At 62.9% G+C, this 53,311-nt stretch carries 63 protein-coding genes and 1 tRNA gene (1 of these 64 cut by a window edge); 36 read left to right on the top strand and 28 right to left on the bottom strand.

Annotation, left to right across the window (positions count from 1 at the left end; all coding sequences use genetic code 11):
* A protein-coding gene (locus B3P22_RS12775) for a leucyl aminopeptidase (protein WP_296271215.1) crosses the window boundary here: on the bottom strand, positions 1-1,004 show its 5' portion. Its footprint begins 484 nt before the window's first position; only the first 1,004 of its 1,488 coding nucleotides appear in the window; it begins with the start codon at positions 1,002-1,004; its stop codon lies off the left edge, out of view.
* Positions 1,005-1,147: 143 nt separating this feature from the next.
* Between B3P22_RS12775 and lptF the strand changes: the two genes are divergently transcribed.
* Positions 1,148-2,272, top strand: a complete 1,125-nt coding sequence (gene lptF / locus B3P22_RS12770) for an LPS export ABC transporter permease LptF (RefSeq protein ID WP_296271214.1) — start codon at positions 1,148-1,150, stop codon at positions 2,270-2,272.
* Positions 2,265-3,329: an LPS export ABC transporter permease LptG gene (gene lptG / locus B3P22_RS12765; RefSeq protein ID WP_197858394.1), complete on the top strand. Its 1,065-nt coding sequence runs from the start codon at positions 2,265-2,267 to the stop codon at positions 3,327-3,329. Before lptF ends, lptG begins: the two co-directional genes overlap by 8 nt.
* Positions 3,330-3,388: 59 nt before the next feature.
* Here lptG and B3P22_RS12760 read toward each other — a convergent pair whose 3' ends face one another.
* Positions 3,389-3,886 (bottom strand): RDD family protein, encoded by a 498-nt coding sequence (locus tag B3P22_RS12760; protein ID WP_296271213.1) that lies wholly within the window; start codon positions 3,884-3,886, stop codon positions 3,389-3,391.
* Positions 3,887-3,990: 104 nt separating this feature from the next.
* Positions 3,991-4,203 carry a cold-shock protein gene (locus B3P22_RS12755; protein WP_003298189.1) on the bottom strand — a complete coding sequence of 71 codons (213 nt, stop codon included), beginning with the start codon at positions 4,201-4,203 and terminating at the stop codon, positions 3,991-3,993.
* A gap of 1,082 nt (positions 4,204-5,285) precedes the next feature.
* Between B3P22_RS12755 and B3P22_RS12750 the strand changes: the two genes are divergently transcribed.
* The gene (locus B3P22_RS12750) at positions 5,286-5,492 is read left to right on the top strand and encodes a hypothetical protein (protein WP_296271212.1); all 207 of its coding nucleotides are present in this window, start codon (positions 5,286-5,288) and stop codon (positions 5,490-5,492) included.
* Positions 5,493-5,534: 42 nt separating this feature from the next.
* Here the strand turns inward: B3P22_RS12750 and B3P22_RS12745 are convergent, their stop codons facing one another.
* From B3P22_RS12745 to B3P22_RS12660, 18 genes are all read right to left on the bottom strand, one after another.
* Positions 5,535-5,645 carry a hypothetical protein gene (locus tag B3P22_RS12745; RefSeq protein ID WP_296271211.1) on the bottom strand — a complete coding sequence of 37 codons (111 nt, stop codon included), beginning with the start codon at positions 5,643-5,645 and terminating at the stop codon, positions 5,535-5,537.
* Between the two features lie 189 nt (positions 5,646-5,834).
* Positions 5,835-6,458, bottom strand: a complete 624-nt coding sequence (locus B3P22_RS12740) for a hypothetical protein (protein WP_296271210.1) — start codon at positions 6,456-6,458, stop codon at positions 5,835-5,837.
* Positions 6,455-6,634, bottom strand: a complete 180-nt coding sequence (locus B3P22_RS12735) for a hypothetical protein (RefSeq protein ID WP_296271209.1) — start codon at positions 6,632-6,634, stop codon at positions 6,455-6,457. The genes B3P22_RS12740 and B3P22_RS12735 overlap by 4 nt, the downstream gene beginning before the upstream one ends.
* A gap of 86 nt (positions 6,635-6,720) precedes the next feature.
* Positions 6,721-6,966 carry a hypothetical protein gene (locus B3P22_RS12730; protein WP_296271208.1) on the bottom strand — a complete coding sequence of 82 codons (246 nt, stop codon included), beginning with the start codon at positions 6,964-6,966 and terminating at the stop codon, positions 6,721-6,723.
* Positions 6,963-7,181: a hypothetical protein gene (locus tag B3P22_RS12725; protein ID WP_296271207.1), complete on the bottom strand. Its 219-nt coding sequence runs from the start codon at positions 7,179-7,181 to the stop codon at positions 6,963-6,965. Before B3P22_RS12725 ends, B3P22_RS12730 begins: the two co-directional genes overlap by 4 nt.
* Complete coding sequence (locus B3P22_RS12720; RefSeq protein ID WP_296271206.1) at positions 7,181-7,459, bottom strand: hypothetical protein; 279 nt, start codon at positions 7,457-7,459, stop codon at positions 7,181-7,183. Before B3P22_RS12720 ends, B3P22_RS12725 begins: the two co-directional genes overlap by 1 nt.
* Positions 7,460-7,464: 5 nt before the next feature.
* Positions 7,465-8,415: a phage major capsid protein gene (locus B3P22_RS12715; protein ID WP_296271205.1), complete on the bottom strand. Its 951-nt coding sequence runs from the start codon at positions 8,413-8,415 to the stop codon at positions 7,465-7,467.
* A gap of 87 nt (positions 8,416-8,502) precedes the next feature.
* Positions 8,503-8,754, bottom strand: a complete 252-nt coding sequence (locus B3P22_RS12710) for a hypothetical protein (protein WP_296271204.1) — start codon at positions 8,752-8,754, stop codon at positions 8,503-8,505.
* On the bottom strand, positions 8,751-9,044 hold the full coding sequence (locus B3P22_RS12705; protein WP_296271203.1) for a hypothetical protein: 294 nt from the start codon (positions 9,042-9,044) through the stop codon (positions 8,751-8,753). The genes B3P22_RS12710 and B3P22_RS12705 overlap by 4 nt, the downstream gene beginning before the upstream one ends.
* Positions 9,044-10,306, bottom strand: a complete 1,263-nt coding sequence (locus B3P22_RS12700; protein ID WP_296271202.1) for an ATP-binding protein — start codon at positions 10,304-10,306, stop codon at positions 9,044-9,046. Before B3P22_RS12700 ends, B3P22_RS12705 begins: the two co-directional genes overlap by 1 nt.
* Positions 10,290-10,715 carry a virulence-associated protein E gene (locus tag B3P22_RS12695; protein ID WP_296271201.1) on the bottom strand — a complete coding sequence of 142 codons (426 nt, stop codon included), beginning with the start codon at positions 10,713-10,715 and terminating at the stop codon, positions 10,290-10,292. The genes B3P22_RS12700 and B3P22_RS12695 overlap by 17 nt, the downstream gene beginning before the upstream one ends.
* Before the next feature lie 5 nt (positions 10,716-10,720).
* A complete protein-coding gene (locus B3P22_RS12690) occupies positions 10,721-11,035 on the bottom strand; it encodes a hypothetical protein (protein ID WP_296271200.1) in 315 nt (104 codons plus the stop codon).
* Positions 11,032-11,277: a hypothetical protein gene (locus tag B3P22_RS12685; protein ID WP_296271199.1), complete on the bottom strand. Its 246-nt coding sequence runs from the start codon at positions 11,275-11,277 to the stop codon at positions 11,032-11,034. The genes B3P22_RS12690 and B3P22_RS12685 overlap by 4 nt, the downstream gene beginning before the upstream one ends.
* Positions 11,274-11,564 carry a hypothetical protein gene (locus B3P22_RS12680; RefSeq protein WP_296271198.1) on the bottom strand — a complete coding sequence of 97 codons (291 nt, stop codon included), beginning with the start codon at positions 11,562-11,564 and terminating at the stop codon, positions 11,274-11,276. The genes B3P22_RS12685 and B3P22_RS12680 overlap by 4 nt, the downstream gene beginning before the upstream one ends.
* A gap of 281 nt (positions 11,565-11,845) precedes the next feature.
* On the bottom strand, positions 11,846-12,070 hold the full coding sequence (locus B3P22_RS12675) for a helix-turn-helix transcriptional regulator (protein ID WP_296271197.1): 225 nt from the start codon (positions 12,068-12,070) through the stop codon (positions 11,846-11,848).
* An 83-nt stretch (positions 12,071-12,153) separates the two neighbouring features.
* Positions 12,154-12,564, bottom strand: a complete 411-nt coding sequence (locus B3P22_RS12670) for a hypothetical protein (RefSeq protein WP_296271196.1) — start codon at positions 12,562-12,564, stop codon at positions 12,154-12,156.
* A gap of 2 nt (positions 12,565-12,566) precedes the next feature.
* Positions 12,567-13,787, bottom strand: a complete 1,221-nt coding sequence (locus B3P22_RS12665; RefSeq protein ID WP_296271195.1) for an integrase arm-type DNA-binding domain-containing protein — start codon at positions 13,785-13,787, stop codon at positions 12,567-12,569.
* A 175-nt stretch (positions 13,788-13,962) separates the two neighbouring features.
* Positions 13,963-14,047 (bottom strand) — tRNA-Leu (locus B3P22_RS12660).
* A gap of 238 nt (positions 14,048-14,285) precedes the next feature.
* Between B3P22_RS12660 and B3P22_RS12655 the strand changes: the two genes are divergently transcribed.
* The 7 genes from B3P22_RS12655 to B3P22_RS12625 all read left to right on the top strand — a co-directional run bounded on the left by B3P22_RS12655 (position 14,286) and on the right by B3P22_RS12625 (position 21,315).
* A complete protein-coding gene (locus tag B3P22_RS12655; protein WP_296271194.1) occupies positions 14,286-15,038 on the top strand; it encodes a substrate-binding periplasmic protein in 753 nt (250 codons plus the stop codon).
* Positions 15,039-15,078: 40 nt separating this feature from the next.
* Positions 15,079-16,122 (top strand): tRNA preQ1(34) S-adenosylmethionine ribosyltransferase-isomerase QueA, encoded by a 1,044-nt coding sequence (gene queA / locus B3P22_RS12650; RefSeq protein ID WP_296271193.1) that lies wholly within the window; start codon positions 15,079-15,081, stop codon positions 16,120-16,122.
* A 20-nt stretch (positions 16,123-16,142) separates the two neighbouring features.
* A complete protein-coding gene (gene tgt / locus B3P22_RS12645) occupies positions 16,143-17,258 on the top strand; it encodes a tRNA guanosine(34) transglycosylase Tgt (RefSeq protein WP_296271242.1) in 1,116 nt (371 codons plus the stop codon).
* Between the two features lie 41 nt (positions 17,259-17,299).
* On the top strand, positions 17,300-17,629 hold the full coding sequence (yajC, locus tag B3P22_RS12640; RefSeq protein WP_197858436.1) for a preprotein translocase subunit YajC: 330 nt from the start codon (positions 17,300-17,302) through the stop codon (positions 17,627-17,629).
* A 229-nt stretch (positions 17,630-17,858) separates the two neighbouring features.
* Positions 17,859-19,727, top strand: a complete 1,869-nt coding sequence (secD, locus tag B3P22_RS12635; RefSeq protein ID WP_296271192.1) for a protein translocase subunit SecD — start codon at positions 17,859-17,861, stop codon at positions 19,725-19,727.
* Positions 19,728-19,739: 12 nt separating this feature from the next.
* The gene (gene secF, locus B3P22_RS12630) at positions 19,740-20,654 is read left to right on the top strand and encodes a protein translocase subunit SecF (RefSeq protein WP_197858520.1); all 915 of its coding nucleotides are present in this window, start codon (positions 19,740-19,742) and stop codon (positions 20,652-20,654) included.
* A gap of 118 nt (positions 20,655-20,772) precedes the next feature.
* Positions 20,773-21,315 (top strand): glycine zipper 2TM domain-containing protein, encoded by a 543-nt coding sequence (locus B3P22_RS12625; protein WP_296271191.1) that lies wholly within the window; start codon positions 20,773-20,775, stop codon positions 21,313-21,315.
* Positions 21,316-21,373: 58 nt separating this feature from the next.
* On the opposite strand, the gene suhB is transcribed toward B3P22_RS12625, so the two are convergent.
* Positions 21,374-22,189 (bottom strand): inositol-phosphate phosphatase, encoded by an 816-nt coding sequence (gene suhB / locus B3P22_RS12620; protein WP_197858442.1) that lies wholly within the window; start codon positions 22,187-22,189, stop codon positions 21,374-21,376.
* Between the two features lie 145 nt (positions 22,190-22,334).
* On the opposite strand from suhB, the gene trmJ reads away from it, so the two are divergent.
* The 22 genes from trmJ to B3P22_RS12510 all read left to right on the top strand — a co-directional run bounded on the left by trmJ (position 22,335) and on the right by B3P22_RS12510 (position 41,689).
* Positions 22,335-23,114 carry a tRNA (cytosine(32)/uridine(32)-2'-O)-methyltransferase TrmJ gene (gene trmJ / locus B3P22_RS12615; RefSeq protein ID WP_275546056.1) on the top strand — a complete coding sequence of 260 codons (780 nt, stop codon included), beginning with the start codon at positions 22,335-22,337 and terminating at the stop codon, positions 23,112-23,114.
* Positions 23,107-23,886, top strand: a complete 780-nt coding sequence (cysE, locus tag B3P22_RS12610) for a serine O-acetyltransferase (RefSeq protein ID WP_296271190.1) — start codon at positions 23,107-23,109, stop codon at positions 23,884-23,886. Before trmJ ends, cysE begins: the two co-directional genes overlap by 8 nt.
* Positions 23,887-24,022: 136 nt before the next feature.
* Positions 24,023-24,520, top strand: coding sequence for a Fe-S cluster assembly transcriptional regulator IscR (iscR, locus tag B3P22_RS12605; protein ID WP_197858445.1), 498 nt, complete (start codon positions 24,023-24,025; stop codon positions 24,518-24,520).
* A 30-nt stretch (positions 24,521-24,550) separates the two neighbouring features.
* Positions 24,551-25,765, top strand: coding sequence for an IscS subfamily cysteine desulfurase (locus tag B3P22_RS12600; RefSeq protein WP_197858447.1), 1,215 nt, complete (start codon positions 24,551-24,553; stop codon positions 25,763-25,765).
* A gap of 43 nt (positions 25,766-25,808) precedes the next feature.
* Positions 25,809-26,195 carry a Fe-S cluster assembly scaffold IscU gene (iscU, locus tag B3P22_RS12595; protein WP_017362576.1) on the top strand — a complete coding sequence of 129 codons (387 nt, stop codon included), beginning with the start codon at positions 25,809-25,811 and terminating at the stop codon, positions 26,193-26,195.
* 13 nt (positions 26,196-26,208) lie between these two features.
* On the top strand, positions 26,209-26,532 hold the full coding sequence (iscA, locus tag B3P22_RS12590) for an iron-sulfur cluster assembly protein IscA (RefSeq protein WP_197858449.1): 324 nt from the start codon (positions 26,209-26,211) through the stop codon (positions 26,530-26,532).
* A gap of 8 nt (positions 26,533-26,540) precedes the next feature.
* Positions 26,541-27,062 carry a co-chaperone HscB gene (gene hscB, locus B3P22_RS12585; protein ID WP_197858451.1) on the top strand — a complete coding sequence of 174 codons (522 nt, stop codon included), beginning with the start codon at positions 26,541-26,543 and terminating at the stop codon, positions 27,060-27,062.
* 45 nt (positions 27,063-27,107) lie between these two features.
* The gene (gene hscA / locus B3P22_RS12580) at positions 27,108-28,973 is read left to right on the top strand and encodes a Fe-S protein assembly chaperone HscA (protein WP_296271189.1); all 1,866 of its coding nucleotides are present in this window, start codon (positions 27,108-27,110) and stop codon (positions 28,971-28,973) included.
* Between the two features lie 3 nt (positions 28,974-28,976).
* Positions 28,977-29,318, top strand: coding sequence for an ISC system 2Fe-2S type ferredoxin (fdx, locus tag B3P22_RS12575; RefSeq protein ID WP_296271188.1), 342 nt, complete (start codon positions 28,977-28,979; stop codon positions 29,316-29,318).
* A gap of 17 nt (positions 29,319-29,335) precedes the next feature.
* Complete coding sequence (iscX, locus tag B3P22_RS12570) at positions 29,336-29,536, top strand: Fe-S cluster assembly protein IscX (RefSeq protein WP_197858456.1); 201 nt, start codon at positions 29,336-29,338, stop codon at positions 29,534-29,536.
* 202 nt (positions 29,537-29,738) lie between these two features.
* A complete protein-coding gene (gene ndk, locus B3P22_RS12565) occupies positions 29,739-30,170 on the top strand; it encodes a nucleoside-diphosphate kinase (protein ID WP_003459696.1) in 432 nt (143 codons plus the stop codon).
* A gap of 27 nt (positions 30,171-30,197) precedes the next feature.
* Entirely contained in the window at positions 30,198-31,346 is a 1,149-nt protein-coding gene (gene rlmN, locus B3P22_RS12560) for a 23S rRNA (adenine(2503)-C(2))-methyltransferase RlmN (RefSeq protein WP_197858458.1), read from the top strand.
* Positions 31,347-31,359: 13 nt separating this feature from the next.
* Entirely contained in the window at positions 31,360-32,121 is a 762-nt protein-coding gene (gene pilW / locus B3P22_RS12555) for a type IV pilus biogenesis/stability protein PilW (protein WP_275545988.1), read from the top strand.
* Positions 32,118-33,116, top strand: coding sequence for a helix-turn-helix domain-containing protein (locus tag B3P22_RS12550; protein WP_296271187.1), 999 nt, complete (start codon positions 32,118-32,120; stop codon positions 33,114-33,116). The genes pilW and B3P22_RS12550 overlap by 4 nt, the downstream gene beginning before the upstream one ends.
* A gap of 3 nt (positions 33,117-33,119) precedes the next feature.
* The gene (gene ispG / locus B3P22_RS12545; protein ID WP_296271186.1) at positions 33,120-34,232 is read left to right on the top strand and encodes a flavodoxin-dependent (E)-4-hydroxy-3-methylbut-2-enyl-diphosphate synthase; all 1,113 of its coding nucleotides are present in this window, start codon (positions 33,120-33,122) and stop codon (positions 34,230-34,232) included.
* Between the two features lie 20 nt (positions 34,233-34,252).
* Positions 34,253-35,539: a histidine--tRNA ligase gene (hisS, locus tag B3P22_RS12540; protein WP_296271185.1), complete on the top strand. Its 1,287-nt coding sequence runs from the start codon at positions 34,253-34,255 to the stop codon at positions 35,537-35,539.
* Positions 35,540-35,571: 32 nt separating this feature from the next.
* Positions 35,572-36,210, top strand: a complete 639-nt coding sequence (locus B3P22_RS12535) for a tetratricopeptide repeat protein (protein ID WP_296271184.1) — start codon at positions 35,572-35,574, stop codon at positions 36,208-36,210.
* Positions 36,203-37,354 (top strand): outer membrane protein assembly factor BamB, encoded by a 1,152-nt coding sequence (bamB, locus tag B3P22_RS12530; protein ID WP_275545985.1) that lies wholly within the window; start codon positions 36,203-36,205, stop codon positions 37,352-37,354. Before B3P22_RS12535 ends, bamB begins: the two co-directional genes overlap by 8 nt.
* 239 nt (positions 37,355-37,593) lie before the next feature.
* Positions 37,594-39,069, top strand: a complete 1,476-nt coding sequence (der, locus tag B3P22_RS12525; RefSeq protein WP_275545984.1) for a ribosome biogenesis GTPase Der — start codon at positions 37,594-37,596, stop codon at positions 39,067-39,069.
* 142 nt (positions 39,070-39,211) lie between these two features.
* On the top strand, positions 39,212-40,360 hold the full coding sequence (locus B3P22_RS12520) for a pyridoxal phosphate-dependent aminotransferase (protein ID WP_296271183.1): 1,149 nt from the start codon (positions 39,212-39,214) through the stop codon (positions 40,358-40,360).
* Positions 40,361-40,433: 73 nt separating this feature from the next.
* A complete protein-coding gene (locus B3P22_RS12515; protein WP_296271182.1) occupies positions 40,434-41,216 on the top strand; it encodes an amidohydrolase in 783 nt (260 codons plus the stop codon).
* Positions 41,217-41,227: 11 nt separating this feature from the next.
* Positions 41,228-41,689, top strand: a complete 462-nt coding sequence (locus B3P22_RS12510) for a hypothetical protein (protein ID WP_296271181.1) — start codon at positions 41,228-41,230, stop codon at positions 41,687-41,689.
* A gap of 161 nt (positions 41,690-41,850) precedes the next feature.
* Here the strand turns inward: B3P22_RS12510 and leuA are convergent, their stop codons facing one another.
* From leuA to B3P22_RS12480, 6 genes are all read right to left on the bottom strand, one after another.
* Positions 41,851-43,521 (bottom strand): 2-isopropylmalate synthase, encoded by a 1,671-nt coding sequence (gene leuA / locus B3P22_RS12505; RefSeq protein ID WP_275545980.1) that lies wholly within the window; start codon positions 43,519-43,521, stop codon positions 41,851-41,853.
* A gap of 359 nt (positions 43,522-43,880) precedes the next feature.
* Positions 43,881-45,131, bottom strand: a complete 1,251-nt coding sequence (locus B3P22_RS12500; protein WP_296271180.1) for a mechanosensitive ion channel family protein — start codon at positions 45,129-45,131, stop codon at positions 43,881-43,883.
* Positions 45,132-45,310: 179 nt separating this feature from the next.
* On the bottom strand, positions 45,311-45,979 hold the full coding sequence (locus B3P22_RS12495; RefSeq protein WP_296271179.1) for a glutathione S-transferase family protein: 669 nt from the start codon (positions 45,977-45,979) through the stop codon (positions 45,311-45,313).
* A 90-nt stretch (positions 45,980-46,069) separates the two neighbouring features.
* The gene (locus B3P22_RS12490) at positions 46,070-46,975 is read right to left on the bottom strand and encodes a peptidoglycan DD-metalloendopeptidase family protein (protein ID WP_296271178.1); all 906 of its coding nucleotides are present in this window, start codon (positions 46,973-46,975) and stop codon (positions 46,070-46,072) included.
* A gap of 4 nt (positions 46,976-46,979) precedes the next feature.
* A complete protein-coding gene (gene xseA / locus B3P22_RS12485; RefSeq protein WP_296271177.1) occupies positions 46,980-48,359 on the bottom strand; it encodes an exodeoxyribonuclease VII large subunit in 1,380 nt (459 codons plus the stop codon).
* Positions 48,360-48,672: 313 nt separating this feature from the next.
* The gene (locus B3P22_RS12480; RefSeq protein ID WP_296271176.1) at positions 48,673-49,590 is read right to left on the bottom strand and encodes a LysR family transcriptional regulator; all 918 of its coding nucleotides are present in this window, start codon (positions 49,588-49,590) and stop codon (positions 48,673-48,675) included.
* 89 nt (positions 49,591-49,679) lie between these two features.
* Here B3P22_RS12480 and B3P22_RS12475 point away from each other — a divergent pair, with 89 nt between their 5' ends.
* The 4 genes from B3P22_RS12475 to guaA all read left to right on the top strand — a co-directional run.
* A complete protein-coding gene (locus tag B3P22_RS12475) occupies positions 49,680-50,147 on the top strand; it encodes a multidrug/biocide efflux PACE transporter (RefSeq protein ID WP_296271175.1) in 468 nt (155 codons plus the stop codon).
* 57 nt (positions 50,148-50,204) lie between these two features.
* Positions 50,205-50,759, top strand: a complete 555-nt coding sequence (locus tag B3P22_RS12470; RefSeq protein ID WP_296271174.1) for a sugar ABC transporter ATPase — start codon at positions 50,205-50,207, stop codon at positions 50,757-50,759.
* Between the two features lie 177 nt (positions 50,760-50,936).
* Positions 50,937-52,406 carry an IMP dehydrogenase gene (guaB, locus tag B3P22_RS12465; RefSeq protein ID WP_296271173.1) on the top strand — a complete coding sequence of 490 codons (1,470 nt, stop codon included), beginning with the start codon at positions 50,937-50,939 and terminating at the stop codon, positions 52,404-52,406.
* A 121-nt stretch (positions 52,407-52,527) separates the two neighbouring features.
* Positions 52,528-53,311: glutamine-hydrolyzing GMP synthase (gene guaA / locus B3P22_RS12460; protein WP_296271172.1), on the top strand; the 784-nt coding region annotated here is incomplete at its 3' end.

Genomic DNA, 53,311 nt, shown 5'->3' with positions numbered 1-53,311 from the left:
GTGGTGACGATGTCTCCAGGGCGAGTAGCGCGACCGCTGGGCATGTTCTCGGCGCAGGCCAGCAGGCACACCAGGTTGATCGGCAGTTGCAGCTCGAGCACGGCCTTGAGGGTGCCGAACACGCTGGCGGCGCCGCACATGTCGTACTTCATCTCGTCCATGCCGGCGGCAGGTTTGATGCTGATACCGCCGGTGTCGAAGGTGATGCCCTTGCCGACCAGGGCGAAGGGCTTCTCGTCCTTCTTGCCGCCCTGATAGTGCATGACGATCATCCGCGGCGGCTGCTCGCTGCCCTGGGCCACGGCGAGGAAGGCACCGGCGCCGAGCTCCTTGAGCTTCTTCTCGTCGAGGATTTCGACCTTGAGGTTCTTGTGCACCTTGCCCAGAGCCTTGGCCTCTTCGGCCAGGTAGCTGGGGTGGCAGAGGTTCGGCGGCAGGTTGCCCAAGTCCTTGGTGAAGGCGACGCCGGTGGCGATGGCGCGGGCATGCTGCAGGGCGCGTTCGGCGTCGGCCTGTTCGGCCTTGTCGACGACCAGGGTGATCTTCTTGAGCGCACGCGGCTCGGCTTTTTGGCTCTTGAACTGCTCGAACAGGTAGGTGCCGTCGGCCAGGGTCTCGACGATCAGGCGGGTCTTGCCGTAAGTATCACGGCCTTTGACCTTGAGCTCGCCAAGGGCGAGCAGCGCGTCGCTGCCGCCCAGGCCCTTGAGCACGCCATGCACGCCTGCAACCAACTTGCGCAGTTGGCGGTCGGATAGATCGCCCTTGCCGCAGCCCACCAGCAGCACGCGTTCGGCCTTGAGTCCCGGCAGGCTGTGCAGCAGCAGGGTCTGGCCCGGCTTGCCGGCGATATCGCCACGCTTGAGCACGGCGGAGAGGGCGCCGTTGCTGGCCTGGTCGACGGCCTTGGCGGCGTCACCAAGCTTGCGGCCTTCGCCGATGGCGACCACCAGGGTCGCGGTTTTCAGGGTTTCCGCACGGGTACTTTTGACGAGGAATTCCATAGTGAGCTGTCCCCAAGACAAAGAGTCGGGTTTGACGGATAATGGCCGCCATTTTTCGAGGGTCCACCCTGCGGTGGGCCGGCAAGTAGGTGCGGCTAGTTTGAGCGTTCGCGCCTGAGCCTGACAACCCTGGAGCGTCCGGTTTGATCGTCTTCCGTTATCTGTCCCGCGAAGTGCTGGTGACCCTCAGTGCGGTGAGTGCCGTACTGCTGGTGATCATCATGAGCGGTCGTTTCATCAAGTATCTGGCCCAGGCGGCGCAGGGCGTACTCGACCCGGGCGTGCTGTTTCTGATCATGGGCTACCGGATTCCCGGCTTCCTGCAACTGATCCTGCCGCTGGGGCTGTTCCTCGGTTTCCTGCTGGCCTACGGCCGTCTGTACCTGGACAGCGAGATGACCGTGCTGTCGGCCACCGGCGTCAGCCAGCAGCGCCTGACCGCTTACAGCATGGCGCCAGCGCTGATCGTCGCGCTGCTGGTTGGCTGGCTGAGTCTGGGCCTGGCGCCGCAGGGCGTGGCCAGCGTGGCGCGCATCCTCAACGAGCAGGATGCCCTGACCGAACTCGATACTCTGGTGCCGGGGCGCTTCCAGTCGCTGCGTGATGGCTCGCGAGTGACCTATTCGCAGGAGCTGTCGGCCGATCGCAGCGAGCTGCGTGGCGTGTTCATGTCGGAGAAGCGCTTCTCCACCGATGGCCGTTCCGAGCGTGGCATCACTGTGCTGGTGGCCGAGAGCGGGCGCCAGGAAATCCAGGACGACGGTAGCCGCTATCTGATTCTGGAAAATGGCTACCGCTATGACGGTGAGCCGGGCGAGGCGGATTACCGCGCCATCCAGTACGACACCTACGGCGTGCTGCTGCCCAAGCCGGAGGTCGCCATCGAAGCCAGCGAGCGTGAGGCGACGCCGACCCGCGAGTTGCTCGGCAGCAGCGACCCGCGCATGCAGGCCGAGCTGCAATGGCGCCTGTCGTTGCCCCTGCTGGTGTTCATCGTCACCTTGCTGGCCGTGCCGCTGTCGAAGGTCAACCCGCGTCAGGGCCGCTTCCTCAAGCTGTTGCCGGCAATCTTCCTTTATATGGCGTACCTGGGCCTGCTGATCGCTGCGCGTGGCGCGCTGGACAAGGGCCGGCTGCCTGCGGCCCTGGGCCTGTGGTGGGTGCATGGCATCTTCCTCGCCATCGGCCTGGCGCTGTTGTACTGGGAACGTCTGAGTCTGTGGTGGGCCAGCCGCCGTGCGCCGACTTCGGAGGTGGCTCATGGCTAAGCTGGATCGCTACATCGGCGCTCAGGTGTTCTTCGCCATTCTGGCGGTACTGGGCGTCATCCTCGGCCTGGCGTTGCTGTTCGCCTTCATCGATGAGCTGGGCGACCTGAACAAGGGCGACTACGGCCTCGGTCAGGCGCTCTGGTACGTATTGTTGACCGCGCCGCGCCGCGCCTACGAGATGTTGCCGATGGCGGCGCTGATCGGCTGCCTGATCGGCCTCGGCACCCTGGCCAGCAACAGCGAGCTGACCATCATGCGCGCTGCTGGCGTGTCCATCGGGCGTATCGTCTGGGCGGTGATGAAGCCCATGCTGGTGCTGATGCTCGCCGGCATTCTGATCGGCGAGTACGTTGCGCCGCTGACCGAGAACCAGGCCCAGGCCGACCGTGCGCTGGCGCAGGGTGGTGGTGCGGCGCAGAGCTCCAAGCGCGGCATGTGGCATCGTCAGGGCCAGGAGTACGTGCACATCAACGCCGTGCAGCCGGGCGGTGTTCTGCTGGGGGTTACGCGCTACCGTTTCGACGGCGAGCGTCGCCTGCTTTCGGCCAGCTTCGCTCGCCGTGCCGAGTACCGTGACAACCACTGGATGCTGAGCAACGTGCAGACCACGCTGCTGCATGAAGACCGTTCCGAGGTGGTCAATCAGCGCGAAGAGCGCTGGGACATCGAACTCAACCCGGAGCTGCTTGGCACCGTGGTGATGGAGCCCGAGTCGCTCTCGGTGACCGGGCTGTGGCAGTACATCCACTATCTGGGCGAGCAGGGGCTGAACAATGCCCGTTACTGGCTGGCGTTCTGGACCAAGGTATTGCAGCCGCTGGTGACTGGCGCTCTGGTGCTGATGGCGATTTCCTTCATCTTCGGCCCGCTGCGTTCGGTGACGCTGGGGCAGCGCGTCTTCACCGGCGTGCTGGTCGGCTTCATCTTCCGTATCGCTCAGGACCTGCTGGGGCCGTCGAGCCTGGTGTTCGGTTTCTCGCCGCTACTGGCGGTGCTGGTGCCGGCTGGCATCTGCGCGCTGGCCGGTCTTTGGTTGCTACGCCGCGCCGGCTGAGTCGCTTGCGGGCAAGAAAAAGCCGGTTCAGTGAACCGGCTTTTTGGTATCTGCTTGGGCTACTTCTTGTGAATGTTCTTGGGTAGCTGAACCACGCGGCTGTCCGAATAGATGTCGTGCCAGGTGCGGCCCTGCTTGTCCCACAGCAGCCAGAGAAAACCCAGGCCGGCGAACAGCCAGGAACCGATGGCGACCACGAAACGCAGCAAGGCCTGCCACAGGTCGATGGCGCTGCCGTCGGCGTTCTGAATGCGCAATCCCCAGGCCTGCATGCCCAGCGTCTGGCCGTTATGCGTCCAGAACTTGGCGAAGAAGGCGAACAGCGACAGCAGTACCAGGCTGGCGAGAATCGGGTCGTTGTCCAGGGCGCCGGCTTCGGCCATCGCCATCAGTGCATCGCCACCATGAATCAGGCGCAGGATGCCCTGTTGGTAGATCAGGGTGACCACCATGATCAGCGCCACGCAGAGCAAAAAGTCGTAGAAGAGGGCCGCCAGGCGACGAATCAGCCCGGCAGTGGGAAAGTCTCCCTGCGGGCGTAGCTGGTGTTTCGGCATGATGGGCTCGCTGTGACGAAAGTGCGCGCCATTCTAACCGCGACTTTTCCCCAGGCATAAAAAAACCCCTGATCGAGATCAGGGGTTCTTCAAAGCAGCGGCAATCAGCCCAGGATCTGAACCTGGTCGGCCTGCATGCCTTTTTGACCTTGCACAGCTACGAAGCTGACTTTCTGGCCTTCTTTCAGGCTCTTGAAGCCGTTACCTTCGATCGCGCGGAAGTGCACGAACAGATCCGGACCGCTTTCGGGAGTGATAAAACCAAAACCTTTCTCGTCGTTAAACCACTTGACGGTACCGTTCTGACGATTCGACATGTCTTTTTCCTTGAAACTAAAGTTGATGACAGCCTCCGAGTATAGAGGGCTGAGACTGGTTGCAAGGAGTAATAGAAGTCGAGCGGGATGTAGCGGATCGAAGTGATCTGCTGCACCAGAGTCACGATTCACGGCGACCCATGCAAACAGTTCGATCACTCTACGCTAACTTTTGCGCAATTGCCAACCCCTGCCAGCAAGGTCGCCAGCCAGGTTTTACGGGGCCTGCCGAGGTGCCGGAAAAGTTTGGCGGTAACCGGCTTGCAACAATTGCCTCTATTGTTCACGCAGATACGAAAAAGCCCGCAAGACCAAGGTCTTGCGGGCTTCGAATCGTGGTGCCCGGGGGAGACTCGAAGCTTTCGCTGTGTGGTGCATGGTTGTGGGGTTCCTGCAATGTGGCTGCCAGGTCATGCCCCTAAATCTGCCCCTAAAACTCGATGCGCCTTTCAGGGCTCAACGCGGCCGGAGTTAACGGAAATCAGCAAATCAAATACGGAAATCAGCAAATCAAATGGCGTTTTCAAATGGCTGCGAGCCAGGCGCAGCAAGGGCTCCGGCCCGGGTTGTTAACTTAACGCATGAGTTAACGCCTCCTGTTAAGGGGGATTTTTTCTGCAAATGAGTTCGGGGGCGGTGTCCGAGCGATTCCGTTTTGGAATATTGGACTACCCCCCCCAAGAGAACACCTCGCCAGTTGGCGTGAATGCGGGGATGGGGTACGGTCTGGGGCCGGCATGGGGCCGATGGAAGGAGTGCTTATGAATTGCCTGGTCTGCAGGGCTGACGCCGAAGCAATACCTACTGGTGGTGATTTCGTAGAACTTGTGTGCCCCAACTGCGGGCATTTCCGGGTAAGCAGAAGCCTGCTGGCCGTTCAACGCGGTCGGTTATTTGATGTGGAGGCAACCCGCCGTGCCCTAGAGCTGATGCCTCGCCGGGATGGCATACCGATGCTGACCACCATCGACGAGGACCTGCTGAGAGAGCAAAGCGTCTAGACTCTCCGCACCGCCCGCCGACCGGCCGCGCATCGGGCAAGGATGGCGACCGGGTTGGGTGCTCAGCAGATGGAGAAAATTGTGTCGTCGAAACTCGAGCAGCAGCGCAAGTTGATTCAGAAACTTCGCGGGCAGCAACGTCAGGCCGAGGCAGCAGGGATTGAAGTCACCACAGAAGAGGCCCTGCGGGCTGTTTGCTTTAAGAAGAACAGAAAGCCCAAGAAGAAGCGCAACGGCAATGTTTGGTCTCCTGTTCTACCTGGCAACTTTGAGGGGGCGAGCCGCTGAGTAGTTGTGGCATTGGCTTATCTAACTCTGCTTCCGCCAGGATTATTCACATCGCAAGTCAGCAGCCGTCTTCTTCGCGTGGCATCCATCGGGACCAAAGCAAAGCACCTGGCAGTTCTCGTCGGTATCCTCTCCACCCTGGAACAGTGGCACCTTGTGATTGAGCTCGAAGCCCTCAGGGAACTCGCAGAGCTTGCCGCAATGGGCGCCGCGACCAAACCCTTAGACGCCTCTCCTGTAGCTTCCTGCCTGTCATACGCCGCTCGCTCAGGGTAGGCGCCTGGCGGATCTGCCTGCCCTGAACCTCCTGCGGTCGAGGCTTGATTGTCCTAAGCCGTGCCATTAGCAATCTTTGCCATGCGGCGGGAACTCGAAAGCATGCTCTATGCGGATGCTGTCGCGTCTGGCCTCAGCGATGAAGAAGCGGCCACCACACGCAAAGTCAGTTGGCCTCTCCTCTCGCGCCTTCCGGCACTGCTCCCTGGCCAAAACTTCCATCCCTTTCCGATCAGCACAGATGCCAAGAGACTTGAGGTGATCATCACCCCAGTAGGGCGCATAGAACTGAGGAATAGAGCGGTGATGCTCAATCGGCTGGGTGTGCTTCGTTCTCTCATAAGCGTGCAACACCATGCACCCAGAGGACTCAGAAAATCCCGCTAGCGCGAAGTTGGTGATTAGCTGCTCTTTGGGCTGGCCATGAGCAGTAATGCAATGTTCCTCGCACAGGCGCATCAGCTCGGGGACGTATTCGGCCAAGGCATCGAATGTGCCCTTCCAACCCGAGAAGACAGGCGCCGAGGCCATCTGCATAAGATCCAGTCCACGGAATCCAACGACTGCGCTAAGCACCGGATTGACGACGATCTTGCACACCTGTTGAAGGTCTCCACTTGGAAGCATTGCTTCAGTGTCGACGCCAATAAGTGCGAGCTCAGGCGTTACGAATGCATTGAGAATGCTCATTGCACATCCTCCAAGGCGTCGTCTTCCTCTTGGTTTTCATCGCTGGTTGCGCTTAGCAGGTTGCCGACTCCGCCTGCCAGCTCTGCGCTTGCATATGCCCCTTGGGGCGTCCAAGTGATGAGGGCGCCGACCACCGCCCCAACAATCCCGCCAATGATCTGACCATTACTACTCATATTTCACACTCCTACATTGAGAAGGCATTACTGTTCCTACGGCATAACGCGTCAAAACCCCCAAATTTGCAGCCATGGCCCGTCCCTCAGTGCTTGGTAATCGGGAGGTGGTCGGCGCTGACAACCATCAAAAATGGGTCGTCTTCGCCGTTCTCTACCAGCACGATGACAGCGTCGGGTTGATCCTTGAGCACACGCAGCACCAGGCCACCTTCCTTGCGCAATTCAGCGATGCGCGCGGCGATCTGTGGATTGCTGGGTGCCGGGTCTTCGCTAGGATCGCGCTGGGCGACAATGCGTACCGCGGTTGCAAGAACTTCTGCTTCACTCATCGCTTCTCCTCCACGCTGGCCAGCAGCTCGGTCAGCGCTTGAAGATCGCCCTCGAGGCGTTCAATTCGCTCAATGGAGTTGGCGATGTAGGCGCAGAGAATGCCGACAGCAGCGGTGACATAGGAGGCATCTCCTAGACCCTCCTTTCTAAACTCCTTGGCCTGTTCGCCAATTCGCCTGATAATTTTCTCTGCGCGCGGTCTGTAGTCGCTCATCACGCACGCCCTCCTGTCTGGCGCAAGGCAATCTCTGCCGAACCTCGAAACAGCCTTACAAGCTCGGTCACTAGTGTCGGCGTCCACGCCCCGGGTGGCAGCTCTAGGCCGTGCGTTACCGTCTCGCCACCAACGTCGGCACAGATGAGGGAAAGCCCATCAGAGCAACGGATCACTTCCACGTCGCTGACAGTCTTACCGCCAGTGCGGCGAGCCACCTCGGTTGCCAGCTTGGCGAAGGCAAGGCGCTCGGCGTCAATCAAACTCGAGTAGTTCATGGCGATCACCAGTTCACGCTATTGAGCCAAGCCACAGAGCCGGCAGCAGGGCGCCAGTTGAGCCAGCGGGTCAGGCGGTAGGCGCTCAGGTTGTGCTGCCAGAGACTCACAGGGGCATCAGGATCGCCGTTGCTGTCGAGCGCCGCGATAGTTGCCTGATTCGAGTAATCGATCTCTAGGCCATCGTCGGCCAGCATCACGCGCCCCGGCTCAATGATCGCGATTTCGCCGTCAGGGATCTCGGCGTGGGTGACATGCCCAATGCCTGCCAGCTCGCCGCCACGCGCGCCGGTACCGTCATAAATCGCCGCCAGCTTCACGCCGTTGCGCGGACTGGTAAGGATCACAGCGCTGTCGAGGTCGCCGGTAAAGGCGTCAATCAGCGCGGCAATGTCGTTTGCAGGGTTGTTCGAGCCGGTGCCGGGAGTCACGCCGGCGAGAATGCCAGCAGGGGCTGAAGCGCTTGCTGCGTCATCAGAGAAGAACGCCGCTGATTCGCCATCCGCCACGGCGCGAATCAGGTCGCGAGAAAGCGCGGACTCTGCAGGCATGGCTGATGCCATTTCGCGCGTTACGGGCAAAATGCCGCTCAGTTTGCGACGCGCCAGCTTTCGAGCGGTGAAGTCCAGCTCGCCGACCGGGATTGCTTGGCCCTCGGCGATGAAACCGACGGACGAGCCGGCGGACTGTTCCAAGGCAGGAAGCTCAAACGGCAGTTTGCGGAAAGGCGATGCAGCGTCAATCTTGCTGATTAGCGAGCGACGCTGCGCCAATTGAAGGATTTCGCGATAGGCCACCCCAAGGTCGCCCGTGATGTTCCCTGTACTGGTGCCGAGCTGCTTCAGCATCGTAAGCACGGTGCCGGAAGTCGCGGCCCCTTCAGCATTAGCCCGGTTACCGTCCGCCCGTGCAAGCTCTTGCAGAGCCTGGATAAGATGGCGCGCGTTGTTGTGCATGTGACTGTTCTCCTGTTTGGATATGCGACCAGCGTCCCACGCCACCCCCAGCAACTCCCGACGACAGCACGCAGGGTTCAACGGTTTTCAACAGCCCTCCGCATCTTCATCCAGGAACTCCGCCAGGTCGCACAGGGCGTAACGCCAGCCGGCCTTCGTCTTGCGGCATGGCAAGCGTCGATCAGTGCCGCGCCAATAGCGCAGCGTCTCCGGAGACCTGTCACACAGCGCAGCTGCTGTGGATTCGCCTACTTCATCGAACGGCCCGACCCAAAGGCCGCGATCAAGGCACCAGCGGCGCAGCAGCTCGACTCGGTCGTCGGTGTCATGGTTGCTCATCGCAGAACCTCCACGTCAGGCCATCGCCAGCGCGCAGCCTCCAGGGCTTCGGGGTAGGTCATCGGTTCACCTATCAGCGTGCAGAGCGGTTTACCGGCGCGGATGATGCGCCAGTTGCTGCGGCGCTCCTGGCCGTCGTTGGCGGCCAGTTCGGCGAGTAGCTCAAGGCGATGGGCCTTGATGTATTTGCGCACGTTATCGGTGAGGCGGCTGGCAGGGGAAACCACCAGGCGCTTGCCGGAGACCTTGGCCGAAAAGCCCTTTTCGGTGAGGTAGTCGATAGCGGCCATCACAGTGCCTCCGAGTCAGATTCGTCGAAGGCCGGCGGCGCGGGGTGGTTGCTCAGTGAAGGGGGCTCACCTGCCCATTCGTGCCCTTTTTCCCCATTCGTGCCCTCTCCTGAGAGTGGGCACGAATGGTTTTCCGAGGGCACGAATGGAGATCTGGGCACGAATGCAGGCAGCGACCAGTAAGAAACGATCTCCTTGCCGAAGCCCTCCCGGACGATATCGACGGCCAGTTTCTCCCGTGCAGATCGCACCTGCTTGGCCGAAAAGCCATTGTTGGCCATCACCCGCTTGGCCTCCTTTCCATCGAGCCGGCCAGCACTCAGAACACGTCGCAGCACCTCGGCCGGATCGTCCTCATCGGGTTCGTCATTGAGGTTGAGCTGTTCAACGTCTGCCAGGATCTCCCTGGCGCTGCCGTCGATCACGTCGCCCCAGGTTGCACGCACAGTCGCGATCCCGCCGTCGATGGTGGTTGGTTCGATCATGTAGGTGCAGCCGCCGTCGTCGGCGCTGATGTTCGACTTGGCCCGCGCCAGCACTCGGTCTTCTTCGCCTTCACGTTTGGCGCTGACCAGCACCATGCGCGCCAGAGCAGTGAATGCCTGGCTACCCAGCACGCGCTCGGCTGGGCTGCTGGCCTGGCTACCTTTGGAGAAGTGCGAGATACCCACCACGGCGGCGCCATGCTGCTCCGCCAGGTTCACGAGAGGCTGCAGCGATCGGCGTACGTCGTTGGCCCGGTGCATGTCGCCGCTCACCGCTGCGACGATGGGGTCGATCATGATCAGGCCGGCGCCGCCGATGCGCTCCAGCTCCCGCGCCAGCAGGTCGCAATCACGGGAAGGGTCGAACGGCTCCTGTTCGCCCAGGTCGTTGATACGGCCCTGCATGATGAACACGCGGCTCAAGTCAGCGCCGGCGGCGATCAGCCGAGGGATGATGGTGTGCTCGGCAGAGTCCTCGCTGGAGAAGATCACCGCGTTCTGCTTCTCGCTGCAGTGGGTACCGTCCGGCCAGCGGCCACCGCTGGTCATGGTCGCGATCAGCCCAAGGGTGAGCGTGGTTTTGCCGTCACCGCCGGCACCGGCCAGGATGGTGAGCATGCCCCTGGGCAACCACTGCGGCCAAAGCCACTGCGCTGCCTTCGGGGTGATGGTCGCGGCGGACACAAGGTTGGCGCGCCAGGCAGGCGCTCCGGCGGGCCTGGGCAGGACGCTGACACCTTCCCACTCCTTGGCGAATCGATCACTGGGCGCTGTCATTGGCCACCCCCAAGCGCTGCTTGGCCAGCTCAAAGCGGGCCAGGTCTTCGGCGCCCAACTGGTGGCCCTGCTGCTGTTGCGCCAGGCCGATCCGGTAGACGGTGCGCTCGTGCTCGATGGCGGCCCTGCTCGGCCCCCGGCGTGCCGGCTTGTCGCCGGGGAAAAGGTCGCGCAGCTCCAGCCCGATCGCCGCGAGAATTTCGCGGGTGGTGCACCCGGCCCAGCAGTGCACCAGCACCTTGCCGTCGTCCGCCTCGCGAACGCTCAGGCTCGGGTCCCTGTCATCGTGGGCAGGGCAGCAGGCTTTCCAGCGTCCGGAGCCTGCTGCTTTCACTTTATCCAGACGGCCCAGCACTTTCTCCAGGCAAGCCGATCCCGTCGGCGCACAGGCGCCGTTTTTCTGAGTCATGGTGATTACTCCTGCTTGGCGGTTGGCCAGAAGCCGGTGGCGGCCAGGAAAGCGTGGCCGGGATGCTCGGCTTCGCGCGCCTCGATCACCTGGCGCTTGATGGCGTGCGTTTGCTGCTCGGCCTGCTCGCGCTCGGTCGGACGCAGATCAACGCGCACGATGCAGACCAGGGCGGCGGGCAGTGCGTCGCGGATCATGCCGGCCAGTTCAAGCGCCAGCACGCCGATGGTCAGCGCGGGCAGTTCGCGGCGGCGTCCGTTGCTGGGGTGGCAGACGGTGACCACATGGCCCAGGGTGGTGCTGTTTGGCATGGTGCTCATGTCCATTGCTCCCGGTCTAACGCGGCATAGCCCCACGCCTCGTTGGCAGTGGCGAAGATCATGGCGCCCATCGCTGCGACCGCATGAGCAAGGCCCATCTGGTCATCGGCGGTCAGGTGATGCTCTGAGGCGTCAGCGCCCATCAGGTTGCCGATGGCTTCCAGCCCCTTGCCGGCGTTGGCCAGTATCTCGACACGCTGCTGGATCAGATCGAATGCTTGGCGATCAGTTAGATGGCTCATTGGGCACCCCCTACGGCTTCCAGGGCCGCCAGGCTCTGGCAGGCAGCGCGGTAGCTGGCAGCGAAGGCCAGCACGGCGTCACCTTGGCAAACGCGCCACATGCCGCCAGCAGGGCGAATCTGCAAGGCGCCGGCATTAGCACGGGCCTCGATTTCACGGGCACGGGCCATCGCTGCGTTGTAGCGAGCCAGGCGGACGGACAGGGAGGAGTTGCTGCGGAGGGCGGCGAGAGCGCGGGCCTTCCAGGCGTCCGCATGCGATGCGGACAGATTGCGGATATGTTTCATGGGCGAAGCTCCTAGAGTTGAGGAGCCATCACCGCTTGCGGCCAAGCAAGGAATGGTGACAGCTGTACGCGGGTTGGCCGACCGGGACTCTAGGCACCCGGCACCCCCGAAGGAGTCCCACGCACAGCCGCCATAACACGATGCAGCGGGCACAAAAAAAGCGCCTGCAATCGGATGGTGGGCGCTTGTGCGCCTAGAAGTTCTCGACCGGCCAAGGTCGGCCACGGGATTGACCGTGACAGGCAAACCATAGCGCCAGGACGGGGAGAACGCAAGCGTGCTCATGCGACCTCCTGGCGGCTTTCGGCGATCCGCTGTTCACACCAGGCGATGACCTCAGCCTCGATCCACGCAACGGACTTCGACCCGAGGGGGACTTGCGCGGGGAAAGTGCCCGCGGCGATGCGCCTGTAGATCTCGGAGGTGGAAAGGGTGGTCAGGGCTTTGACCTCGGCCAGCTTGATAAAGCGGCGGGGGAGTTGGGCGGAGCTGGTAGGTGCGGCCATCGTCTGCGCCTCCTTGGGCGGTTTGGGTAACGATGGCGGCAGGTTATGCGGCGGGGCGGAGCCGTTTTAGGGGCAAACTTTATTTAGTTTGCACCCCATTTCCGAAACCCCCATTCGGTCGGGTCGGTTGTTTTGGCAAGTCGCTTGATTCGACTCTGCAGCGTCTCTAAGTCCACTTCATAAAGGCTCGCTAGTTTTTCTTCTGCCTCGCCGATGGGCATTCCACCGCTGATATATACCTGCCTTAGCAAGATTGCTTCGTCTGGAACCCTCAAGGGGGCGCCCACGTTTCGCTTTCGTTCTAGTGGAAGCGATGCCGCAAAGGCTCGAATTGCACCGGCAGCCCACTCCTTTTGCATGGGGCTTAGAGGTTCGCCAGCCTCGATCAGGCTGGCCACCTCCTCCAGAAAGGCTTTGCTGTTCTCCGTTCTCTTGCGGTGCTGCTCGTCCTCCTGCACGTGCTGTTCCGGGGTTAACGGTTGGTTCACCCGCATCGCTAAGCTCTCCTGATGTTCACCACGTTGGCGCCTGCTCGCAGTGCATCTATCGAATCGGCCCAGGCCTGCATCATTTCCCGGCGCTGCTCGAGGTAGGTGGCGTGGTTGTAGGTGTCGCGGATCTCGTCCTGGTCGCCGTGGGCAAGTTGGCGCTCGATCCAGTCGCGGTTGTAGCCGCGGCCGTTCAGCTCGGTGCTTAGCAGGTGGCGGAAGCCGTGGCCGGTCTGGCGATCCTTGTAGCCGAGCGCCTGCAGCGCCAGGTTCACAGTGTTCTCGCTCATGGGCCGGCTGGTGTCGTGCCGGCCGGCGAACACTAGCGGGTACTTGCCCGTGATTTGGTGGAGCTGGCGCAGGATGGCCACGGCCTGGCGAGGGAGGGGAACGATGTGCGGTCGGCGTGCCTTCATCCGCTCCTTGGGGATGGTCCATGTCGCGGCGTCGAGGTCGAACTCGGCCCAGGGAGCGGCGCGCAGCTCGCCCGGGCGAACGGCGGTCAGGGCCAGCAGCTGGATGGCGCCGCGGGTCAGGACATGGATCTTGGCCGTCTCGACCTTGTCGAGCAGCTCGGGGAGCTCGGCGAAGGTGACGTGCGGGTGATGCTTGGTCGCTGGCGGCTGGGCTGCGATCACATCCAGGTCGGTGGCCGGGTTGTGATCGATCACGCCGCGGGCCAGGCCGTAGCGGAAGATCTGATTCAGCCACTGGCGGGTTTTCTTGGCGACGTTGTGCGCACCGCGGCTCTCGATCTTGCGGACCAGCTCCACCAGGTCGGGCCTGGCTACTGACTCGAAGGGCTTGCTGCCCAGCGCGGGTAGTAGATCCGACTCGAGGTAGGCCAGTGCCTTGGCCGCAGTCGCCGGCGCCCAGCGTGGCGTGCGGTATCGGTGCCACTCCCTGGCCAGGGCCTCGAAGGTCAGCACCTCGGCCAGCTGCGCCAGCTTGTCGGCCTTCTTCTGTTCGCCGGGGTCGACACCATCGGCCAACTGCTGGCGCGCTTCGTCACGGCGTCGCCGGGCTTGCTGTAGCGGGACGGTCGGATATGCCCCTAACGCCAGGCGCTTTTCCTTGCCGGCGTAGCTGTACTTCAGGCGCCAGAGCTTGGAGCCGCCAGGCATCACTTCCAGGTAAAGGCCCTGGCCGTCGGCGAGCTTGTAGGGCTTGTCCTTGGGCTTGGCGGCCTTGATGGCCGAGTCAGTCAGCGGCGTGACTTTGCGGGGCATAGGGGCACCTGCGTAGGGGCATGAAACATGACCTAACTGGATATGCCCCTAAACATGCCCCTAAAACTTTGGGCTTGCAAGGGAATAGGCGGGAACTACAGGCAACAAAAAACCGGCCAAGAGGCCGGTTTATCTGTTCTGGCGGTGCTTTTTGGCACTGCCTGGGAAAATATCGTGGTGCCCCGGGGGAGACTCGAACTCCCACTCCTTTCGAAAACGGATTTTGAATCCGCCGCGTCTACCGATTCCGCCACCGGGGCACGATGGCGGCGCAGTATAGGGATGCACCTTGCGCCGGTCAATCGGCGTTAATGCGGTAATTGGCTATCGATGCGTTCCTGTACCGGCGGCCAATGGCAGTGATGATGGCGCCCGGCTTTTATATTGCGGTTGCAGCTAGAATCGCGCTGTCATCAAGATTGCCGAGTATGGCACTTATATAAATGACCTCGGGGTGAGGCGGTCGTGGGAGAAGGAGTTATCAAAGGTTTGTGCCGGATGCTCGTCACGGGTCTGCTGCTCGTGCCTATCGCTAGGGCCGACACCCTGACCTACGCCGTCACTGATGAAAGTTGGGCACCTTACTGGATAGTCGAGGGGGCTCGGGTCAGCGGCATCCTCCACGAGTTCATGCTTGCGCTGGATGAGCGCTTGCCGGAGTCGCTGCTAGCCAGCCACCCGTTGCCGCCGCTGCGGACGCAAAAGCTCTTTCGCGAGGGGCAGTTGCAGATCGAGTGTTGCGTCAGCAAGAGCTGGCGCAGTGACGCCGAGCAAGTCGAGGTCTCGGCGTGGACGGTGCCGGTGCTGGAAACTGAGGAGATGCTGATTTTTCCTCCCGGCAAGGATTTCCCCTACAGTCATCTTGAGGATCTAGGTGGTCGTGCCATCGCTACCGTGCGCGGCTATGGCTATGCCGGCAGCAACCACTTTCAGCGTAACGATGGCGCCGATGTTCAGGCGCTGATCTACCGCGTTGCCCAGGGGCGCAGCGAGGCCGGCATCCTCGACCGCCTGGAGTGGCGCTATCTGCAACATGTGGACGGGCAGTTGCGCGGGACTCGCTGGCAGGTGGAGGAGGGGCCGACGATTCATCGCTCTCAATTGCGTTTGCGCCTGCACCGAGATCGGCTGGGTCGGCTCGAGGCGGTCAATGCCGCCATCCGCTCGCTGCAGAACGATGGCACCCTGGCGCGGATCGTCGCCAAGTATGCACCGCAGCCTCACGTGGTCGGACAGGGGGAAATCCGGTAAGCTTCGCCATCCTGCAGAAATACCCCCGCCGAATCGAATCATGCGTGTTGCCGATTTTCACTTCGATCTGCCCGAGTCGCTGATCGCCCGTCACCCCCTGGCCGAGCGTCGTGCCAGTCGCCTGTTGCTGCTGGACGGCCCGAGTGGCGCGTTGCGTCATGGCCAGTTCACCGACGTGCTGGAGCAACTGCGCTCCGGTGATCTGATGGTGTTCAACAATACCCGGGTGATTCCGGCGCGCCTGTTCGGCCAGAAAGCGTCCGGCGGCAAGCTGGAGATACTGGTGGAGCGTGTGCTCGATCAGCACCGCGTGCTGGCCCATGTGCGCTCGAGCAAATCGCCCAAGCCGGGCTCGCAGATTCTTATCGAGGGTGGTGGCGAGGCCGAAATGGTCGCGCGCCACGATACCCTGTTCGAGCTGCGTTTCGCCGAGCCGGTGCTGGCGTTGCTGGAGCGGGTCGGCCATATGCCGTTGCCGCCTTATATAGACAGGCCGGACGACGAAGCGGATCGCGAGCGTTATCAGACCGTCTACGCCGAGAAAGCGGGCGCAGTGGCTGCGCCGACCGCGGGGCTGCACTTCGATGACGAATTGCTCGCGGCGATCCGTGCCAAGGGTGTGGAAACGGCATTCGTCACCCTGCATGTCGGCGCCGGTACCTTCCAGCCGGTGCGCGTGGAGCGCATCGAGGATCACCACATGCACAGCGAGTGGCTGGAAGTCGGCCAGGATGTCGTCGATGCCGTGGCGGCCTGTCGCGCTCGTGGCGGTCGTGTGGTCGCCGTCGGCACCACCAGTGTGCGTTCGCTGGAGACCGCGGCGCAGAGCGGCGAGTTAAAGCCGTTCAGCGGCGATACCGACATCTTCATCTACCCGGGGCGTCCGTTTCATGTCGTCGACGCGCTGGTCACCAACTTCCATTTGCCCGAGTCGACCCTGCTGATGCTGGTGTCGGCCTTCGCCGGCTATGCCGAGACCATGGCCGCCTATCGCGAGGCCGTGGCGCAGGGTTATCGCTTCTTCAGTTACGGTGATGCCATGTTCATCACCCGCAATCCCGCCGCGCGCGGGCCCGAGGTTTGAGTATGTCGCGCACCTGTCGCATGTCCTTCGAGTTGCTGGCTACCGACGGCAAGGCCCGTCGCGGCCGCCTGACCTTCCCGCGTGGCGTGGTCGATACTCCGGCCTTCATGCCGGTGGGTACCTATGGCACGGTCAAGGGCATGCTGCCGCGCGACGTCGAAGACATCGGCGCGCAGATCATTCTCGGCAACACCTTCCACCTGTGGCTACGCCCGGGTATGGAGGTGATCAAGAAGCATGGCGATTTGCACGACTTCATGCAGTGGCAGGGACCGATCCTTACCGACTCCGGCGGTTTCCAGGTGTTCAGCCTCGGGGCGATGCGCAAGATCAAGGAAGAGGGCGTGTACTTCGCCTCGCCGGTCGACGGCGCCAAGGTGTTCATGGGGCCGGAAGAGTCGATGCAGGTGCAGCGCGACCTGGGCTCGGACATCGTGATGATCTTCGACGAATGCACGCCGTACCCGGCCGAGTTCGACGTGGCCAAGCGCTCCATGGAACTGTCGCTGCGCTGGGCCAAGCGCTCCAAGACCGCGCACGGTGAAAGCACCGCGGCGCTGTTCGGCATCGTCCAGGGTGGCATGCACGAGGAGCTGCGCATGCGCTCGCTGGAGGGTTTGTGCGAGATCGGCTTCGACGGCCTGGCGATTGGCGGTCTGTCGGTCGGCGAGCCGAAGGAAGAGATGATCCGCGTGCTCGACTTCCTGCCGCCGCAGATGCCGGCCGACAAGCCACGCTACCTGATGGGCGTGGGCAAACCGGAAGACCTGGTCGAGGGCGTGCGCCGCGGTGTGGACATGTTCGACTGCGTGATGCCGACGCGTAATGCGCGCAACGGGCACCTGTTCGTCGATACCGGCGTGGTGAAGATCCGCAACGCCGTGCACAAGCTCGACGATTCGCCGCTGGATCCGACCTGCGACTGTTACACCTGCAAACACTTCTCGCGCGCTTATCTGCATCATCTGGACAAGTGCGGCGAAATGCTCGGTAGCATGCTCAATACCATCCATAACTTGCGGCATTATCAGCGGGTTATGGCTGGTTTGCGCGAGGCTATCGGACAGGGTACATTGGCCGCCTTTGTCGAAGCCTTCTATGCCAAGCGCGGCCTGCCTGTGCCGCCTCTGGACTGATTTCCCGAACGTTTGAAGATCCTTTCCATTAGGAGTGTTACATGAGCTTTTTGATCCCCGCCGCCTACGCTGACACCGCGGCTGCTGGCCCTGCCGGCAGCGGTTTCGAGTGGGTTTTCCTGATCGGCTTCCTGGTCATCTTCTATCTGATGATCTGGCGTCCGCAGGCCAAGCGTGCCAAGGAGCACAAGAACCTGCTCGGCGGCCTTCAGAAGGGCGACGAAGTCGTCACCAGCGGCGGTATCGCCGGCAAGGTGTCCAAGGTTGCCGACGATTTCGTGGTGATCGAGGTGTCTGACACCGTCGAGCTGAAGTTCCAGAAACAGGCCATCGCCGCCACCCTGCCCAAGGGCACGCTGAAAGCCATCTGATTCGGTTCTCGGTTTTTCCATTCCACGGGGCGCTTGAGGGCACTTCTAAAAACGTAGGCGAGGCAGCCAGCGCAAGGCAAAAACAGGCGAAAAAGCGCAGTTTACGAATGTAAATGAGCATTTTGATCGGACTCGCGCACGAGCCTGTTTTTTAACGCAGCGATGGCAACGCAGATAGTTTTTAGAGGTGCACTTTGGCGCCCTGCATCATAATGCGGGCGGCCCGTTCATGCTCAATAAATACCCTCTGTGGAAGTACCTGCTGATTCTGTCCGTACTGGCGATCGGCCTGGTTTACTCCATTCCAAATCTCTATCCAGACGATCCTGCCGTGCAGATCAGCGGCGCCAGCTCGGCGCTGAGCATCGAGCAGACGGATGTCGATCGTGCCAGCAAGGCGCTGACCGATGCCGGTATCCAGGTCAAGGCTGCCAGCATCGACGAGCGTGGCCGCGGCGGCCTGATTCGTCTGATCAAGCAGGATGACCAGCTGCCGGCCAAGGACATCGTCCGTCGCGCACTGGGCGATGACTACGTCGTGGCGCTGAACCTGGCGCAAACCACTCCCGACTGGCTGCGCAGCCTGGGCGCGAGCCCGATGAAGCTCGGCCTGGACCTCTCCGGGGGCGTGCACTTCCTGCTGGAAGTCGACATGGACAAGGCGCTGGACGTGCGCCGCCAGGTCTATGAAGGTGAAATCAAGAGCCTGCTGCGCAAGGAGCGCGTGCGCTATCGCAGCATGCCGGAAAGCAACGGCCGCATTCAGCTCGGCTTTGCCGACAGCGACACGCTGGACAATGCGCAGCGCCTGATTCGCAAGGATTACAGCGATTTCGAACTGACCACTGTCGAGCGCAATGGCCAGCAGGTCCTGCAACTGGGTCTGACCCAGGCGAAGATCGCCGAGATCCGTGAATACTCCATTCGCCAGAACCTCACCACCGTGCGTAACCGCGTCAACGAGCTGGGCGTAGCCGAGCCGCTGGTGCAGCGTCAGGGCGCCAACCGCATCGTGGTCGAACTGCCCGGTGTGCAGGACACCGCCGAGGCCAAGCGTATTCTCGGCAAGACCGCGAACCTGGAGTTCCGTCTGCAGGCCGATTTCGACGCGCCGCGTGGTGCGACCGAGGCTTTCGGTTTCCGCGAGGAGGGCCGTCCGCCGGTGCAGCTCGAGCGTGAGCTGATCATCACCGGTGACCAGGTTACCGACGCTCAGGCCAGCTTCGACGAGAATGGCCGTCCGCAGGTGAATATCCGCCTCGACGGTCACGGTGGCGATCTGATGAATCGCGCCACGCGTAACAACGTCGGACGCAGCATGGCGGTGATCTTCATCGAACAGAAGCCGGTCACCCGCTACGTGCGGCAGACCGTCGACGGTGTCGAGCAGGAAGTCGCTGTCTCCTCGTTCGTCGAAGAGAAGAAAATCATCAGCCTGGCCACCATTCAGTCGGCACTGGGCAGCCAGTTCCGCATCACCGGTCTGAACGGCCAGGGTGAGTCCTCGGAGCTGGCGCTGCTGCTGCGCGCCGGTGGCCTGGCTGCACCGATGTACTTCGCTGAAGAGCGCACCATCGGCCCGAGCCTGGGTGCAGAGAACATCGCCAAAGGTATCGCCTCTACCGAATGGGCGATGATCTTCGTGGCCCTCTTCATCATCGCCATCTACCGTTTCTTCGGTGTGCTGGCGACTGTCGCTCTGGCGTTCAACTTGGTGCTGCTGGTGGGCCTGATGTCTGCCATCGGCGCGACCCTGACCTTGCCGGGCATTGCCGGTATCGTCCTGACCCTGGGTATGGCGGTGGACGCCAACGTGCTGATCTTCTCGCGCATTCGCGAGGAGCTGGCCAATGGCCTGCCCGTGCAGCGCGCCCTGCATGAAGGCTTCGACCGTGCATTCTCGGCGATTCTCGACAGTAACCTGACCACCTTGCTGGTCGGCGGCATCCTGTTCGCCATGGGCACCGGCCCGGTCAAGGGCTTCGCGGTGACCATGTCTCTGGGCATCATCACTTCGATGTTCACAGCCATCATGTTCACCCGAGGTCTGGTCAACCTGATCTTCGGTGGCCGCAACGTCAAGAAGCTGTGGATCTGAGGTGCAGCCATGATCAAATCAACCATTCGTTTTATGGCGGTACGCAATATCGCCTTCGCCATGACCTTGGCGCTGACAGTGATCGGCCTGGGGGCGTTGTTCGCCAAAGGGCTTAACTTCGGCCTGGACTTCACCGGCGGCACCCTGATCGAACTGCAATACGAACAGCCGGCCAATCTTGATCGAATCAAGACCGAGCTGGGCCAGGCAGGTTATACCGATGCCGTGGTGCAGAGCTTCGGCGCCAGTACCGATGTGCTGGTGCGTCTGGCTGGCGATTCTCCCGACCTGGGTAATGAGGTCGCGGCCGCGCTGCGCAAGGTCGACGAGGCGACGCGTTTCGAGGTCAAACGCGTCGAGTTCGTCGGCCCGCAGGTGGGGGAGGAACTGCGTGACCAGGGCGGTATTGCCATGCTCCTGGCGCTGGGCGGCATCATGCTGTACCTGGCGTTTCGCTTTCAGTGGAAGTTCGGTGTCGGCGCCATCGCATCCCTTGTGCATGACGTGATCATCACCCTGGGCGTACTGGCGTTTTTCCAGATCCCGTTCGACCTGACCGTGCTGGCGGCGATCCTGGCGATGATCGGTTACTCGCTCAACGACACCATCATCATCTATGACCGTATCCGCGAGAACTTCCGGGTGCTGCGCAAGACCTCGCTGATCGAGAATATCGACGTTTCGATTACCCAGACCTTGCTGCGTACCATCGCTACATCATTGTCCACAGCACTGGCGCTGTTGGCGCTGCTGTTCTTCGGTGGTGAAGTACTGGGCGCCTTTGCTCTGACCCTGCTGGTGGGTGTCGTGGTCGGGACCTACTCGTCGGTCTATATCGGTGCCACTGTGCTGGTATGGCTGAAACTCAGCGTGGAGGATCTGATTCCTCCTGCGGCTGAAGCCGAGGCCGACGACGGCCGTCCGTAACGATGTGACAGGCTTCATGAAAGTCAGCGAAAGCCGCGGCCAGTCGAACTTGTCGCGGCTTTTTGCTGTCCTAGGCAGGGAGAAGGGCGCGAGTCGCCAAGCCTAGGAGACACATAAAATGAACAAATCACTGTTGGTAGGTGCCGTACTGGGTGCTGTGGGTGTGACCGCTGGTGGCGCTGTTGCCACTTACAGCCTGGTTGATCGTGGCCCGGATTATGCCGAGGTGCTGGCCGTAACGCCGGTCAATGAAACCGTGAAAACGCCACGGGAAGTCTGCAAGGACGTGGCGGTCACGCGTCAGCGTCCGGTACAGGATCAGCATCAGATCGCTGGCACGGCTATCGGGGCCATCGCCGGTGGTCTGCTGGGTAATCAGGTCGGCGGCGGTACCGGCAAGAAGATCGCCACCGTGGCCGGCGCTGTTGGCGGCGGTTATGCCGGCAACAAGGTTCAGGAAGGCATGCAGCAGCGTGACACTTACACCACCACCGAAACCCGCTGCAACACCGTGACCGATACCAGCGAGAAGCTGGTGGGCTACGACGTGAAGTACCAGCTGGGCGAGAAGGTCGGCACCGTGCGCATGGACCGTGATCCGGGTAGTCGCATTCCGGTCAACAAGCAGGGCGAGCTGGTGCTGGTGCGGCAGACCCAGTAGGGAGTTCGAGCCATAAAAAAGCGCCCCTCGGGGCGTTTTTTCATGGTCTGGCAGAAGCTCAGCGCTTCATCGACGGAGCCAGGTGCGGCTGGATCGCCGTCAGCACGGCCTTGAAGCACTTGGTATTGCCGGCAACGATCTGGCCCTTTTCGAGGAAGTCATGGCCGCCGCTGAAGTCGCTGACCAGGCCGCCTGCTTCCTGAATCAGTAGGGCGCCGGCAGCCATGTCCCACTCGGACAGGCCGAACTCCCAGAATGCGTCGAAGCGGCCGGCCGCAACGTACGCCAGGTCCAGACTGGCAGCGCCTGCGCGGCGGATGCCGGCGGTCTGGCCGGTCAGGCTGCGGAACATGTTGAGGTAGTTGTCCAGGTGATCGAGCTGGCCATCGCGGAACGGGAAGCCGGTGCCGAGCAGGGCACCCTCAAGGCTCTTGCGATTGCTGACGCGCAGGCGACGACCGTTGAGAGCTGCACCGCGGCCGCGGCTGGCGGTGAATTCTTCCTGGCGAACCGGGTCGAGGACAATGGCGTGCTCGAGGCGACCGCGGTATTTGCAGGCGATGCTGATGGCGAAGTGCGGCACGCCGCGAACGAAGTTGGTGGTGCCGTCCAGCGGGTCGATGATCCACTGATAATCAGCGCCTTCGCCGCTGCCTTCCAGCACGCCGCCTTCTTCGCCGAGGAAGCTGTGGGTCGGGTAAGCCTTGCGAATGGCCTGGACGATCATCAGCTCGGCGGCCTTGTCGACCTCGGTGACGTAATCCTTGGCATCCTTCTCGTCGACCGAGATGACATCCAGGCGCTCGATGGAGCGAAAGATCATTTCACCGGCGCTGCGAGCGGCGCGCAGGGCGATATTCAGCATGGGCTGCATGGGAGGTTCACCTGGGGCGTTAAAGAAAGCCGGCCATGTTAGCAGAAAACCGTTGCTGATGAAGCGCCGTCTGTACCCCGCATGGCAATCACGCCGGGGCTTGGGTAAGATCGTAGCCCCCTAATCGTTTCTGAGAGTGTCTGCGTTGCTGGACAATATTCGCGTCGTTCTGGTGGGTACCAGTCATCCGGGCAACATCGGCGGTGCCGCGCGGGCGATGAAAAACATGGGTCTGTCACGTCTGGTGCTGGTGGCTCCCGAGGATTTTCCCAGCGGCGATGCCGTTGCGCGAGCATCCGGCGCCACCGATGTGCTGGACGCCGCGCAGGTGGTCGACACGCTGGAGGAGGCGCTGGTCGGCTGCACGCTGGTCATCGGTACCAGTGCGCGCGACCGACGCATCCCCTGGCCCTTGCTCGATCCTCGCGAGTGCGGTACGACCAGTTGCGAACAGGCCGCTGCGGGTGGTGAGGTGGCGTTGGTGTTCGGCCGTGAGTACGCCGGTCTGACCAACGAGGAGCTGCAGCGATGTCAATACCACGTGCATATCCCGTCCAACCCGGAGTTCAGCTCGCTGAACCTGGCAGCGGCGGTGCAGGTGCTGGCCTATGAAGTGCGCATGGCCTGGCTGACAGCGCAAAACCTGCCGAGCAAGGTGGAGAAGCTGGAAACCACAGCGATGCTCAATTCCCAGGTCGCGACGGCGGATGAGCTGGAGTCTTTCTACGGTCATTTGCGCCGCGTGCTGGTGATGATCGGCTTTCTCGATCCGCAGAAGCCACGGCACCTGATGACTCGCCTGCGCCGCCTTTTTGGGCGCAGTGCGGTGAGCAAGCTGGAAATGAATATCCTGCGCGGCATCCTTACCGAGACAGAGAAGGCCGTGCGTGGAGAGCCTCACAAGCAGGGGAAGTCTGATGTTTGAACGCATGCGAGAAGATATCCAGAGCGTTTTTCACCGTGATCCGGCGGCGCGCAATGCCTTCGAGGTGGTGACCTGCTACCCGGGGTTGCATGCCACCTGGCTGCATCGAGTGGCTCATGCGCTATGGCGTTCGGGCTGGAAGTGGCCGGCGCGCGTGGTGTCCAACTTCGGGCGCTGGATGACCGGTATCGAGATCCATCCGGGGGCGAAGATCGGGCGGCGCTTCTTCATCGATCACGGCATGGGTATCGTGATCGGCGAAACTGCCGAGATCGGCAATGACGTGACGCTCTATCAGGGTGTGACCCTCGGCGGTACCAGCTGGAACAAGGGCAAGCGTCACCCGACTCTGGAGGATGGTGTCGTGGTCGGTGCCGGCGCCAAGGTGCTGGGGCCGTTCACTGTTGGTGCGGGCGCCAAGATCGGCTCCAATGCCGTGGTGACCAAGGCGGTGCCAGCCGGTGCGACCGCGGTCGGCATTCCCGGCAAGATCATCGTCAAGTCCGATGACGAGCAGGAGGCCAAGCGTCAGGCCATGGCCGAGAAGATCGGCTTCGATGCCTATGGCGTAGGTCAGGACATGCCTGACCCGGTGGCAAGGGCAATCGGGCAATTGCTCGACCACCTGCAGGCCGTCGATGGTCGTCTGGAGGATATCAGCAAGGCGCTGGCTTCTCTGGATTGCGACTATCGCGCCAAGGCGTTGCCGGAGCTGCGCGACGAGGATTTCGCCGAGGTCTGCAAGGGGCAGGGCGACAAGCCTGCAGCCTGATGCGCGGCGAGGTGGTCTCTGCTATCATCTCGCCTCTTTTTGCGGTCAAACCTGAGTAAATTAATAGGTCTTATAGTTGACTTAAATACTCGGGAATTGCATACTCCGCCTCAATTCAGTGATTCGTGGTAGAGCCATGCGACTGACCACCAAAGGCCGTTACGCCGTTACCGCCATGCTCGATCTGGCGCTGCACGCGCAGCATGGTCCCGTTTCCCTGGCCGATATTTCCGAGCGGCAGGGCATCTCCCTGTCCTATCTCGAGCAACTGTTCGCCAAGCTGCGCCGTGGCAACCTGGTTTCCAGTGTGCGCGGGCCGGGTGGCGGCTATCAGCTGTCGCGTGACATGCGTGGCATTCAGGTGGCCCAGGTGATCGATGCGGTCAATGAGTCCGTAGATGCCACGCGTTGCCAGGGGCAGGGCGATTGCCACTCTGGCGACACCTGTCTGACCCATCATCTGTGGTGCGATCTCAGTCAGCAAATTCATGAATTCCTCAGTGGCATCAGTCTGGCCGATCTGGTCGTGCGCCGTGAGGTTCAAGAGGTCGCGTTGCGCCAGGATCAGCGTCGCTGCTCCGGCAGAGGCACTGCGCCGCATTTGGATAAGATTGAAGCGTCTGCCATCGAGTGAGCAGGGCGTTTGCCTGATAGGAGAAACCCAATGAAATTGCCTATTTACCTCGATTACTCCGCCACAACGCCGGTCGATCCGCGTGTCGCGCAGAAGATGAGCGAGTGCCTGCTGGTCGACGGTAACTTCGGCAACCCGGCTTCGCGCTCCCACGTATTTGGCTGGAAGGCCGAAGAGGCGGTGGAGAACGCCCGCCGTCAGGTCGCCGAACTGGTCAATGCCGACCCGCGCGAAATCGTCTGGACCAGCGGTGCCACCGAGTCCGACAACCTCGCCATCAAGGGCGTGGCGCATTTCTACGCCAGCAAGGGCAAGCACATCATTACCTCGAAGATCGAGCACAAGGCGGTGCTGGACACCACGCGTCAGCTCGAGCGCGAAGGTTTCGAAGTGACCTATCTGGAGCCGGGCGAAGATGGCCTGATCACGCCGGCCATGGTCGAAGCCGTGCTGCGTGACGACACCACGCTGGTGTCGCTCATGCACGTCAACAACGAAATCGGCACCGTCAATGACATCGCCGCCATCGGCGAGTTGACCCGCTCCCGTGGCGTGCTGCTGCACGTCGATGCGGCGCAGTCCACCGGCAAGGTGGAAGTCGACCTGGAGAAGATGAAGGTCGACCTGATGTCCTTCTCCGCGCACAAGACTTATGGCCCCAAAGGCGTTGGCGCCCTGTACGTGCGTCGCAAGCCGCGCGTACGTCTGGAGGCGCAGACTCACGGTGGCGGTCACGAGCGCGGCATGCGTTCGGGCACGCTGGCCACTCACCAGTGCGTCGGCATGGGTGAAGCCTTCCGCATCGCCAAGGAAGAGATGGCGGCGGAAAACCAGCGTATCACTGCCCTGCGTGACCGTTTCTATCGCCAGCTCGAAGACATGGAAGAGTTGTACGTCAACGGCAGCCTGACTGCCCGCGTGCCGCACAATCTCAACCTCAGCTTCAACTACGTCGAGGGCGAGTCGCTGATCATGGCGCTCAAGGACCTCGCCGTATCGTCCGGTTCGGCCTGCACCTCGGCTTCCCTGGAGCCGTCTTACGTGCTGCGCGCCCTGGGCCGCAACGATGAGCTGGCGCATAGCTCGATTCGCTTCACCTTCGGTCGCTTCACCACCGAAGAAGAAGTCGACTACGCCGCTGCCAAGGTCCGCGAAGCGGTGGACAAGCTGCGCGAGTTGTCGCCCCTGTGGGATATGTTCAAAGAAGGTGTCGACCTTTCCTCCGTGGAATGGGCAGCACACTGATAGCTGCCTGAAGAGCGGCACCTGATGAGAGAGGAAATACAACATGGCTTACAGTGACAAGGTCATCGACCACTACGAAAACCCCCGCAACGTCGGCAAGCTGAACGCCGAAGATCCCGATGTAGGTACCGGCATGGTCGGTGCGCCGGCCTGCGGCGACGTGATGCGCCTGCAGATCAAGGTCAGCGAAAGCGGCGTGATCGAAGACGCCAAGTTCAAGACCTACGGCTGCGGTTCGGCCATCGCTTCCAGCTCGCTCGCCACCGAGTGGATGAAGGGCAAGACCCTGGATGAAGCCGAAAGCATCAAGAACACCCAGCTCGCCGAAGAACTGGCGCTGCCGCCGGTGAAAATTCACTGCTCCGTACTCGCCGAAGACGCCATCAAGGCTGCTGTGCGCGATTACAAGCAGAAGAAAGGTTTGCTCTGATACGAGGTTTGCAATGGCCATCACCATGTCTGAAGCAGCTGCCCGCCATGTGCAACGCTCTCTCGAAGGGCGCGGCAAGGGCGAGGGCATTCGCCTCGGTGTGCGTACTACCGGATGCTCCGGCCTGGCCTACGTGCTCGAGTTCGTCGATGAGCTGGCGGCCGAGGACCAGGTGTTCGAGAGCCACGGCGTCAAGGTGATCATCGATCCCAAGAGCCTGGTCTATCTCGACGGCACCGAATTGGACTTCGTCAAGGAAGGCCTCAACGAGGGCTTCAAGTTCAACAACCCCAACGTGCGCGGCGAATGCGGTTGCGGCGAAAGCTTCAACATTTGAGGCCCTGAATGGGTAATCCTTGCCATTTCGCCCTGTTCGACCTGCAACCGAGTTTTCGCCTCGATCTGCAGCAGTTGGCGGCACGTTACCGAGAGCTGGCGCGCCAGGTTCATCCGGATCGATTCGCCGATGCCGGCGAGCGTGAGCAGCGCCTGGCGCTGGAGCGCTCGGCCTGTCTCAACGAGGCTTATCAGGTCCTGAAAACACCGTCGCAGCGTGCGCGCTATCTGTTGGCCATGCGTGGCCCCGAGTTGCCGCTGGAAGTGACGGTGCAGGATCCGGATTTCCTTCTGCAGCAGATGCAGTTGCGTGAAGAGCTGGAAGAGCTGCAGGACGATGCAGATCTGGCCGGCGTCGCTGCCTTCAAAGGCCGCCTGAAAGCCGCGCAGGAGCAGCTCAACGAGGGCTTTGCTGCGTGCTGGGACGACGAGGCGCGCCGTGAAGAGGCCGAGCGCCTGATGCGCCGTATGCAATTCCTCGACAAGCTCTCTCATGAAGTGCGCCAGTTAGAAGAGCGCCTCGACGATTAACCTGTAGGTTGCTTCGGCAGCCTGCCTGATGATTTCAAGAAGACCATGGCCTTATTGCAGATCGCCGAGCCAGGGCAGAGCCCACAACCGCACCAGCGTCGGCTGGCAGTGGGCATCGACCTGGGCACCACCAACTCGCTGGTCGCTGCCGTGCGCAGTGGTCTGGCCGAACCTCTGGCTGATGCTGATGGCAGCGTCATCCTGCCCTCTGCCGTGCGTTATCACGCCGCAAGCATCGAGGTGGGCGAGTCGGCCAAGCTGGCGGCCGCCAGCGATCCACTCAATACCGTGTTGTCGGTCAAGCGCCTGATGGGGCGCGGTATCGCCGACGTGCATCAGCTCGGCGAACAGTTGCCGTATCGCTTCGCTGCCGGCGAATCGCACATGCCCTTCATCGAGACGGTGCAGGGGGCGAAGAGCCCGGTCGAGGTTTCGGCTGAAATTCTCAAAACCCTTCGCCTGCGCGCCGAGCAGACCCTGGGCGGTGAGCTGGTGGGCGCGGTGATCACCGTGCCGGCCTATTTCGACGATGCCCAGCGTCAGGCCACCAAGGACGCTGCACGTCTCGCCGGCCTGACCGTGCTGCGACTGCTCAACGAGCCGACCGCTGCTGCGGTCGCCTATGGCCTGGATCAGAAGGCCGAAGGCGTGGTCGCCATCTACGATCTCGGTGGCGGCACCTTCGATATTTCCATTCTGCGTCTGACTGGCGGGGTGTTCGAGGTGTTGGCCACCGGTGGCGACAGCGCCCTGGGTGGTGATGATTTCGATCATGCCGTGGCCGACTGGATCATCCAGCAGGCCGGTATTTCCAACGACCTCGACCCGGCCGCCCAGCGCCGCCTGCTGCAGGCTGCATGCGCGGCGAAGGAAGCGCTCACGGACGCCGACAGTGTCGAGCTGAGCTATGGCGACTGGCATGGTTCGCTGTCGCGCGAGCAATTCGAAGCGCTGATCGAGCCGATGGTCGCGCGCAGCCTCAAGGCCTGCCGCCGCGCCGTACGCGATTCGGGTATCGAGCTGGAAGAAGTCAGTGCGGTGGTCATGGTCGGTGGTTCGACCCGTGTGCCGCGTGTGCGCGGGGCGGTGGGTGAGCTGTTCGGTCGTGCGCCGCTGACCAATATCGACCCTGACCAGGTGGTGGCCATTGGTGCGGCGATCCAGGCCGACGCCCTGGCCGGCAACCAGCGTGAGGATGGCGAGGAGCTGTTGCTGCTGGACGTGATTCCCTTGTCGCTCGGCCTGGAAACCATGGGCGGGCTGATGGAGAAGGTGATTCCGCGCAATACCACCATTCCGGTGGCGCGTGCGCAGGAGTTCACCACCTACAAGGATGGCCAGACGGCGATGATGATTCACGTGCTGCAGGGCGAGCGCGAACTGATCGCCGACTGCCGTTCCCTGGCGCGTTTCGAGTTGCGCGGTATCCCGCCGATGGTCGCCGGAGCGGCGAAGATCCGTGTGGCCTTCCAGGTCGATGCCGACGGCCTGCTCAGCGTCGCAGCGCGCGAGCTGAGTTCCGGCGTCGAGGCGAGCATTCAGGTCAAGCCGTCCTACGGCCTGACCGATGGTGAGATCGCGCGCATGTTGCAGGACTCCTTCCAGAACGCCGGAGACGACAAGGCGGCGCGTGTGCTGCGTGAGCAGCAGGTCGATGCCCAGCGTCTGATCGAGGCGGTCGAGGGGGCGCTGGAGGCCGATGGCGATCGTCTGCTGGATGCCGAGGAGCGCGAAGTCATCGAGCTGCAGGTGCAGGAGCTTCGCGATCTGCTTGCCGGCACCGATGGTCTGGCGATCGAGCGACAGACCAAACGCCTGTCGCAGGTCACCGATGCCTTCGCCGCCAGGCGACTGGATTCGACGGTTAAAGCCGTGCTGGCCGGGCGCAATCTCAACGAGATCGAGGAATAATTGATGCCGCAGGTAATTTTTCTGCCTCACGAGCGATTCTGCCCGGATGGCCTGGTGGTCGAGGCCGAGCCTGGCATTTCCATCCTCGAGCTGGCGCATGAGCACCATATCGAGATGGAAAGCGCTTGCGGTGGCGTGTGCGCCTGCACCACCTGTCACTGCATCGTGCGCGAAGGCTTCGACTCGCTGAACGAGGCGGACGAGCTGGAAGAGGACTACCTGGACAAGGCCTGGGGGCTCGAAGCTCAGTCGCGCCTGGCCTGTCAGGCCATCGTCGGCGAGAACGACCTCACCGTCGAGATTCCCAAGTATTCGCTCAACCACGCTGCTGAAGCGCCGCATTAATCCGGGAGGCGTCTGTCATGAGTCTGAAATGGGTCGATGTCCTGGATATCGCCATCGAGCTGAGCGAGCAGAAGCCGGATGTCGATCCGCGCTACGTCAATTTCGTCGATCTGCGCAGCTGGGTGCTGGCGTTGCCCGAGTTCTCCGACGATCCGCAACGCGGTGGGGAAAAGGTGCTAGAAGCCATCCAGGCAGCCTGGATCGAAGAAGCCCAGTAGGGCATGGCTCGGAGGGGCGGAGTATCGGCGCGACAGTCCCGGATTACGCCCGAGCTACAGACCCGGCGCCGCAAGCGCGGGTTTCGCTGCGTAGCTTTTACTTGCAGCTTGTGGCTTGCCGCCTGTGGCTGCGCTCTCATAACCCGCGTATAATTCGCGGGTTTAATTTTTCGCTTTAACCCTAAAGTTTCTGGAGCTTCACATGGCCGTTCAACGTACTTTCTCCATCATCAAGCCTGACGCCGTCGCCAAGAACGTCATCGGCGAGATCACCACCCGTTTCGAAAAGGCCGGCCTGCGTGTCGTAGCTTCGAAAATGGTGCAACTGTCCGAGCGCGAAGCTGCCGGCTTCTACGCAGAGCACAGCGAGCGCGGCTTCTTCAAGGACCTGGTCGCCTTCATGACTTCCGGCCCGGTCATCGTTCAGGTTCTGGAAGGCGAGAACGCCGTTGCCAAGAACCGCGAACTGATGGGCGCTACCAACCCGAAAGAAGCTGCTGCCGGCACCATCCGTGCTGATTTCGCCGTTTCCATCGACGAAAACGCCGTTCACGGTTCGGATTCCGAAGCTTCCGCTGCCCGCGAGATCGCTTACTTCTTCTCCGCTACCGAGCAGTGCGCGCGCATTCGCTGATACGGCGAATGATGCGAGGGTGAAGCCATGACCAATACCACCGGCAAGATCAACCTGCTGGGCCTGACCCAGCCGGAAATGGAACAGTTCTTCGAGTCCATCGGCGAGAAGCGCTTCCGTGCCGGCCAGGTAATGAAGTGGATTCACCACTTTGGCGTCGATGATTTCGCCGCCATGACCAATGTCGGCAAGGCCTTGCGCGAGAAGCTCGAGGCCTCTGCCGAGATTCGCGGCCCTGAAGTGGTCAGCGAAAATATTTCCGCCGATGGCACGCGCAAGTGGGTGGTGCGTGTGGCGTCTGGCAGCTGCGTGGAAACCGTGTACATCCCGCAGAACGGCCGTGGCACCCTGTGTGTGTCGTCACAGGCCGGCTGTGCTCTGGATTGCAGCTTCTGCTCCACTGGCAAGCAGGGCTTCAACAGCGACCTGACCAGCGCCGAGATCATCGGTCAGGTGTGGATCGCCAACAAATCCTTCGGCAGCGTGCCGGCGAAGATCGATCGCGCCATCACCAATGTGGTGATGATGGGCATGGGCGAGCCGCTGCTGAACTTCGACAACGTCGTCTCCGCCATGCAGATCATGATGGACGACCTCGGCTATGGCATTTCCAAGCGCAAGGTGACCTTGTCCACCTCCGGCGTGGTGCCGATGATCGACAAGCTGGCCGAAGTGATCGACGTGTCGCTGGCCCTGTCGCTGCACGCGCCCAACGACGAGCTGCGCAACCAGCTGGTGCCGATCAACAAGAAGTATCCGCTGGACATGCTGCTGGCGGCTTGCAAGCGCTACATCTCCAAACTGGGCGAGAAGCGTGTGCTGACCATCGAGTACACCCTGCTCAAGGGCGTCAACGATCAGCCCGAGCATGCTGAGCAGATGATCGCACTTCTGGCCGATGTACCTTGCAAGATCAACCTGATTCCGTTTAATCCCTTCCCCTTCTCGGGGTACGAGCGGCCGAGCAATAACGCCATTCGCCGCTTCCAGGACCTGTTGCACAAGGCCGGGCATAACGTCACGGTACGCACCACCCGTGGTGACGATATCGACGCCGCGTGCGGCCAACTGGTTGGCCAGGTCATGGACCGTACTCGGCGCAGCGAGCGTTATATCGCCGTGCGTCAGCTGGGCAGCGAGGCGCAAGAGCCTCGCGCCACCGCCAATCGAAATTGAAGAGAGGATGTCCATGACCTTGCGCCCTGCGCTGTTATTGCTCGTTGCCAGCCTGCTCGGTGGGTGTGTGACCACCGGCGATGTCGACCCCATGCGTACGGCGAAAGGGCGTGACGAAGCACGTGATGCCTATGTCCAGCTAGGCATCGCCTATATCCAGCAGGGCGATACCCAGCTCGCCAAGGTACCGTTGAAGAACGCGCTGGAGCTTGACTCCTCCAATGCCGATGCTCATGCCGCGCTGGCCATGGCCTTTCAATTGGAAATGGAGCCGAAACTGGCCGACGAGCATTTTCGCAAGGCGCTGTCCCAGCGGCCAGCGGATGCCCGTCTGCTGAACAATTACGGCGGTTTCCTGTTCGAGCAGAAGCGCTATCAGGAGGCCATGAGCACCTACCTCAAGGCCGCCGAGGACAATCTCTATCCCGAGCGCTCCCGAGTGTTCGAGAACCTTGGTATGACGGCTCTGCAACTCGGTCAGCGTGAGCAGGCCAAAGAGTATTTCCAGCGTGCGTTGCGCCTCAGCAGCCGCCAGCCGCGCGCGTTGCTGGAAATGGCGCTGCTGTCCTACGAGGACAAGGAGTACGTGCCGTCGCGTCGCTACTACGACAGCTACAGCGAAATGGCGCCGCAAAGCGCTCGCAGCCTGCTCCTGGGCGCGCGACTGGCCGAGATATTCGAGGACCGTGACCGGGCAGCCAGCCTGGGGCTGCAATTACGGCGCCTGTATCCGGCTTCTCAGGAATATCAGCAATTTGTTTCGGGGCAAAAATGAAAGCCGCGCATAGCGAAGTGACTCAGCCGACGCCGAACAATCCGGGCGAAAGCCTGCGGCAGGCCCGTGAGCTCAAGGGCTGGAGCGTCGCCGAAGTAGCGGCTCAGCTCAATCTGACTCCGCAGCGTCTCACCCAGCTCGAGGCCGGTGCTTTCGACAAGCTGCCGGGCACCACGTTTGCCCGTGGCTACATTCGTGCTTACGCCAAGCTGCTCGAAATGGATCAGAACCGTCTGGTGATGGAGTTCGATCAGTTCACCGGCACCGACGCCACCGGCAGCAGCGTGCATGCACTGGGCCGTATCGAAGAGCCCGTACGTTATTCGCAGAGTATCCTGCGTCTGGTCAGTTTTCTGTTGCTGCTGGCATTGATAGGCGGTGGTTTTGTCTGGTGGCAGGACCAGGGCCGTTCGGTGACCAGTCTGGCTGATCTGGGGCTTGAGCATGTGGAAGTAGAGGGGGCCGATGGCACCACACAGGTGCACTCGCTCGCCGAGCCGGAAGATCAGGCTGTCGTTGCCGCTCAGGGCGATGAGCAGAGCAGCCCGCTGTTGCTGCCGGTCGAACCGGGCGAAACCCCGGAAGGCAGCGGTGCCGCCGAACAGCCTGCTGCCGAGTCCGCGGCGACTGTGGGTGAGGCTGCCGAAGCCGCGCCGGAGACCCCGCTTGCTACCGAACAGAATCAGCCGGCAGTGACCGCCACCGCGCCGGCTCCCGCCGCTGAGCCTGCTGCACCTGTAGCGGTGCCGGCAGGGCAGGGCGCACTCAATGTGCAGTTCACCGCCGATTGCTGGACGCAGGTGACCGATGCCGATGGCAAGGTCCTGGTTAGCGCCCTCAAGCGTAGCGGCGAGCGCATCGAACTGACCGGCAAGGCGCCGCTGAAGTTACACCTGGGCTTTGCCCGGGGCGCTCAGGTGACCTACAACGGTGAAAGCGTTGACGTCACGCCGCATATCTCTGGCGAAACCGCGCGCCTGACACTGGGGATGTAAAGCATGCATTGCGAATCGCCGATCAAGCGCCGACAGTCGCGCAAGATCTGGGTTGGCTCGGTACCGGTCGGCGGCGATGCGCCGATTGCCGTGCAGAGCATGACCAATACCGACACCAACGATGTGGCCGCCACCGTAGCGCAGATCCGTCGTCTGGAAGATGCCGGCGCCGATATCGTGCGCGTTTCCGTGCCGGACATGGACGCCGCCGAGGCCTTTGGCCGTATCAAGCAGCAGGTGCGTGTGCCGTTGGTGGCCGATATTCACTTCGACTATCAGATCGCCCTGCGCGTGGCTGAGCTGGGCGTCGACTGCCTGCGTATCAATCCGGGCAACATCGGCCGTGAGGACCGCGTCAAGGCGGTGGTCGAGGCTGCGCGCGACAAGGGCATCCCGATCCGCATCGGCGTCAACGCCGGTTCACTGGAGAAGGATCTGCAGAAGAAATACGGCGAGCCGACGCCAGAAGCGCTGGTCGAGTCCGCCCTGCGCCATGTCGAGCACCTGGATCGCCTGAACTTCCCCGATTTCAAGGTCAGCGTAAAGGCTTCCGACGTATTCATGGCCGTCGAGGCTTATCGCCTGCTGGCCAAGCAGATTGAGCAGCCGCTGCACCTGGGGATCACCGAGGCCGGTGGCCTGCGCTCCGGTACGGTCAAGTCGGCAGTCGGCCTGGGCATGCTGCTGGCCGAAGGTATTGGCGATACCATCCGCATCTCCCTGGCCGCCGATCCGGTGGAGGAGATCAAGGTCGGTTTCGACATCCTCAAGTCCCTGCGCCTGCGCTCGCGTGGCATCAACTTCATCGCCTGCCCGAGCTGCTCGCGGCAGAACTTCGATGTGGTCAAGACCATGAACGAGCTGGAAGCTCGCGTCGAGGATCTGCTGGTGCCGCTGGATGTGGCGGTGATCGGCTGCGTGGTCAACGGTCCCGGCGAAGCCAAAGAGGCGCATGTCGGCCTTACCGGCGGTAGCCCGAACAACCTGGTCTATATCGATGGCAAGCCGGCCTCGAAGCTGACCAACGAAAATCTGGTGGACGAGCTGGAGAAGCTCATCCGCGACAAGGCGGCCGAAAAGGCTGCCGCCGATGCTGCCGTGATCGTGCGCAGCTGATCCGTGCGTAAGGAAGACAATTGAGCAAGTCCCTGCAAGCCATTCGTGGCATGAACGACATCCTGCCGGAGCAGACGCCTGCCTGGCGCTACCTGGAAAGTACGCTGGTCAGCCTGCTCGATGGCTATGGCTACAAGGAAATCCGCCTGCCCATCGTCGAGTACACCGAGCTGTTCGCTCGCGGTATCGGCGAAGGCACCGATGTGGTCGACAAGGAGATGTACACCTTCCTCGACCGCAACGAAGAATCCCTGACCCTGCGCCCCGAAGGCACCGCCGGCTGCGTGCGTGCCGTGCTCGAGCATGGTCTGTCCGGTGGCGGCCAGGTGCAGAAACTCTGGTACGCGGGCCCGATGTTCCGCTACGAAAAGCCGCAAAAGGGCCGCTATCGCCAGTTCCACCAAGTCGGCGTGGAAGCCTTCAACCTGCCGGGGCCGGACGTCGATGCCGAGCTGATCGTGCTCACCTGGCGTCTGTGGAAGCAGCTCGGCCTGGCCGATGCGGTGACCCTGCAGCTCAACAGCCTGGGTTCCAGCGAGGCGCGCGCGGCTTATCGCGACGCCCTGGTGGCCTACCTGCAGGAGCGTTTCGATCAGCTCGACGAAGACAGTCAGCGCCGGCTGACCACCAACCCGCTGCGCATCCTCGATAGCAAGAACGAGACGACTCAGGCGCTGCTGGTCGGTGCGCCGACCTTGGGCGACTACCTCGACGAGGAATCGCGCCTGCACTTCGAGGGCGTCAAAGCGCGTCTGGATGCCGCCGGCATTCGCTACCAGATCAACCACAAGCTGGTGCGTGGCCTGGATTACTACAACCGCACCGTGTTCGAGTGGGTCACCGACAAGCTTGGCGCCCAGGGTACGGTGTGCGCCGGTGGCCGCTACGATGGCCTGGTGACGCAGCTGGGTGGCAAGGCTACGCCGGGCGTCGGTTTCGCCATGGGTATCGAGCGCCTGGTTCTGCTGCTGGAAACCCTGGACCTGTTGCCGGCCGAGCTTAATCGCGCCGCCGATGTCTACGTCTGCGCCTTTGGTGAAGCGGCAGAGCTGGCGGCATTGACTCTGGTCGAGGGTCTGCGCGACGAGCTACCGGGGCTGCGCCTGTTGCTCAACACCGGTGGCGGCAGTTTCAAGAGCCAGTTCAAGAAAGCCGACAAGAGCGGCGCACGTTATGCGCTGATTCTGGGGGACGACGAATTGGCGGGGCGCGTGGTAGGTTGCAAGCCGCTGCGCGACGACAGTGAACAACAAAGTGTTGCCTGGGATGCTCTGGCTGAGCATCTGGCTGCCTGCCAGCAGGCCTGAGCAGGCTCTCGATTAGGAGTACGGGGTTAGACATGCAGACCGAAGACGAACAGATCGCGCAAATCAAGGACTGGTGGGATCGCAACGGCAAGCCTTTGCTGGCCGGTGGCGTATTGGCGCTGGTGGCTGTATTCGGCTGGCAGGGCTGGCAGAAGTACCAGGACAATCAGGCGCAAGGCGCCTCGGTGCTCTATCAGCAATTGCTGGAAACGGCGCTGGACCCGGCCGGCAAGCCCGACGCCGCGAAAGTCGCCGAACTGGCCGGCAAGCTCGACAGCGAATTTGGCGGTAGCCACTACGCCCAGTACGGCAGCCTGTTCGTCGCCAAGGTCGCCGTCGAAGCGGATCGCCTCGACGATGCCGCGGCCGCGCTGCAGCGCGTTCTCGACAAGCCGGCCGACGCCACGCTCGAGGAGCTGGCACGTCAGCGTCTGGCCCGTGTGCTGGCGGCCCAGGACAAAACCGATGATGCGCTGAAGCTGCTCGACAGTAAGGTCGAGGATGCCTACCTCGCCAGCCGCGAAGAGCTCAAGGGCGACCTGCTGGTACAGCAGGGTCGCAGCGACGACGCGCACGCCGCCTATCAGAAGGCCAAGGATGCGTTGGCCGAAGACGCCGCCGTCGGTGGCCTGCAGATGAAGCTGGACGACCTGGCAAAAGGGGATGCGTGACGTGATGCGTTGGAAGAATGCCGCACTGCTGGCTCTGGCCGTTCTGGCCGTGGGTTGCAGCAGCAATAGCAAGAAGGAACTGCCGCCCGCCGAACTGACCAAGTTCGACGCTGAAGTCGAGCTGCGTACCGAGTGGAGCCGCTCGATTGGCGACGGTCAGGGTGAAACCTTCAACATGCTGGTTCCAGCCATCGAAGGCGACGTGATCTACGCTGCCGACGTTGAAGGCGTGGTCATGGCCATGGACCGCACCAGCGGCAAGGTCATCTGGCGCAAGAAACTCGAAATCCCGGTTTCCGGTGCCATTGGCGTCGGTTACGGCCAGGTGCTGCTGGGTACGCTCAAGGGCGAAGTGATCGCCCTGGACTCCAGTGACGGCGAAGAGCAATGGCGCTCGCGCGTGACCAGCGAAGTACTGGCGGCGCCGGCCAGCAATGGCGACATCGTCGTGGTGCAGACCCAGGACGACCGTCTGATCGCTTTCGATGCCAGCACCGGCAGCCAGCGCTGGATCGTCGAGAACACCCCGGCCGTACTGACCCTGCGCGGTACCGGCGCGCCGCTGGTGACCAACCGCCTGGTGGTCGCCGGCCTGTCCAGCGGCAAGGTGGTCGCGGTGGATGCCCAGCGTGGTCTGCCGGTCTGGGAGCAGCGCATTGCCATTCCGCAAGGCCGTTCCGAGCTGGAGCGCGTGGTGGATATCGACGGCGGCCTGCTGCTGTCCGGCGGCACCGTCTACGCCGTGAGCTACCAGGGCCGTGTCGCGGCCATGGACCTGGAGTCCGGCCGCGTGCTGTGGCAGCGCGAGGCCTCCAGCTCGGTAGGCGTCGCTCAGGGCTTCGGCAACGTTTACGTCAGCCATGCCAGTGGCACCGTCGAAGGTATCGACGAGCGCAGCGCCTCGGCCCTGTGGACCAATGATTCGATGGCGCGCCGCCAGCTCTCGGGCCCGGCGGTGTTCTCCAGCTATGTCGCCGTGGGTGACTTCGAGGGCTATCTGCACCTGCTGAGCCAGGTCGATGGTCGCTTCGTTGGCCGTACCCGCATCGACAGCGATGGCCTGCGTGCCCAGCCGCTGGTGGTGGGTGACTGGCTGTATGTCTATGGCAACAGCGGCAAGCTGGTGGCACTGACCATCAAGTGAAGAAGCCGCCCAGTATCTGCTGCGCGTCGGCGATACTGCGTTAAAAACAGGCTCGGAATGCTCATTTACAGCTGTAAACTCCGCTTCCTCGCCTGTTTTTGCCTTGTCTCGCTCTAGCTCGCGAGATACTGAACGGCTTCTGTGGCTATGCTGCCCTATATCTGGCAGCACGAAGTATCCCGGCCGCTGCCCATGCAGCGGCCTTTGCATTTTCTGAATTAACTCAAGTGGATAGCCTGATGGTTCCCGTAATTGCCCTGGTGGGCCGGCCGAACGTCGGCAAGTCCACACTCTTCAACCGCCTGACCCGCAGCCGCGACGCCATCGTCGGCGACCTGTCCGGTCTGACCCGCGACCGCCAGTATGGCGAGGCGAAGTGGCAGGGGCGCACCTATATCGTGATCGACACCGGCGGTATTTCCGGTGACGAGGAAGGCATCGACGCGAAGATGGCCGAGCAGTCGCTGCAGGCCATCGAAGAGGCCGATGCCGTGCTGTTCCTGGTGGACGCGCGTGCCGGCATGACCGCCTCCGACCAGATGATCGGCGAGCACCTGCGCCGTCGTAACAAGCAGAGCTTCCTGGTGGTGAACAAGGTCGATAACCTAGACGTCGACCTGGCCCGTGCCGAATTCAGCCCCATGGGCCTGGGCGAACCGCTGGCGATTGCCGGTGCCCATGGTCGCGGCATCACCCAGATGCTCGAAGTGGTGCTCGGCGCTTTCCCCAAGGATGCCGGCGAGCCGGAAGAGGGCGCCGAGGAGGAAGAAGTGCTGGAAGGCCAGGAGGCCAAGCGCATTCCCGGCCCGAGCGAGAAGGACGGCATCAAGCTGGCCATCATCGGCCGCCCCAACGTCGGCAAGTCGACCCTGGTCAACCGCATGCTCGGCGAAGAGCGGGTGATCGTCTATGACCAGGCCGGCACCACCCGTGACAGCATCTACATCCCGTTCGAGCGTGACGACGAGAAGTACACCCTGATCGACACCGCCGGCGTACGTCGTCGCGGCAAGATCTTCGAGGCGGTGGAAAAGTTCTCGGTGGTCAAGACGCTGCAGGCCATCCAGGACTCCAACGTCGTGGTGTTCGTCATGGACGCCCGCGAAGGCGTGGTCGATCACGACCTCAACCTGCTCGGCTTCGTGCTGGAAAGCGGCCGCGCCCTGGTCATCGCCCTGAACAAGTGGGACGGCATGGACCAGGGGCAGAAGGACTACGTGAAGACCGAGCTGGAGCGCCGGCTGTTCTTCGTCGACTTCGCCGACATCCACTTCATCTCCGCCCTGCACGGCACCGGCGTTGGCCATCTGTACAAGTCGGTGCAGGCCTCCTTCAAATCGGCCATCACCCGCTGGCCCACCAGCCGCCTCACGCAGATTCTCGAAGATGCCGTCAGCGACCACGCGCCGCCCCTGGTCAACGGTCGCCGCATCAAGCTGCGCTATGCCCACCTGGGCGGTGCCAACCCGCCGCTGATCGTGATCCACGGTAACCAGGTCGACGCCGTACCGCGCGCCTACAGCCGCTACCTGGAAAATACCTTCCGCCGCGTGCTGAAACTGGTGGGTACGCCGATCCGCATCGAGTACAAGGGCGGCGACAACCCCTACGAGGGCAACAAGAACAAGCTCACCGATCGCCAGGTGAACAAGAAGCGCCGCCTGATGAGCCACCACAAGAAGGCCGAGAAGAAGCGCAAGGACAAGCGCAAGTAAGCTCCGCAGAAGCGTGCACGCCGGGCATCGCTCGGCGTGCACGGCATAAGCTTCCAGCTCTTTTTCATAAGCACTGCGGGTGCCGCCTATGGCGCCCTTCGGCTATCCTCGCGGCTTGCCTAGTTCTTCGTAGGAGGTCGCGATGCTCGTCAGCAAACTGCCCAACGTCGGCACCACCATCTTCACGCGGATGTCCCAGCTCGCTCTGGAGACTGGCGCGATCAATCTGTCCCAGGGCTTCCCCGATTTCGACGGGCCGCAGGCACTGCGCGAAGCAGTGGCGCGCCACCTCATGGAAGGGCGCAACCAGTATTCGCCGATGACCGGACTGCCGAGTTTGCGCCAGCAGGTTGCGGCCAAGATCGCCCGCAGCTACGGCGTGCAGCGTGATGCCAACAGCGAGATCACCATCACCCCCGGCGCCACCGAGGCGATCTTTTGCGCGGTGCAGGCGCTCATCCGTCCGGGCGATGAAACCATCGTGCTCGACCCTTGCTACGACAGTTACGAGCCGTCGGTGGAGTTGGCCGGCGGGCGCTGCGTGCATGTGCCGCTGGCATTGCCGGATTTCGCCGTGGACTGGCAGCGCCTGGCCGATGCCATCAGCCCGCGTACCCGCCTGATCTTTCTCAACTCACCGCACAACCCCAGCGGCGCTCTGCTGACGCGTGCTGATCTGGACAAGCTGGCCGAGCTGATTCGTGGTCGCGATATCCATGTGATCAGCGACGAAGTCTACGAGCACCTGATCTTCGACGGCGCCCGCCATGCCAGCGTGCTGGCGCACGAGGAGCTGTACCGGCGCGCCTTCGTGGTCAGCTCCTTCGGCAAGACCTACCACGTCACCGGCTGGAAGACCGGCTACGTGGTGGCGCCGCCCGCATTGACCGCCGAGCTGCGCAAGATCCACCAGTACGTTAATTTCTGTGGGGTGACGCCGCTGCAGTTCGGTCTGGCCGAGTTCATGGCCGCGCACCCCGAACATGTCGAAGAGCTGCCGGCTTTCTATCAGGCCAAGCGCGACCTGTTCTGCGACCTGCTGGCCGGCTCGCGCTTCACCTTCACCCGCGCTCCGGGTACCTACTTCCAGCTGGCCGACTATTCGGCGATTCGCCCCGATCTGGACGACGTGGCCATGGCCGAGTGGCTGACTCGCGAGCATGGCGTCGCGGCGATCCCGGTGTCGGTGTTCTACCAGTCCGCGCCCGAGGATATGCGTCTGGTGCGCTTCTGCTTCGCCAAGCGTGAGGAAACCCTGCGCCAGGCGGCCGAGAAGCTATGCGCGGTGTGATGGTAGGGCGGGTGCAACCCGCCTCTGAGGTGTTGGTGGGTTCCACCCGCCCTACGACGAGCGAGGCGCTCCAATGAGCAACAAACCCGATCTTGAACTGGCGCTGATCCAGACCACCCTGGCCTGGCATGACCCGGTCGCCAACCGCCATCATTTCGAGCACTTGCTGGAGCAGGCACGCGGCGCCGATCTGGTAATATTGCCGGAGATGTTCAGCACCGGTTTCTCCATGGACTCGGCCGAACTGGCCGAAGCCGAGGGCGGCCCCACTACGCAGTGGTTGCGCGAGCAGGCGCAGCGCATTGATGCGGTGGTCTGCGGCAGCCTGATCATCCAGGAGGCTGATGGCAGCTACCGTAATCGCCTGCTCTGGGCGCGCCCGGATGGTTCACTGGCGCATTACGACAAACGCCATCTGTTCCGCATGGCCGGCGAGCACAAGCACTACAGCGCCGGCGATGAGCAAGTAGTGCTGGAGCTCAAGGGGTGGCGTGTGCGCCCGCTGATCTGCTACGACCTGCGCTTTCCGGTATGGAGCCGCGACCCGCAGGGCACCGATTTGCTGCTGTATACCGCCAACTGGCCGGGCGCTCGCCGCCAGCACTGGAATCGTCTGCTGCCGGCGCGGGCTATCGAGAACCTGTGCTATGTCGCGGCTGTGAACCGGGTCGGCGAGGATGGCAAAGGGCACGCGTATACTGGCGATTCCCAGGTGCTGGATTTCCAGGGCGAGTCATTGTTGGCGGCAGGTGAGGACGATGGCGTGTTCCGTCTTCGGCTGTCCAGCGAGGCACTGGCTGCCTATCGCGAGCGCTTCCCTGCGCATCTGGATGCAGATGTCTTCACCTTGAACTGATCAGGAGCTACATGAACATGGACGTACAGCAGAGCAATCCCTTCCAGACACCGCAGGCCGACCTGCAGCAAGCCACTACACAGCAGCAGCCGCTTTACAGCATCGCCGGCGTCGGTCTGGCGACCTTTATCGGCACGCCGCTGGCCGGTGCCTGGCTGCTGGCGCATAACCTGCAATTGCTCGGTCAGGCGCATCGAGTGGCGATGGTCTGGGGCATTTCCGTCGTGCTTCTGATCGTCACCTTGGTCTTGGCTTTCGTGTTGCCGGAGGAAGTGCCGGCGCTGCCGTTCGCCGTCGCGCAACTGATGGCGATGATCATGCTGGCGAAGAATCTGCAGGAGGCTGACCTCAAACAACATGTCGAGGCCGGCGGTGCGTTCCTATCCAACTGGCGTGCGGCCGGCATCGGCCTATTGTTCACCCTCGGCCTGGCTGCGCTGATGTTCGCGGTGCTGATGATTTTCGATATCTGAATGCTGCTTCCCGGATTGCATCCGGGCTACCAAAGTCGGTAGGGCGGGTGCACCCGCCGGGTCCATGTGGCGGGTTTCACCCGCCCTACGCTCGAGACGGCCAGATACGCATACAAGAACGCCGGGCATTGCCCGGCGTTCTTGTGTCCAGCGTCGATGGATCAGGCCGCTTGCGACTCGCTCTGGCTCAGGGCGCGGTTGAGTGCACTGAACAGGGCACGGAAGCTGGCCGTGGTCAGGTTCTCGTCGATACCGATGCCGTGCAGAGCGCGGCCGCCGTTGACGCGCAGCTCGATGTAGGCCGCAGCCTTGGCATTGGCGCCAGCGCCAATAGCGTGTTCGCTGTAGTCCATGACTTCGATGGCCACCGGCAGGGCTGCGGCCAGCGCTTCCAGCGGGCCCTTGCCGATGCCACGCCAATGATGGTTCTCACCGCCCTCGACGACTTCCACGTCGACTGCGCTGGTACCGTTCTCTTCCTGCAAACGATGACCTTTCAGGGCGTAGGGGCTGCGCGCTTGCAGGTATTCGGTCTCGAGCAACTTGTATATTTGCGCGGCAGTCATCTCCAGACCCAGGCGGTCGGTTTCACGCTGCACCACCTGGCTGAACTCGATCTGCATGCGGCGCGGCAGGTTGATGCCGTATTCCTGCTCGAGCAGGAAGGTGATGCCGCCCTTGCCGGACTGGCTGTTCACACGGATCACCGCCTCGTAATCGCGGCCGATGTCGGCCGGGTCGATCGGCAGGTACGGCACTTCCCACAGCGCATCTTCCTTCTGCTGGGCGAAGCCCTTGCGGATGGCGTCCTGGTGCGAGCCGGAGAAAGCGGTGTGGACCAGGTCGCCGACGTACGGATGGCGCGGGTGCACCGGAATCTGGTTGCAGTCCTCGACCACCTTGCGCACCGCGTCGATGTCGGAGAAGTCCAGCTGCGGGTCGACGCCCTGGGTGTAGAGGTTCAGCGCCAGGGTCACCAGGCAGACGTTGCCGGTGCGCTCGCCGTTGCCGAACAGGCAGCCTTCGACGCGATCGGCGCCGGCCATGACGGCCAACTCCGAGGCAGCGACGCCGGTGCCGCGGTCGTTATGGGTGTGCACGCTGATCAGCACGCTGTCGCGCTTGTTCACGTGGCGGCCGAACCATTCGATCTGGTCGGCGTAGTTGTTCGGCGTGGCGCATTCGATGGTGGCTGGCAGGTTGAGGATCAGCGGGTTGGCCGGGGTAGGCTGGAACACGTCGATCACTGCGTTGCACACCTCGACGGCGAAGTCGATTTCGGTGCTGCTGAACACTTCCGGCGAGTACTCGAAGCCCCACTGGGTCTCAGGCGCGGCGTCGGCCAGGCGCTTGATGGTGGTGCCGGCGGCCACGGCGATGGCTTTCACGCCGGCCTTGTCCTGGTTGAAGACGATCTTGCGGAAGCTCGGCGCGCAGGCGTTGTAGTAGTGAACGATGGCCTTCTTGGCGCCCTTGAGCGACTCGAAGGTGCGCTCGATAAGGTCGTCACGGGCCTGGGTCAGCACCTGGATGGTCACGTCGTCGGGGATGTGGCCGCCTTCGATCAGCTCACGCACGAAGTCGAAGTCGGTCTGCGAAGCGGACGGAAAGCCCACTTCGATTTCCTTCAGACCCACCGCCAGCAGGCACTTGAAGAAGCGCATCTTCTTCTCGGCGTCCATCGGCTCGATCAGCGACTGGTTGCCGTCACGCAGGTCGGTGGACAGCCAGATCGGCGCCTTGTCGATGATCTGGTCTGGCCAGGTGCGGTCGGGAATCTGGATCTGAGTGAACGGACGGTATTTCTTCGACGGGTCTTTGAGCATGCTCATGAATCAATCCTGAACGCGAAGGCCAAGCAGGCCGTGCTGAAAATAAAGAGCTGAAGGAAGCAGAGAGATTCGGGGTCGGCAGACCCTAGCGCAGTCGTTGGGCGACCAGGCAGAGATTGGCGTGTTGCCGAAGAGTGATGAGGGTTTGCCAGATGTTCATGAAGCCAACCCTAACTATTGTGAAAAAAGCTGGCAAGTACGTTAAGAAAATTGGTGAAAAAACGCGTCTACGGTCGGCAGGAAGCTTTTTGTTGCGGGAATTGTCGGAACATCGGGCTTTGATTGCGCAGCGATCGCGCCACCACCGGCCACGACGCGATCGGGGCCAGCAAGCTGGCTCCCGCAGCGAGGTGCAGGCTCTAAGGCGTTAGGTGCAAAGACGGGCGCAGCTCGCGCATGTCTGCGCCGCTCGGGTGCTGGAACACGCGCAGGCCGAATTCAGGGAGGATGGCCAGCAGATGGTCGAAGATGTCCGACTGGATACCCTCATAGGCACTCCATGCCACGGTATTGGTGAAACAGTAGATTTCCAGCGGCAGGCCGTCGGCGGTCGGGCTGAGCTGGCGCACCAGCAGGGTCATGTTCTGGTGGACGTTCGGGTTGTGCCGCAGGTAGTGCTCGACGTAGGCGCGGAAGCTGCCAATGTTGGTGATGCGGCGGGTGTTGACCGCTTCCTTGCCGTGCTCGGCCAGCTTGGTGTTCCAGTCCTGCAGCTCCTGGTCCTTACGGTCGAGGTATTCGTCGAGCAGCATGAAGCGGCGCAGGCGGGCGACTTCTTCATCGTTGAGAAAGTGCACGCTGGTCTGATCCAGGTACAGCGCGCGCTTGATCCGGCGACCGCCGGATTCCTGCATGCCGCGCCAGTTCTTAAATGGGTCGCTGATGAAGCGTTTGGTCGGGATGGTGGTGATGGTCTTGTCGAAGTTCTGCACCTTGACCGTGTGCAGGGCGATGTCGATCACGTCGCCATCGGCATTGAGCTGCGGCATTTCCACCCAGTCACCGACGCGGATGATGTCGCTGGAGGAAATCTGCACGCTGGCCACCAGCGACAGCAGGGTGTCCTGGAAAATCAGCATCAGCACGGCGGCCATGGCGCCGAGGCCGGAGAGCAGGATCAGCGGCGAGCGGTCGATCAGCGCGGCCACCATCAGGATCGCCGCGATGGCGTAGATGACGATGGTCACCACCTGGATATAACCCTTGATGGGCTTCAAATGCGCGTTGGGGCGGCGCTGGTAGAGCGTGTTGATCAGGTTCAGTACGCCGGCGATGGCCAGGGCGATGGTCAGGATGATGAAGGCGCTACAGACGTTCTGCACCACCGTGACCACGGCCTCGGGCAAATGCGGGATCACCTTGATGCCAGCGGTGAGGATCAGCGCCGGCACGATGTTGGCCAGGCGGCGCACCACGTGGGAGTGGCTGAGTACCTTGTCCTGGCCGATGCTGGTCGAACGCAGCGCGCGGTAGATGCCACGCACGAGAATGCGCTTGACCACCCAATTGGCGATCCAGGCACCGAGAATCAGTAGGCTCAGGCTGATCAGGGTGTGCAGCTCGGGGTATTGCTGAAGCCACGCGAGGGTGGCCTGGTACTGTTCTTTCATCGCGTCTCTCGCTCGTTTCATGACCGCCGCCGCGGGCGCGCCGCGCGATGGCGCGCGTACCTTAGCAAACACGGGTTGCTGGCGGGCAAGCGCGTCAGCATCGGCTGTGTGCGTCTGCAGTCAGTCGCGATAACGCCTGGTGGCTGATCGGCGCGTGTGGCCCGGCGCCGAGCAGGACATCACTTGGCGTAGGCGTATTCGCCGCCTTTTTCCAGGGCGCGTTGGTAGGCGGGGCGGGCATGGATGCGTTCGAGAAAGGCCATCAGGCGTGGGCGGCTGGCGTCCAGGCCGGCGCGAGCGGCGGCGGCTTCCAGCGGGAAGCTCAACTGGATATCGGCGGCGCTGAACTGCTCGCCGGCGAACCAGGTGCTCTTGCCCAGCTCGCTTTCCAGATAATCGAGATGCAGCTTGAGCTGCGGCGCGACGAAAGCGCTCTTGACCTTCTGCGCGATGCCGCGGGCGATAGGTTTGACGAAGAAGGGCATCGGGCTGCTTTCCATCTTGTCGAACACCAGCTTGAGCAGCAGCGGCGGCATGGCCGAGCCTTCGGCGTAGTGCAGCCAGTACGTGCAGCGCAGGCGCTCGGGGCTATCGGCAGCTGGTAGCAGGTGCGGGCCGTAGCGGTTGGCGAGGTAGTCGATGATGGCGCCGGATTCGGCCAGGGTCAGCTCGCCGTCGGTGACCACCGGCGACTTGCCCAGCGGGTGCACCGCGCGTAGTTCCGGCGGAGCGAGCATGGTTTTCGGGTCACGCTCGTAGCGCTTGATCTGGTAGTCGACGCCCAGCTCTTCGAGCAGCCAGAGGATGCGCTGCGAGCGCGAGTTGTTCAGGTGGTGGACGGTGATCATGGTGGCTCCTCGGTGCGGTCGGGCAATCGTCGGTCAGCGGGTCGCCGTCAGGTTAGACGCTAACCTGCGGCGGCGCGCAAGTACCTCGGTTTATGGCTTGAACGCGCCGATGAAGATCGCCGGGTCGACCCGCGCATCGTTGAGGCTGACGTTCCAGTGCAGGTGCGGGCCGGTCGCGCGGCCGGTGGCGCCGACCTTGCCGAGCACGCCGCCGCGGGCCAGCTCGTCGCCGACCTTCACGCCGATCTCCGACAGGTGGCAGAACATGCTGATCAGGCCCTGACCGTGGTCGACGAACACCGTCTTGCCATTGAAGAAATAGTCGCCGACCAGGATCACCTTGCCCGCTGCCGGCGCCTTGATCGGCGTGCCGCGGTTGGCGGCGAAGTCCAGGCCCGAGTGCGGGTTGCGCTCCTCGCCGTTGAAGAAGCGGCGCAGGCCGAAGGGGCTCGACAGCGGGCCGTTGACCGGCCTGTCGAACAGCAGGTTGCTCGGCTGGCGCGCGCTGAACTGTTGATAGGCGCGAGTCTGCTCGGCCAGCTCGCGCTCGATACGCTTGAGATTCTCCGCGTTGGGCGTGACCTGTTGCTGGTTCTTGATGGTGATGCGCTGCTCGGTGTAGTGCTTGGCGCCGACCTGGAAGCTCAGCGTCCGGCCGCCCTCGACGTCCACCTGCTGGGTGCCGGGCTTGACGCTCAGCGGGATGCCGACAATGGCGATCCAGCGCTGGCCGTCCTCGCGCACGGTCAGCACCGGCTTGCCCTGATAGCGCACCTTGGGCGCCTGCGCCGGGTTGCCCAGATCGACCACGGCCACACCGCCCGGTACCGGCTTGTTCAGCAGGCGGGTGATGAAGCCTTCGGCATGGGCGGGCAGGGCGAGGAAAAGGGTCAATAGGCTTACGCAGAGTGCTCGTAGGAGCGAGCCCTGCTCGCGAACGTGCAGGTTGAAAAAACTTCGCGAGCAGAGCTCGCTCCTACGCAGGGATGCTGGCATTGGTTCAATCCAGAAGCGACAGGGTCGCCGGTTGTATGTGGTTGTCTTCGACGCGCACGTCCAGTTCGCCTTCGCTCAGGCGCGCCTTGAGGCGCTGGCCCGGCTCTGTCTGCGCGGCGCTGCGCACGGCCTGACCGCGCTCGTCGAGGAGGATGGCGTAGCCGCGGCCAAGAGTGGCCAGTGGGCTGACGATCTGCAGTTGCGCGGCTAGCGCGCCGAGTTGCTGGCGCTGGCTGCGCAGCTGTGCCTGCATGGCGCGAGGCAGGCGCGCCGCCAGGCCGTCCAGGCGCTGGCGCAGCAGGGCCAGGTTACGGCCCGGATGCTGCGCGGCGAGGCGTGCGTCGAGACGGGCCAGGCGCTCGCGTTGACTGGCGAATTGCTGATTGAAGGCGCGGCGCAGGCGCATGTCCAGGTCGTCCAGACGCTGGGCCTGCTGACGCAGGCGCTCGCCGGGATGACGCAGACGTCGGCTGGTGCCTTCCAGACGCAGACGTTCACGGGCCAGACGACCCTGCATGTGCAGGACCAGACGCCGCTGCAGGCTGTGCAGACGCTGCACCAGTTCGCTGCTGTCCGGGGCCAGCAGTTCGGCGGCGGCCGAGGGCGTCGGTGCACGCATATCGGCGACGAAGTCGGCGATGGAAACATCCGTCTCGTGACCCACGGCGCTGACGATGGGGGTGACGCAGGCGGCTACGGCGCGGGCCACGGCTTCCTCGTTGAAGCACCACAGGTCTTCCAGCGAGCCGCCGCCGCGGGCCAGGATCAGCGCGTCGAAACCCTGCGCATCGGCGCGTTGCAGGGCGCGGACGATCTGTGCGGTGGCGTCGCGGCCCTGCACGGCGGTGGGAATCAGGTTCAGCTCCACCTGCGGCGCGCGGCGACGGAACACGCTGATGATGTCGCGGATCACCGCGCCGGTGGGCGAGGTGACGATGCCGATGCGCTTGGGATGGGCGGGCAGGGCGATCTTGCGTTCGGTGGAAAACAGGCCCTCGGCGCCGAGCTTTTCCTTCAGCGCCTCGAAGGCCAGGCGCAGGGCGCCGTCACCGGCTGGCTCGACGGCATCGAGAATCAACTGGTAGTCGCCGCGACCCTCGAACAACGAGACCTTGCCGCGCACCTTCACTGCCAGGCCGTCGCGCAGCGCCTGGCGTACGCGTGCGGCGTTCTGGCGGAACAGCGCGCAGCGCACCTGGGCCTGGTTGTCTTTCAAGGTGAAATAGATGTGGCCGGACGCCGGGCGGGCCAGGTTGGAGATTTCCCCTTCGACCCAGATACCGGAGAACACATCCTCCAGCAGCAGACGCGCGCGGTTGTTGAGCTGGCTGACGCTGAGCACTTCGCGGTCGAGGTTCAGGCGCTGGAATGGGTCTTTGATCATGGGGCAGCATGATAAGCCGAGCAGGCGACGGCTGCGACCCGTTCGACCGATGCGTGGACATACCGTTGTGGGAGCGGGCTCGTCCGCGAATGGGTTGGCAGAAAAGCTTCGCGGACAAGTCCGCTCCCACTGGTAATGCTGCTCACTTAAGAAACGGTCGAGCGCGATTAGTCCCCTCGCCCCTCCGGGGAGAGGGTGAGGGCAGGCCGCGTTCGGCGAGGGGAAGCTGGCAGTTTCGCGGAGTTTTCGGCCCTCTCCCCCAACCCCTCTCCACTAGGCGTGCCCCCAATAAATGGGAGAGGGGAGCCAATGCCTACGACCTTAAGTGAACAGCATTACGCTCCCTCTGGGGGGCTGTGCCTTCGAGCAGGCGGCCCAGCAACCAGGCGGCGACCGGGCGCAACTCGCGCTGGCGCGACCACGCTACGTCGACCGGCACGTGCCGTGGCCAGCCGGGCAATTGCAGCTCCTGCAGCAGCCCGCCGCCATGGTTGGTGACCAGTTCCCGCGGCAGCGCCGCCCAGCCGAAGCCCAGCGCCGCCATTTCCTGTAGCAGCAGGTAATCCGGCGCCGACCAGCACCGACCGCCGCTGCCTGGCAGGTCGTCGGCCGGCGTTTCGCTGCTGGCCACGCTGCTCAGGCGCAGCACGCGCCAGTTGGCCAGATCCTCGTTGGTGACCGATTTTTGCCTGGCCAATGGATGTTCCCGGGCCACGAACAGGCCGAACTCGGCGTTGGCGGCGACACCGGCGTGAGCGATATCAGGCGGGTAGTTCGGCTGCGCGGCCAGCAGGCCGAGGTGCGCGCGGCCCTGATTGACCAGGTCCAGCACGTCGGCGTGCTCGGCGATCAGGCACTCGAATTCCAGATCGGGGAAGCGCTGGTCCAGCTCGACCAGGCGTGCCTGGTACTGTTTGGGCTGGTAGGCGTCCGACAGCGCCAGGGTCAGCTTCGCTTCCTGGCCAGCGGCGAGGTTCGCGGCATGGCGAGTCAGGCGATCACTGGCGGCCAGCACCTCTTCGGCATGAGCCAGCAGGCTGCTGCCGGCTTCGGTCAATTGCAGCCGACGTGGGCCGCGCTCGAACAGCTCGATGCCAAGGTCCAGCTCGAGGCGCGCCACTGCCTCGCTGATGGTCGACTGGCTCTTGCCCAAACGCCGTGCGGCAGCGCTGAGCGAGCCGCAGCTGGCTGCCTGGGCGAACGCCTGGAGTGAATCGGGGGATAGATTCATATCGGTTTTCCCGATGGCAGCTGGTTTGTTGGTAACCGTAATGCCGATGATCATAGCGCTCATCGCATTTCTTAACGAGGCTTCATCCCATGACTCAGCCCTTGCAGCGCTCCCTCAAGGAGCGTGTCGGCCATGCACTGGCCTTCGAGTTCATCGCGGTAGGTGTCTGCGCGTCGGCGCTGGCCTGGCTGATGGACAAGCCGCTCGCTCAGATGGGCGCCCTGACGCTGATGTTCTCCACCATCGCCATGCTCTGGAACATGCTGTTCAATTATCTGTTCGACCAGGCGCAGCGGCGTATGGGTTTCCATCGCGGGTTCAAGGCACGCCTGGCTCATGCCTTGCTGTTCGAGGCGGGGCTGATCCTGGTGCTGGTGCCGCTGGCTGCCTGGTGGCTGTCGATCAGCTTGTGGGCGGCCTTCTGGCTGGATATCGGTCTGATTCTGTTCTTCCTGCCCTACACCATGGCGTTCAACTGGGGTTATGACCTGCTGCGGGCGCGCTGGGTGGCGCGTGCGCAAGTTGCAACAGCCGAGCAAGCCTGTCGCGAGGCTTGATTTGCTGGCGGCAGCGCCTAAGCTGCCGGGTCTTTTCATCGCCGCTGCCTGATCGCCATGACCGCCCAACTGATTCTCGTCCCGCAGATTTCCACGCTTCCCGCCCACGAGCAAAAGGCCCAGGCCATGCTGCGCTGGCTGGTCAAGCGGGAGATCGTCGAGGCGCTGCCGACCACCTGCGGCCAGGGCGGCAACGGTATGGCCTACGCCATCGGGCCCGGCGCGCGGCGTATCGCCCAGCGTCCCGAATTGCTGCCCTATGGCCAGCCGCACAACGGCCTGGAGATCATCACCCACCGCTGCATCTATGTACCGACGCGCGGCTTTCTCGAAGAAGCGGGCTGCGCCGAATGCCGCCGCGAGGTCGGCGTGCCGTTGTTCGACAGCCTGGAAGTATGGTGGCCGGGGGAGACTGACAACTTCATCTGCCCCGAATGCGGGCATGAAGATGACATAAACGGCTTCCTGTTCCTGCAGCCCTGTGGGTTTTCCAACCTGGGTTTCATCTTCAACGGCTGGCTGGAGGCCGGTCTGCGCCCGGCCTTCGTCGAGGAGTTCGGCGAACGCCTGGGCTTTGCGGTGAGGCAGGTGCGGGTGGATGATCCGGCCTGAGCCTGTTGCCCGCAGCCTGGCCGCTCAGGGAGGGCGTCGGCACCGCCGTTTTTCAGTGCAGGCCTGGTGATGAAAAGTTTTGCTGGCATGTCTACTTGAAGGCACTCTTTGCATTGAGTGCAGAGGCCTCGCTGGGTATAATGCCGCGCTTCTTATTTTCCCGCTCGGGAGCCCGCCATGCTGCGCATCAGCCAAGAAGCACTCACTTTCGACGACGTCCTGCTCATCCCCGGTTATTCCGAGGTACTGCCCAAGGACGTCAGCCTGAAGACCCGCCTGACCCGCGGCATCGAACTGAACATCCCGCTGCTGTCCGCGGCCATGGACACCGTCACCGAAGCGCGCCTGGCGATCGCCATGGCCCAGGAAGGCGGCATCGGCATCATCCACAAGAATATGACCATCGAGCAGCAGGCTGCCGAAGTGCGCAAGGTCAAGAAGTTCGAGGCTGGCGTAGTCAAGGACCCGATCACCATCGAGGCCGACGCCACAGTGCGTGACCTGTTCGAGCTGACCCGGCAGAACAACATCTCCGGGGTACCGGTGCTGAGTAATGGCGACCTGGTGGGCATCGTCACCTCCCGCGACGTGCGCTTCGAGAACCGTCTGGACGCCCTGGTGCGTGACGTGATGACGCCGAAAGAGCGCCTGGTCACCGTCAAGGAAGGCGCCGACAAGGAAACCGTTCGCGAGCTGCTGCACAAGCACCGTATCGAGAAGGTGTTGATCGTCGACGACGCCTTCACCCTCAAGGGCATGATGACCGTCAAGGACATCGAAAAAGCCAAGGCCTACCCGCTGGCCAGCAAGGACGACCAGGGCCGTCTGCGCGTCGGCGCCGCGGTCGGCACTGGTGCCGATACCGGTGATCGCGTCAGTGCGCTGGTCAATGCTGGCGTCGACGTGATCATCGTCGACACCGCCCACGGTCACTCCAAGGGCGTGATCGACCGCGTGCGCTGGGTCAAGCAGAACTTCCCGGAAGTCCAGGTGATCGGTGGCAACATCGCCACGGGCGCTGCCGCCAAGGCGCTGGTCGAAGCCGGCGCCGATGGCGTCAAGGTCGGTATCGGCCCGGGTTCCATCTGCACCACCCGTATCGTCGCCGGCGTCGGCGTACCGCAAATCAGCGCCGTGGCCAATGTCGCCGCCGCGCTGGCCGGCACTGGCGTGCCGCTGGTCGCTGATGGCGGCATCCGCTTCTCCGGTGACCTGTCCAAGGCCATCGTCGCTGGCGCCTCCGCCGTGATGATCGGCTCCATGCTGGCCGGTACCGAAGAAGCTCCGGGCGAAGTCGAGCTGTTCCAGGGCCGCTCCTACAAGGCCTACCGCGGCATGGGCTCGCTGGGCGCCATGGCCCAGGCGCAAGGCTCCTCGGATCGCTACTTCCAGGACTCTTCGGCCGGTGCCGAGAAGCTGGTGCCGGAAGGGATCGAAGGCCGCGTACCCTACAAGGGCGCGATGAGTGCCATCGTTCACCAGCTGATGGGCGGCCTGCGTGCCTCCATGGGTTACACCGGCTGCGCCACCGTCGAGGAAATGCGCACCAAGCCCGAGTTCGTGCGCATCACTGGCGCCGGCATGGCCGAGTCGCACGTGCACGACGTACAGATCACCAAGGAAGCGCCGAACTACCGGGTGGGTTGAAACCCGCCCAGCTTCAAGTTTCAAGCGGCAAGCCACAAGCTACCGAGCGTCGTGGCTGCCGCTTTCTTCTTCAACTTGCAGCTTGCAGCTTGAGGCTTGCAGCTGCCTCGCAGAGGCGCCCATGGCCCACGACATTCACGCCCACCGCATCCTCATTCTGGACTTCGGTTCCCAGTACACTCAGCTGATCGCCCGCCGCGTGCGCGAAATCGGCGTCTATTGCGAACTGCACCCCTGGGACATGAGCGACGAGGACATCCGCGCCTTCGCTCCGCGCGGCATCATCCTCGCCGGCGGCCCGGAGTCGGTGCACGAGGCCGACAGCCCGCGCGCGCGCCAGGCCGTGTTCGACCTGAACGTGCCGGTACTGGGCATCTGCTACGGCATGCAGACCATGGCCGAGCAGCTCGGCGGCAAGGTTGAAGGCTCCGATCTGCGCGAGTTCGGCTACGCCCGTGTCGACGTGGTCGGCAAGAGCCAGCTGCTGGCCGGCATCGAAGACCATGTCGACGCCGACGGCGTGCTCGGCCTCGACGTGTGGATGAGCCATGGCGACAAGGTCACCCGCCTGCCGGAAGGCTTCCACGTCCTGGCCAGCACCCCGAGTTGCCCGATCGCCGCGATGTGCGACGACACCCGCCACTACTATGGCGTGCAGTTCCACCCGGAAGTGACCCACACCAAGCAGGGCGGCCGCATCCTCTCGCGCTTCGTGCTGGAGATCAGCGGCTGTGAAGCCCTGTGGACCCCGGCCAACATCGTCGAAGACGCCGTGGCCGCCGTGCGCGCCCAGGTCGGCGACGCCAACGTGCTGCTCGGCCTGTCCGGCGGCGTGGACTCCTCGGTGGTCGCGGCGCTGCTGCACAAGGCCATCGGCCCGCAGCTGACCTGCGTGTTCGTCGACA

The sequence above is a fragment of the Pseudomonas sp. UBA6323 genome (genome assembly GCF_002439135.1).
Lineage (GTDB): Bacteria > Pseudomonadota > Gammaproteobacteria > Pseudomonadales > Pseudomonadaceae > Aquipseudomonas.
This window is presented reverse-complemented; position numbering and strand designations above follow the sequence as displayed.

What these genes read in the sequence shown, in the direction of transcription:
- lptG (WP_197858394.1), top strand. Translation starts at nt 2,265, where the DNA reads ATGGCTAAGCTGGATCGCTACATCGGCGCTCAGGTGTTCTTCGCCATT.
- B3P22_RS12760 (WP_296271213.1), bottom strand. Translation starts at nt 3,886, where the DNA reads ATGCCGAAACACCAGCTACGCCCGCAGGGAGACTTTCCCACTGCCGGG.
- B3P22_RS12755 (WP_003298189.1), bottom strand. Translation starts at nt 4,203, where the DNA reads ATGTCGAATCGTCAGAACGGTACCGTCAAGTGGTTTAACGACGAGAAA.
- B3P22_RS12740 (WP_296271210.1), bottom strand. Translation starts at nt 6,458, where the DNA reads ATGAGCATTCTCAATGCATTCGTAACGCCTGAGCTCGCACTTATTGGC.
- B3P22_RS12735 (WP_296271209.1), bottom strand. Translation starts at nt 6,634, where the DNA reads ATGAGTAGTAATGGTCAGATCATTGGCGGGATTGTTGGGGCGGTGGTC.
- B3P22_RS12730 (WP_296271208.1), bottom strand. Translation starts at nt 6,966, where the DNA reads ATGAGTGAAGCAGAAGTTCTTGCAACCGCGGTACGCATTGTCGCCCAG.
- B3P22_RS12725 (WP_296271207.1), bottom strand. Translation starts at nt 7,181, where the DNA reads ATGAGCGACTACAGACCGCGCGCAGAGAAAATTATCAGGCGAATTGGC.
- B3P22_RS12720 (WP_296271206.1), bottom strand. Translation starts at nt 7,459, where the DNA reads ATGAACTACTCGAGTTTGATTGACGCCGAGCGCCTTGCCTTCGCCAAG.
- B3P22_RS12715 (WP_296271205.1), bottom strand. Translation starts at nt 8,415, where the DNA reads ATGCACAACAACGCGCGCCATCTTATCCAGGCTCTGCAAGAGCTTGCA.
- B3P22_RS12710 (WP_296271204.1), bottom strand. Translation starts at nt 8,754, where the DNA reads ATGAGCAACCATGACACCGACGACCGAGTCGAGCTGCTGCGCCGCTGG.
- B3P22_RS12705 (WP_296271203.1), bottom strand. Translation starts at nt 9,044, where the DNA reads ATGGCCGCTATCGACTACCTCACCGAAAAGGGCTTTTCGGCCAAGGTC.
- B3P22_RS12700 (WP_296271202.1), bottom strand. Translation starts at nt 10,306, where the DNA reads ATGACAGCGCCCAGTGATCGATTCGCCAAGGAGTGGGAAGGTGTCAGC.
- B3P22_RS12695 (WP_296271201.1), bottom strand. Translation starts at nt 10,715, where the DNA reads ATGACTCAGAAAAACGGCGCCTGTGCGCCGACGGGATCGGCTTGCCTG.
- B3P22_RS12690 (WP_296271200.1), bottom strand. Translation starts at nt 11,035, where the DNA reads ATGAGCACCATGCCAAACAGCACCACCCTGGGCCATGTGGTCACCGTC.
- B3P22_RS12685 (WP_296271199.1), bottom strand. Translation starts at nt 11,277, where the DNA reads ATGAGCCATCTAACTGATCGCCAAGCATTCGATCTGATCCAGCAGCGT.
- B3P22_RS12680 (WP_296271198.1), bottom strand. Translation starts at nt 11,564, where the DNA reads ATGAAACATATCCGCAATCTGTCCGCATCGCATGCGGACGCCTGGAAG.
- B3P22_RS12675 (WP_296271197.1), bottom strand. Translation starts at nt 12,070, where the DNA reads ATGGCCGCACCTACCAGCTCCGCCCAACTCCCCCGCCGCTTTATCAAG.
- B3P22_RS12670 (WP_296271196.1), bottom strand. Translation starts at nt 12,564, where the DNA reads ATGCGGGTGAACCAACCGTTAACCCCGGAACAGCACGTGCAGGAGGAC.
- B3P22_RS12665 (WP_296271195.1), bottom strand. Translation starts at nt 13,787, where the DNA reads ATGCCCCGCAAAGTCACGCCGCTGACTGACTCGGCCATCAAGGCCGCC.
- B3P22_RS12655 (WP_296271194.1), top strand. Translation starts at nt 14,286, where the DNA reads ATGCTCGTCACGGGTCTGCTGCTCGTGCCTATCGCTAGGGCCGACACC.
- queA (WP_296271193.1), top strand. Translation starts at nt 15,079, where the DNA reads ATGCGTGTTGCCGATTTTCACTTCGATCTGCCCGAGTCGCTGATCGCC.
- tgt (WP_296271242.1), top strand. Translation starts at nt 16,143, where the DNA reads ATGTCCTTCGAGTTGCTGGCTACCGACGGCAAGGCCCGTCGCGGCCGC.
- yajC (WP_197858436.1), top strand. Translation starts at nt 17,300, where the DNA reads ATGAGCTTTTTGATCCCCGCCGCCTACGCTGACACCGCGGCTGCTGGC.
- secD (WP_296271192.1), top strand. Translation starts at nt 17,859, where the DNA reads ATGCTCAATAAATACCCTCTGTGGAAGTACCTGCTGATTCTGTCCGTA.
- B3P22_RS12625 (WP_296271191.1), top strand. Translation starts at nt 20,773, where the DNA reads ATGAACAAATCACTGTTGGTAGGTGCCGTACTGGGTGCTGTGGGTGTG.
- suhB (WP_197858442.1), bottom strand. Translation starts at nt 22,189, where the DNA reads ATGCAGCCCATGCTGAATATCGCCCTGCGCGCCGCTCGCAGCGCCGGT.
- cysE (WP_296271190.1), top strand. Translation starts at nt 23,107, where the DNA reads ATGTTTGAACGCATGCGAGAAGATATCCAGAGCGTTTTTCACCGTGAT.
- iscR (WP_197858445.1), top strand. Translation starts at nt 24,023, where the DNA reads ATGCGACTGACCACCAAAGGCCGTTACGCCGTTACCGCCATGCTCGAT.
- B3P22_RS12600 (WP_197858447.1), top strand. Translation starts at nt 24,551, where the DNA reads ATGAAATTGCCTATTTACCTCGATTACTCCGCCACAACGCCGGTCGAT.
- iscU (WP_017362576.1), top strand. Translation starts at nt 25,809, where the DNA reads ATGGCTTACAGTGACAAGGTCATCGACCACTACGAAAACCCCCGCAAC.
- iscA (WP_197858449.1), top strand. Translation starts at nt 26,209, where the DNA reads ATGGCCATCACCATGTCTGAAGCAGCTGCCCGCCATGTGCAACGCTCT.
- hscB (WP_197858451.1), top strand. Translation starts at nt 26,541, where the DNA reads ATGGGTAATCCTTGCCATTTCGCCCTGTTCGACCTGCAACCGAGTTTT.
- hscA (WP_296271189.1), top strand. Translation starts at nt 27,108, where the DNA reads ATGGCCTTATTGCAGATCGCCGAGCCAGGGCAGAGCCCACAACCGCAC.
- fdx (WP_296271188.1), top strand. Translation starts at nt 28,977, where the DNA reads ATGCCGCAGGTAATTTTTCTGCCTCACGAGCGATTCTGCCCGGATGGC.
- iscX (WP_197858456.1), top strand. Translation starts at nt 29,336, where the DNA reads ATGAGTCTGAAATGGGTCGATGTCCTGGATATCGCCATCGAGCTGAGC.
- ndk (WP_003459696.1), top strand. Translation starts at nt 29,739, where the DNA reads ATGGCCGTTCAACGTACTTTCTCCATCATCAAGCCTGACGCCGTCGCC.
- rlmN (WP_197858458.1), top strand. Translation starts at nt 30,198, where the DNA reads ATGACCAATACCACCGGCAAGATCAACCTGCTGGGCCTGACCCAGCCG.
- pilW (WP_275545988.1), top strand. Translation starts at nt 31,360, where the DNA reads ATGACCTTGCGCCCTGCGCTGTTATTGCTCGTTGCCAGCCTGCTCGGT.
- B3P22_RS12550 (WP_296271187.1), top strand. Translation starts at nt 32,118, where the DNA reads ATGAAAGCCGCGCATAGCGAAGTGACTCAGCCGACGCCGAACAATCCG.
- ispG (WP_296271186.1), top strand. Translation starts at nt 33,120, where the DNA reads ATGCATTGCGAATCGCCGATCAAGCGCCGACAGTCGCGCAAGATCTGG.
- B3P22_RS12535 (WP_296271184.1), top strand. Translation starts at nt 35,572, where the DNA reads ATGCAGACCGAAGACGAACAGATCGCGCAAATCAAGGACTGGTGGGAT.
- bamB (WP_275545985.1), top strand. Translation starts at nt 36,203, where the DNA reads ATGCGTGACGTGATGCGTTGGAAGAATGCCGCACTGCTGGCTCTGGCC.
- der (WP_275545984.1), top strand. Translation starts at nt 37,594, where the DNA reads ATGGTTCCCGTAATTGCCCTGGTGGGCCGGCCGAACGTCGGCAAGTCC.
- B3P22_RS12520 (WP_296271183.1), top strand. Translation starts at nt 39,212, where the DNA reads ATGCTCGTCAGCAAACTGCCCAACGTCGGCACCACCATCTTCACGCGG.
- B3P22_RS12515 (WP_296271182.1), top strand. Translation starts at nt 40,434, where the DNA reads ATGAGCAACAAACCCGATCTTGAACTGGCGCTGATCCAGACCACCCTG.
- B3P22_RS12510 (WP_296271181.1), top strand. Translation starts at nt 41,228, where the DNA reads ATGAACATGGACGTACAGCAGAGCAATCCCTTCCAGACACCGCAGGCC.
- leuA (WP_275545980.1), bottom strand. Translation starts at nt 43,521, where the DNA reads ATGAGCATGCTCAAAGACCCGTCGAAGAAATACCGTCCGTTCACTCAG.
- B3P22_RS12500 (WP_296271180.1), bottom strand. Translation starts at nt 45,131, where the DNA reads ATGAAAGAACAGTACCAGGCCACCCTCGCGTGGCTTCAGCAATACCCC.
- B3P22_RS12495 (WP_296271179.1), bottom strand. Translation starts at nt 45,979, where the DNA reads ATGATCACCGTCCACCACCTGAACAACTCGCGCTCGCAGCGCATCCTC.
- B3P22_RS12490 (WP_296271178.1), bottom strand. Translation starts at nt 46,975, where the DNA reads ATGCCAGCATCCCTGCGTAGGAGCGAGCTCTGCTCGCGAAGTTTTTTC.
- xseA (WP_296271177.1), bottom strand. Translation starts at nt 48,359, where the DNA reads ATGATCAAAGACCCATTCCAGCGCCTGAACCTCGACCGCGAAGTGCTC.
- B3P22_RS12480 (WP_296271176.1), bottom strand. Translation starts at nt 49,590, where the DNA reads ATGAATCTATCCCCCGATTCACTCCAGGCGTTCGCCCAGGCAGCCAGC.
- B3P22_RS12475 (WP_296271175.1), top strand. Translation starts at nt 49,680, where the DNA reads ATGACTCAGCCCTTGCAGCGCTCCCTCAAGGAGCGTGTCGGCCATGCA.
- B3P22_RS12470 (WP_296271174.1), top strand. Translation starts at nt 50,205, where the DNA reads ATGACCGCCCAACTGATTCTCGTCCCGCAGATTTCCACGCTTCCCGCC.
- guaB (WP_296271173.1), top strand. Translation starts at nt 50,937, where the DNA reads ATGCTGCGCATCAGCCAAGAAGCACTCACTTTCGACGACGTCCTGCTC.